This window comes from Vibrio sp. 1159 (genome assembly GCF_033340395.1).
Lineage (GTDB): Bacteria > Pseudomonadota > Gammaproteobacteria > Enterobacterales > Vibrionaceae > Vibrio > Vibrio alginolyticus.
This window is the reverse complement of record NZ_JAWOWL010000001.1, coordinates 187069-244739: the sequence shown is the minus strand read 5'-3', so window position 1 is coordinate 244739 and position 57671 is coordinate 187069. Positions and strand designations below refer to the sequence as shown.

Sequence of the window (57671 nt, the reverse complement as noted above, 5' to 3'; positions counted from 1 at the left end):
CTGACTTCCGCTACCTAACAGATGGTTGGGGAAATGGAGAAATCAAAGGCGAATACCTCAATAGTGATCGCAAATATCAGGACGAGTCTCGTTGGGGCTACCAAGTTAAACACGACGGTATCATCAATAAACAGTGGATAGTCAAAGTCGATTACTCAAAAGTGAGTGATATTGATTACTTCCTCGATCTCGACTCCGACATTGGTAACCGTGAAGATGGTCAACTGGTTCAAGAAGGACAAGTACAATATCGTTCTGACTTCTGGGATGCCTCGTTAACCGTTCGTGACTTCCAAATCTTATTGAAAGAAGAGAACCGCCCTTATCGCCTGCTTCCTCAGTTAGACTTGAACTACTACACGCCGTTGTGGGGAGATTACCTTAACTTTGACGTGAAGAGCCAAGTCAGCCGCTTCGATACGAGCGATGCTGCGCGACCAAATGCGACCCGTGTTCACATTGAACCAGGGCTTACATTACCACTCTCAAACTCATGGGCAACGTGGACAACAGAAGCGCGTGTGCTCTCTACGTATTACTCTCAAGACTTAACGGGTTTGACAGATGTAAACTTGCAAAACCAGTTGGATGATGAAGTTTCTCGTGTTATTCCTGAGTTCCGTACGCATGCGCAACTTTACTTAGAGCGAGATACAAGCTGGATCAAGGGCTACACACAAACACTGGAGCCTCAGCTGCAGTACTTGTACGTACCTGAAGAAGATCAAACCAACATCTACAACTACGATACCACCTTGCTACAAACCGACTACTACGGGCTATTCCGCAGTCGTAAGTACAGTGGCATTGATAAAATCGCCTCGGCGAACCAGTTAAGCTACGGTGCGAGTACTCGCTTCTTTGATGATGACTATAAAGAGCGTCTTAACGTTTCATTTGGTCAGATTTACTACTTCGATAAAAAGACCAAACTGAGCAACAGCCCAAATCTTCCGGATGAGACCACCAATTACTCATCATGGGCGATTGAAGCTGATTTCAACTACAACGATTACTTGTTCTATCACGGTGGAATTCAATACGATATTGATTTGAGCTCCATGCAGTTGGCAAACAGTACCTTGGAATACCAATTCAACGGCGGCTTTATTCAGGGTAACTATCGCTACGTTACGCGTGAATACATCGAAGATACGATCATTCTCGAAAACCTAGACACAATTACTCGTAAAGGTATTTCTCAAGCAGGTATTGTAGCGGCCTACGAGTTCAACCCGAACTGGTCTGCGAGTGGTCAATACTACTACGACCTCAATGAAAATGCGGACCTAGAATGGTTAGCGAGCCTACGTTACCAATCTGACTGTTGGTACATTGGCGTCACTTACTCAAACCAATTGCTTGGTTGGGAAGACCAAGCTATCGGCAGCACCGGGGCATCACCTGAATACGAAAATAACTTCAGCGTTAACTTCGGTATTCAAGGCTTTGCGACCAACCAGCGTGAAGACACTGCTGTCAAAGAACTGGATGGTTCTGACAACGCGATTAAGTACGGCCGCCCATTCTATCTGAACAATTAATCAAAATAGGCGTCTTAAATGAATAAGACGCCTATTCAAAAATACTGACGGAATTTTAAATGAAAATTTGGAAATCAATCTTATTCACGACCCTACTCTCTTGCGGAGCGGTTGCAGCACCAGTAGAGATCGATAAGGTTGCGGTCATCGTGAATGACGGTGTAGTTCTACAAAGCGACATCGAAACAGCGATGAAAACGCTGCAAGCCAACGCTCGTCAAAGTGGAAAGAGCTTACCTTCTACCAGCGTGTTAAAAGAACAAGTCGTTGAAAAACTTATCATTGATACGTTGCAAGGCCAAGAAGCTGACCGTATTGGTGTACGTATTGACGACAACCGTTTAAACCAAGCGATTGCAGAGATCGCACGTAATAATGAGCAATCGGTAGAACAACTCGCTGCTTCTGTAGAAAGTGAAGGTTTAAGTTACCCAGAATTCCGCGAACAAATTCGTAAGGAAATCGCCGCATCAGAAGCTCGCAATGCACTGGTTCGTCGCCGTATTAATATCCTTCCAGCAGAGGTCGATAGCCTTGCTGAGCAACTATCACAAGAAACCAATGCGACTGTTCAATACAAAATTGGACACATTCAACTGCGCTTCTCTGACGATAAAGAAAAATCTGCTGTAGAAGCAGAAGCTAAAGCGCTCGCGAAAAAGCTAAACGAAGGTGCAGACTTTACGGAGATGGCCTACACCTACTCTAAAGGTCCTAAAGCTTTACAAGGTGGTGACTGGGGCTGGATGCGTAAAGAAGAGATGCCGACCATCTTTGCTGATCAGATCAAGATGCAAAACAAAGGCAGCATTATTGGTCCATTCCGTAGTGGCGTTGGTTTCCACATCCTAAAAATAGAGGATGTCAAAGGCCTAGAAACGGTTGCGGTAACGGAAGTAAATGCGCGTCATATTTTGATTAAACCAACCGTGATTCTGAGCGACGAAGGGGCGAAGAAGCAACTGAATGAATTTGTACGCCGCATCAAAGCCGGTGAAGCAACGTTCGCTCAATTGGCAACACAATACAGTCAAGATCCTGGCTCGGCAGCACAAGACGGTGAACTAGGTTATCAAACACCAGATCTTTACGTGCCAGAATTCAAGCACCAAGTAGAAACTCTGCCAGTTGGCTCAATCAGCGAACCGTTCAAAACCGTTCACGGCTGGCATATCGTTGAAGTGTTGGATCGTCGCCAAGTTGACCGTACTGACTCAGCGATGAAGAATAAAGCTTACCGCATTCTATTTAACCGTAAATTTAATGAAGAAGCGGGCGCATGGATGCAAGAGCTACGCGCAAGTGCGTTTGTTGAAATCGTGGATGACAACAATGACAACTAATACAATTCGTAGAATTGTCGTAACCGCAGGGGAACCTGCGGGTATCGGCCCAGACTTAGTGCTTGCCCTATCGAAAGAAGATTGGGCGCACCAAATTGTCGTCTGTGCCGATAAGAATATGCTGATGGAGCGAGCCAAGCAGCTTGGCATCGAAGTCCAACTGTCTGATTACAATCCAGAAGAAGCACCTAAAGCACAAAAAGCGGGCACGCTTATCGTTGACCATATCCAAATATCGGAACCTGCGGTCGCAGGTGAGCTCAATGAAGCGAATGGCCACTATGTACTAAAAACGCTAGAAAGAGCGGCTTTAGGCTGTATGAATGATGAATTTGATGCTATTGTCACCGGCCCTGTTCATAAGGGGGTGATTAATCGCGCAGGTGTTGCATTCAGTGGTCATACTGAATTTTTCGCCGAGAAGTCACAAACGCCGCTAGTTGTAATGATGCTAGCAACGGAAGGACTACGCGTGGCGCTGGTTACAACACATATTCCTTTAGCTTATGTGTCCAAAGCTGTCACCGAAGAGCGATTAGAAAAAATCATCGATATTCTTCATAAAGACCTTGTAGAAAAGTTTGCTATCGCACAACCAAACATCTACGTTTGCGGGCTTAACCCTCATGCTGGCGAAGATGGCTGCTTAGGTCGTGAAGAGATCGAAACCATCACTCCGACACTGGAAAAAATTCGACAAGAAAAAGGTATCAACCTGATCGGCCCTCTGCCGGCTGATACCATTTTCAATGAAAAATATTTAAATGATGCTGATGCTGTTTTAGGCATGTACCATGATCAAGTATTGCCAGTATTAAAATACAAAGGCTTTGGTCGTTCAGTAAACATTACTCTTGGTCTACCTTTTATTAGAACATCGGTGGACCACGGTACTGCATTAGATCTGGCAGGGACAGGTCAAGCGGATACAGGGAGTTTCCGAACAGCGCTCACGCATGCGATAGATTTGGTAGAGAAGAAACAATGAGAAATGATGTCCATTTAGGACACAAAGCGCGTAAACGTTTTGGTCAAAACTTCCTGAACGATCCATACATTATTGATGGGATCGTATCAGCGATTAACCCAAAACCAGGTCAAAACCTGGTTGAAATCGGTCCTGGTCTTGGTGCAATCACTGAGCCGGTAGGTCGTGAAGTAGATAAGTTCACAGTTATCGAATTAGACCGCGATCTGGCGGAACGCCTACGTACTCACCCTGAACTGGCAGATAAGTTGACCATCCATGAGGGTGACGCTATGCGTTTTGACTTCACTCAACTAGTGAAGCCAAACAACAAGCTGCGCATTTTTGGTAACTTGCCATACAACATCTCTACACCATTGATGTTCCACCTTTTTGAGTTCCATAAAGACATTCAAGACATGCACTTTATGCTGCAAAAAGAAGTGGTAAACCGCTTAGCCGCCGGCCCTGGCAGCAAAGCTTACGGCCGTTTAACGGTAATGGCTCAGTACTACTGTAAAGTGGTACCGGTACTGGAAGTACCGCCAACGGCATTCGTTCCACCACCGAAAGTGGATTCTGCCGTTGTTCGTTTAGTGCCTTACGAAGAGCTGCCATGCCCGGCGAAAGATCTGCGTTTGCTCGATCGCGTTTGTCGTGAAGGCTTTAACCAACGTCGTAAAACCGTTCGTAACTGCTACAAATCGTTGTTAAGCACAGAAGTACTAGAAGAGCTAGGTGTTAATCCAAGCATGCGTCCAGAGAACCTGACGCTAGAACAATTCGTCGCAATGGCGAACTGGCTTGCGGATAACCCGCAGCACTAAGAACTCAAACAATGAGCCAAACCCTTGTAGGTTTGGCTTATTATTATTGGGATATTACGTTTCTGAGGAGTGCACATGGACGTCATTCAACCTTGCATCAAAATTCAAGTTCACACCAAATACATCGAAGAACAGTCCAACCCAGAGCTACAACGCTACGTTTTCGCTTATATCATCACCATCAAAAACCTTAGCCAGCAAACCGTACAGTTAGTGAGCCGCCGCTGGCTAATCACAGACTCGAATGGCAAGCAAATGACGGTTGAAGGTGACGGAGTGGTAGGCCAGCAGCCCTTTATTCCAAGCAATGATGAATACACGTACAGTAGCGGAACCGCGTTAGAAACCCCTGTCGGCGTTATGCAAGGACACTACAAAATGCTGGATGAGAAAGGGCAAGAGTTCATCACCGAAATTGAACCATTTCGCTTGGCTGTTCCAAATGTTTTAAATTAGTAAATTGGAGATTCAGTGGCTACCTATATTGTTGGTGACATCCAAGGCTGTTTTGATGAATTGCAGCGACTACTAGAAAAAGTATCTTTCTCTGCGAAAAAAGACCAACTTTGGCTTGCTGGTGATTTGGTCGCCAGAGGGCCTAAATCACTAGAAACGTTACGCTTTGTGAAGTCACTTGGCACAAGCGCAATCGTCGTGCTTGGTAATCACGACCTTCACCTTCTTGCAGTGGCTCACGGGATAAAAAAGGTCAAAGACAAAGATAGAACCGCACCTATTTTCACGGCCCCTGACAAAGAGGAACTACTGACATGGCTAGCTCAGCGACCTCTATTGGCCGAGCATGACGAGTTCGTGATGTGTCACGCTGGCATATCACCGCAGTGGAATCTAAAAACAGCGAGAAAGTGTGCCCGTGAAGTTGAGCGCATCATCCAAAGTGAAGAGCTGCCTTGGCTATTAAAAAACATGTACAGCAATCAACCTGATTCCTGGGATGACTCTCTACAGGGTTTGGACCGATACCGTTATATTATCAATGCTTTTACGCGGATGCGCTTTTGTTTCCCTGATGGTCGTTTGGATATGGATTGTAAATTGCCACCGCAACAAGTTTCCGGTAACGAACTTATTCCATGGTTTGATGTGCCTAAACGTATCCACTTAAACAAAGCGGTGCTCTTTGGGCACTGGGCTGCACTACAAGGCTATATGAACAACGAAGTCATCGGGCTAGATACTGGCTGCGTTTGGGGCGGAAGCCTAACCATGATCCGTTGGGAAGATAAGAAAATTTTTACTCAGGATGCGTTAAGTTAAACACTGAATAACAGTCGATAATCCATAGTAGGAAGAATACTTGTCACTTAACACCCCCTGTAGGGTCATTCCAACGAGCCTTAACGAGACTAGGAATCTAATATCCTCGCGCTGCGAATAGATAGAAATACCTTTGACAACAAGGTACTCGTATAGAGGCTCCTGAATCTCGCTCTTTCGTCGCTTTTCAGGATGACGGTAGGTTGGGATGGCCGCTCGCTGTTACACGAACGGCATTACCGTATTAACTACGCGGTGTTAATCTCGAATTACTTTTCTAACACAGTAAAGCGCATGTTGTAGGCGTTCTTCTCATCGGCTTGATACATTTCTGAGTAAGTTTCCTTAAACTCGTCTCCCCAATCTGGGAACTGAGTATCACCATCAATGGCCGCTTCAATGTGTGTTACATACAGTTTATTGGCCATAGGCAGACAAGTGGTGTAAATCGCACCACCACCAATGATCATCACTTCTTCCACATCACCTGCGACTTCCAGAGCCTGCTCAATCGATGTTACGGTAGTGACGCCTTCGATCTTTAGTGTCTCATCACGGCTAATAACAATATTCAAGCGACCTGGTAAAGGGCGACCAATAGACTCATAGGTTTTGCGTCCCATCACAACCGGTTTTCCCATGGTACAACGCTTAAACCAAGCGAAATCGGCGGGAAGATGCCAAGGCATTTGATTGTCTTTGCCAATGATGCGATTGTCGGCCATAGCGGCAATCATACTAATGATCATGTTAGGTCCTTATACAATTGGTCTGCGGCGATAGAATAACAGCCCTGGAACCGCAAGACCAACAGCTAAACCTGCAATAATAAACATGGCCTTAAGAAAGTTTTCCATACAGGTTGCGACAAGCTCGGGTGAGTAGCCAACATGATTGATTTCTACCATAGCGATCATTGCTTTGTACGCAAACACACCCGGCACCATCGGGATCAAAGCAGCCACAGTAAACACTTTTGGATGCGCGAGAAAACGGTGAGACCAGTACACACCAATCATCCCAACTAACGTCGCAGCAAAAAAGGTTGCCCACTCAATAGGAATGCCAAACTGCATCATCAAGTAGCGGCTACCATGACCAATCGCGCCACCAACAGCGCAATACACTAAAGCTCTTTGTGGTACGTTAAAAACCAATGCAAATCCTACAGCGGGAATCGCCGCAAAAAACATGTCATTCAAAAGGCCAAACATCAAATCAAATAAACTCATTAGATAGCCCACCCCCAAATTCCAGTTACACTCATCGCAGCAACGATCCCCAAACATGTCGCCAACGTTAGTAAACTAGCCATCACAAATCGAGCAATCCCCATATTAATGTGGCCTTTCAACATATCTGCGACAGAGTTAATGAGTGGGAAACCAGGTACAAGCATTAATACTGACGATGCCATTGCTACGGTAGGTAGATTACCGATTTGGTAAATTTCCGCCTGTGCTGAAATTAAGGTGGTCACAAAAGCGGTCGCAGCAAAGTTCAATAGAGGGTTGAAATGACGATGACCAATTTCTTGGCGAACGATCATGCCACCAGCTGAAGCTAAAAAGGTCATAATGAATACTCCCCAATCACCACCAGCTAGATGACTGAATGCCGCACAAGACAAGCCAATCATAAACACCACCAACCAGCGGTTATAACGCTCTGGACTGATAGCGTTCAGCTTTTTCTGCGCCATGGTTGAATCGAGCAAACCACGTTCCATCATGATACAGATTCGTTGAATTTGCGTAATAACGCGCATATTGATGCCACGATCAGCGCAGCTTCGGGTGGTGGTGATGCAATGCCCATCCATTACCGTCGTCACAACCAATGCATTAGCTGATAGTGCTACCGCAACTTCATTCACCCCACAAGCAAGGCCAATACGACGCATAATATCGCTCACAAGAGTACTTTCAGCACCATGAGCAAGTAGCATTTGTCCGGCTTGGGCGACAAGACGAGAAATCGATCGTTGAGTAGATACCGCCAACTCTCTAGGCGGTATGGTTTCTAGAGTCATAAATAAGTCTAATTCCTTTTAGGGTGTTACTCATTCATACGCGCGAGGGCCAAACTAACCCTCAAAAAAACACGACGTATCAGTTATTGTGCCGTAAATCACATCACCTAAATATGATTTAGATACAAAAAAAGCCGCAATAGATAATTGCGGCTTAATGAATTATAGGCAAACAGGCATTGTTTGACCGTTCTGATTAGTCACGAACGTAGACAACGTGACCGTCATCTTCTTCATCGTCCCAGTCATCCCAATCGTCGTCGTCATCTTCAGTGATAACGTCTTTACCCGCCATCGCATCTTTATGGTAATCATCCCACATGAAGTTAACTTTATCTTCTTCAGCCACTTCTTCCTCTTCGCGAGGTAGGTTATCCATAAAGTCAGCCAGTTTGTAACAAAGCTCTTTAGTACCGTTACGATTGATCGCCGAGATCTTAAAGTACTCGTCTTCCCAACCTAGTGCGTCTAAGATTTCTTGGATCTTCTCATTCGCTTCTTCTTCAGGCATTAGATCAACTTTGTTGAACACTAACCAACGCGGCTTACTTGCCAGTTTTTCGCTGTATTGTTCTAGTTCATCAATGATCGTCAATGCATTTTGCACCGGATCGGACTGATCAATTGGCATAATATCGATCATGTGCAGCAACACTCGACAACGCTCTAAGTGCTTCAAGAATCGAATACCAAGGCCAGCGCCATCTGCTGCACCCTCGATCAAACCAGGGATGTCTGCAACAACAAAACTTTTCTCTGGTACGACACTTACGACACCCAAGCTTGGGATCAAAGTCGTGAATGGGTAATCAGCGACTTTCGGTTTTGCTGCTGATACTGCGCGGATAAAGGTTGATTTACCAGCATTAGGTAGACCAAGCATACCCACATCAGCAAGAAGCAATAGCTCAAGGCGAATTTCGCGTACTTCACCCTTTGTACCCAATGTTCTCTGACGAGGCGCGCGGTTTACTGAAGATTTGAAACGCGTGTTACCTAGACCGTGCCAACCGCCTTTCGCGATCATCACTTTCTTACCGTGTTCAGCAACTTCCGCCACGATTTCATTTGTGTGGATATCCACAGCGCGCGTACCCACAGGTACACGAAGAACGATGTCTTTACCACGCTTACCGGTACAGTTACCACCGCGACCGTTTTCACCACGCTCAGCTTCGTAGAAGCGCTGGAAACGGTAATCAATCAGGGTATTTAGGTTTTCATCAGCTTGGATATAAACATCACCACCGTCACCGCCATCACCGCCATCAGGGCCACCTTTAGTGATGAATTTTTCACGCCAGAAACTGACAACGCCACTACCGCCATCACCAGCCTGAACTTTTACTACCGCTTCATCTACGAACTTCATCTTTTACTCCGACTACTTCGTGCGTGGATTAAATCTTACTATGTCATCCGACAATTTTAGCAGATGACAGATCTAAGCTCCCAGATTCAAATCGCTTAGGATCTTAGCGAGAAACTTCGATATGTCGACTACCACAAATAAAAAACCCCGCCGATTCGGCAGGGCTTTTGAATTCAGCTTAAAGCTATTAAGTAATTTGGTTAAAAACCTAATTACTCAGCTTCGATGCTTACAAACTTACGGTTCTTAGGACCTTTCACTTCGAACTTCACTTTACCTTCAGTAAGAGCGAATAGAGTGTGGTCTTTACCGATACCTACGTTGTTACCAGCGTGGAACTTAGTACCACGTTGACGAACGATGATGTTACCTGCAAGTACAGATTCACCACCGAAACGCTTAACACCTAGACGTTTGCTTTCTGAATCGCGGCCGTTACGAGTAGAACCACCAGCTTTTTTGTGTGCCATTGTTAAACTCTCCTAATAGATTAAGCGTTGATACCAGTGATCTTCACTTCAGTGAACCACTGACGGTGACCCTGTTGCTTACGAGAGTGCTTACGACGACGGAACTTAACGATTTTAACTTTATCGCCACGACCGTGTTGTACAACTTCAGCAACAATTTTGCCGCCCTCTACAAGAGGAGCACCAACTTTGATGTCTTCGCCGTTAGCAACAAGAAGAACTTTATCAAATTCTACAGTTGCACCAGTTTCAACGTCTAATTTCTCTAAACGAAGAGTTTGACCTTCGCTTACACGGTGTTGTTTACCACCAGATTGGAAAACAGCGTACATATTTTACTCCGCTTTTTCCGCACAGCCTTTCTTGAGGGTGTGCGCTAAACTAATCATCAATAGGGCGCAGATTCTACAGAATAGATGCTCCTATGACAAGCCATATTTTGAAAAAATTGGCGAAAAGCTAATCGCCAAAGAAAAGTGCGGCAATCATGCCCTTTAGTAATGTATTAATCAACGTTTTTTAGTGTATTATTCGACAATTATATAAATCGAATAAGCCTTGCAGGGTCTAACTTCAGCCGGATATACGATGGATTTTAAAACTATCCAAGCGCTTACTGCCGATGACATGGCAAAAGTGAATGAAACAATTCAAGCCCAACTTAATTCTGATGTCTCTTTAATCAACCAGCTCGGTTTTTATATCGTGAGTGGTGGAGGCAAACGTCTAAGACCGCTTTTAGCGATACTGTCAGCCCGTGCACTTGGTTACCAAGGCAATGGTCATACAATGGCAGCTGCGTTTATTGAGTTTATCCATACAGCGACTTTGCTGCATGATGACGTGGTAGATGAATCAGACATGCGCCGTGGTAAAGCCACTGCGAATGCAGCATTTGGCAATGCGGCTAGCGTATTAGTTGGGGACTTTATCTATACACGCTCATTTCAGATGATGACAGAACTAGGATCCATGAAGATCCTTAAACTAATGAGCAATGCCGTAAACGTGATCGCCGAAGGTGAAGTACAGCAGTTGATGAACTGTAACGACCCTGACACGACAGAAGAAAGCTACATGCAAGTCATCTACTCTAAGACTGCGCGCTTATTTGAATCCGCAACTCAAATCGGTGCAATCTTAAATGATGCTCCTGAGCATGTTGAAATCGCAATGCAAAATTACGGTAAGTATCTAGGCACTGCGTTTCAGCTCATTGATGACGTCATGGATTACACTTCTGATGGCGAAGACATGGGTAAAAATGTGGGTGATGACTTGGCCGAAGGCAAGCCAACTTTACCTCTACTCCATGCTATGCGTAATACCACACCAGAAAACTCAATCATGATTCGTGAAGCGATTGAGAAAGCGAATGGCATGGATCGCTTAGAAGAAATTCTTGCGGTCATGAAAGAAGCAGGCTCTCTGGAATACACAACGCAAAAAGCTCTAGAAGAAGCAGACAAAGCAATCGCAGAACTATCAGTGTTGCCAGAGTCTGAATACAAACAAGCGCTTGTTACTCTGGCTCATGTCGCAGTACAACGCACGAAGTAATCAATAGCTACCCATAACGCAAGACTTATAGCAAAAAGGAAGAGCATGCTCTTCCTTTTTTACGTTTGATACCTAATGACGACGCCGGAGGCGCTAGTAATATCTGTCACTACCGCCATGCAGTTGTGGATCATCTTCTATTTCATCAAAGCTAACGGCGAGCTGCTGTTCAGTCCCTTGTTTGGACAACAATACCGTCTCTGCTTCATGGTCGACCACTAATATCGTACCGACGCCTTGTTGGCACTCAACAACCATGCCTTTACGGATTCGACTCGCTTCCATCATCTTCTCCTTCACCACGTGGTTTTATTCGACCATTTTTACGAAGTTGAGAAATCAAGGATCAAAAAAGCCGATCAAAATGATCGGCTTTTTTCTTATATAGGCTTTCTAGATTACTTTGCGAATTCAACACCAATGTTGATGTCGCCATTTAGTGTTTCTAGCATACCGTCTAATGCAGACTTTTCGTAATCGCTGAGTTTGCCGTAGCTTAGTACTTCTTCAACGCCTTCTTTACCCAGTTTCACAGGTTGCGCGAAGTAAGTCGCGTGTTCGCCGTCGCCTTCAACGTAAGCGCACTCAACTACGCCTTCTTCACCTTGAAGAGCACGAACCAGAGACAGACCAAAGCGACATGCAGCTTGGCCCATTGATAGTGTTGCACTACCACCACCCGCTTTAGCTTCTACAACTTCAGTACCTGCATTTTGAATACGTTTCGTTAATGCTTCTACTTCTTCAGCTGTAAACTCAACACCTTCTACTTGAGACAGTAGAGGTAAGATCGTTACGCCAGAGTGACCACCGATTACTGGCACGCGAACGTCACCTGGATCTTTGTCTTTTAGCTCAGCAACAAACGTTTCTGAACGGATAACATCCAACGTTGTTACACCAAATAGACGACGCTTATCATAAACACCCGCTTTTTTAAGAACTTCAGCAGCAATTGGCACTGTTGTATTTACAGGGTTTGTGATGATACCAACACAAGCTTTCGGACAAACAACCGCAATCTTCTCCGCTAGCGATTTAACGATACCAGCGTTTACATTAAATAGATCCGCACGATCCATACCTGGCTTACGCGCAACACCAGCAGAAATTAGCACAACATCCGCGCCTTCTAGTGCTGGAGTAGGATCTTCACCAGCGTAACCTTTGATAGAAACTGGCGTAGGGATGTGGCTAAGATCAGCGGCCACACCAGGAGTTACTGGAGCAATATCATATAGGGCTAGATCAGAACCAGCAGGAAGACGGTTCTTAAGTAGAAGGGCCAGGGCTTGACCGATGCCACCAGCGGCACCAATAACGGCTACTTTCATGTAGTTCTCCTTGAGAGTATTTCTCTTATAAACGTATTCGTAGGGTAGTTTGTAACCAACTTAAATAAAGCTATCGGAATCACAACTTGATTACAATCAATTAACGCTAGCTTTGCGACCTCGCGCAACTCGCTGTTACCGTGCTACAAATGGGGCCTGGATTATTCTTTTATTCTGTTGAAATGACAAGGAATTCAAGAAAACAGATACAGCCCTACTTCAGCGCGCTAAAGAATTCTATGTGGTATATAGTTTACAGTGACGCATCTAACATAATACTGGGACTCTTTGGCACCGCCTGAATATATATGCGAGAATATGCAAAACTGCTGACCCGTAATAAGAGATTTGTAATGACTATGCGCAATTCAGAAAAACAAGACAACTTAGTTCGCGCCTTTAAAGCCCTGTTAAAAGAAGAAAGCTTTGGCTCACAGGGCGAGATTGTTGACGCACTCAAACAGCAAGGGTTTGAGAGTATCAACCAATCTAAAGTCTCACGTATGCTGACTAAATTTGGCGCCGTCCGTACGCGCAATGCAAAAATGGAAATGGTTTACTGTCTTCCTGCTGAGCTAGGTGTCCCAACAGTCAGCAGCTCTCTGCGTGAACTGGTACTAGACATCGATCGTAACGCAGCGTTAGTAGTAATTCACACCGGCCCAGGTGCAGCACAGTTGATTGCTCGCTTGCTTGATTCACTCGGTAAATCCGAAGGTATTCTTGGTGTTGTCGCAGGTGACGATACCATTTTCATTACGCCAACCATGGCAATTACGACTGAGCAACTCTTCAAATCAGTGTGCGAGCTGTTCGAATATACTGGTTAAGTTCTATAAAGCTTCAATCAGCTAACTCATTGTGGGTTATAAAAGAAGTCTCATTTTGTAGCCCATAATTTATGTAAATTTTTTGCTTACTCCGCTCATTCTTTAACCATCCGTTTTGTGATTAACATCACGCAATTGATCTTTTTCATTTCAGTCACTAAATGTTAATTAAGTAATTGTTATAAAAAGAATTAAATCACAAATTGAATCCTATCCCCTGATACAAAATTCAGACTTATCAACTATAACATTTAACAATTGGATAATTTTCTGCCAATTTTTTGTTATGATTCGCTCGCTTTTTCAAACGATTGGATTGAAAAAGGTGCCGTTTCCAAATAGGAAACTCCAGAAGTGATTTATGGTTATTTCCGGGTAAATAATGAATATAAGGAAGGGAAATTCATGGCATTTAACAAACTTCTCAAAGTAGGCGCTATCGCTGCAGCCGTAATGGGCGCAGGCGCAGTTAACGCTCAAGAGTTTATTACCATCGGTACTGGCTCTGTGACAGGTGTTTACTACCCAACTGGTGGTGCTATCTGTAAGTTGGTAAATAAAGGTCGTAAAGACCACAACATCCGTTGTTCAGTAGAATCGACTGGTGGCTCAATTTACAACGTTAACACTATCCGTGCAGGCGAATTAGATTTTGGTATCGTGCAATCGGATTGGCAGTACCACGGCTACAACGGTACGAGCAAGTTTGAAGAACAAGGCCCGTACAAGAAGCTACGCGCAATGTTCTCTCTTCATACAGAACCTTTCAACATCATTGCGCGTGCAGATTCAGGTATTGAAAACGTTGAAGACCTGAAAGGTAAGCGAGTAAACATCGGTAACCCAGGCTCTGGTGACCGTGCAACGATGGGCGTTGTCATGGAAGCGATGGGCTGGACAAACGACAGCTTCAAATTGGCGTCTGAGCTAAAAGGCTCTGAACGCTCTCAGGCACTTTGTGATAACAAAATTGACGCCTTCATTTACATGGTCGGCCACCCGAACGGTTCAATCAAAGAAGCAACCACATCATGTGATGCGAAGCTAGTTTCAGCAACAGGCCCTAAAATCGATAAAATTGTTGCCGACAACCCATACTACGCCTTTAGCTCAGTACCGGCTGGTATGTACCGCGGTACAGACAAAGACGTAAACAGCTTTGGTGTTGCAGCAACAATGGTAACGACCTCTGACGTTTCAGACGATGTCGCTTACAACGTGGCAAAAGCTGTGTTTGAAAACTTTGATACCTTCAAACGTCTACACCCTGCATTCGCAAACTTGAAGAAAGAAGATATGGTGAAAGCTGGTCTTTCTATTCCTCTTCACCCAGGTGCAGAAAAATACTACAAAGAAATGGGTCTAATTAAGTAATTTCCTCAGACTCTACATACAGGCAGGAAAGAATATTTTCTGCCTGTTTGAGCATACAGGTTGTAGCACGTTCTAACTGTATGCTTCATTCGCCAGTTTTCTTCTGAAAACTGCGAGCTCATACCCAAGAAAACTTAAACGCCGCCTAACAGAGTATCCAACAATCAACACTTTGAGTTCAGGCAGCAAAATACTCGAAAGCAAACTTCGCTCCATTCACTACACTGATAGAGGCGAAGTGTGGTTCTCGATAAAAATCAGACAGGACCATCAATAATAAGGAAAAAGTACATGGCGACGAATCAAGCTCCGTCACAAGATGTGCAAGAAATGGTGGCTCAGGCAGACACAGGTGCACGTAGCCCTTCGGGAATGCAAGGACGAATCCTTTGGTTTGTTCCTCTGTGTTGGTCACTATTTCAATTATGGTACGCATCCCCGTTACCATTTATTTTCAATTTTGGCGTACTGAACGACACGGAAGCGCGATCTATCCACCTTACTTTCGCGATCTTTTTGGCTTTCACTGCTTATCCAGCGATGAAGAATTCTCCTCGCGATCATATCCCTCTTGTTGATTGGATACTCGCGTTGGCTGGCAGCTTTTCAGCAGCCTATATATACCTTTTTTATACCGAGCTAGCAGGACGCTCAGGCGCACCGACAACGGTTGATATCGTTGTTGCTGTTATCGGTATGCTCCTCCTTTTAGAAGCAACACGCCGAGCACTTGGTCCACCATTAATGGTCGTGGCTGCTGTTTTCCTTACTTACACCTTTGCAGGCCCTTACATGCCTGACGTTATCGCGCACAAAGGGGCAAGCTTGAACAAGGCCATGTCTCACTTGTGGCTAACAACAGAAGGCGTATTTGGGGTTGCGCTAGGTGTTTCTACCTCTTTTGTCTTCTTGTTTGTATTGTTTGGAGCAATGCTGGAACGCGCTGGTGCTGGTGCTTACTTCATTAAAGTTGCCTTCTCGTTACTTGGCCATATGAAAGGTGGTCCAGCTAAAGCGGCCGTTGTTGCATCAGGTTTATCTGGTCTGGTTTCTGGTTCTTCAATCGCAAACGTAGTAACAACTGGCACCTTTACCATTCCACTGATGAAGCGTGTTGGCTTTCCCGGCACAAAAGCGGGTGCGGTAGAGGTAGCGGCTTCAACCAATGGTCAGTTAACACCGCCAATCATGGGTGCAGCAGCATTTTTGATGGTGGAATACGTCGGTATCTCCTACGTTGAGGTGATTAAAGCTGCCCTACTTCCAGCGCTAATCTCTTATATTGCTTTAATTTACATTGTTCACCTTGAAGCATGTAAAGCAGGCATGACAGGCCTTCCTCGTCGCCACAACCCAACACTAGTACAAAGTCTGCTGTCCTTTACTGGCACAATCTTAGGATTGTGTGTGATCAGCGCATTGGTTTACTACGGAGTGGGTTGGACAAAGGACGTCTTTGGTGATGCCGCGACACCAATTGTTACCGTCGCACTATTAATCGCGTACGTTGGGTTGGTGAAAGTCTCAGCAAATCACGTGCAAGATGGCGCAATTGAGATTGATGCAGAATTAACAGAAGTACCTGATCCTGGCCCAACCGTTAAGTCAGGCTTGCACTACCTACTCCCTATCGTCGTATTGGTTTGGTGTTTGACTGTCGAACGTTTCTCACCTGGCCTTTCGGCATTCTGGGCAACGGTGTTCATGATTTTCATTTTGCTTACTCAACGTCCGTTGATTGCACTGCTGTCAAAGCAAGGTGACATGCTTCAGCAAACCAAAGATGGCTTTGTCGATCTTGCCGAGAGCTTAGTTTCTGGTGCGCGTAATATGATTGGTATCGGCGTTGCAACCGCGGCAGCGGGCACCGTTGTTGGTGTTGTTACACTAACGGGTATCGGCCTAGTGATGACCGACTTCGTCGAGTTTATCTCTGGTGGCAGTATCATTCTTATGCTGCTGTTTACCGCCATCATTAGCTTGGTTCTGGGGATGGGTCTGCCAACCACGGCGAACTACATCGTGGTCTCTACGCTAATGGCGCCGGTTATTGTTACGCTCGGCGCGGCGCATGGCTTGATTATTCCGTTGATAGCGGTGCACTTATTCGTTTTCTACTTTGGTATTTTGGCCGACGATACCCCACCTGTAGGTCTTGCAGCTTTTGCAGCAGCCGCAATTGCGAAATCAGATCCAATTCGTACCGGTATCCAAGGTTTTACTTACGATATTCGAACCGCTATTTTGCCGTTCATGTTTGTGTTCAATACCCAGCTATTGTTAATGGGGATCGACTCTTGGTGGCATTTGGCGCTCACGGTCATCTCATCGATCATTGCAATGCTGATATTCTCTGCGGCAACTCAAGGGTGGTGGTTCACGCGTAACAAGTGGTGGGAAACAGTCCTATTATTAGTACTGACGTTTTCGTTTTTCCGTCCAGGTTTTTGGTGGGACATGCTGTACCCAGCGAAAGTTCTTTCTCCTGGCGTTGAGGTAGCTCAAATCACGGAAACACTAAATGTAGGAGAATCATTGGAGTTACGTGTTGCCGGTGAAAACCTTGAGGGCGACTACATTGAGAAAACGGTTCGTCTTCCATTCGAAGACAGTGCGACAACAGCAGACGCACGTATTTCATCTATGGGTCTAATGCTGACCGAAAGTGACAACAAAATGATTGTCGATATGGTTGAATTTGGTAGTCCAGCAGAGTCCGCAGGTATCGACTTTGATTGGGAAATCAAGTGGGTTATCCAGGATGCAGACCGTCCGATGAAAGAGTGGGTGTTTGTACCATGCTTAATGATTTTGCTGGTGCTTGCAATGAACCAAAAACGTCGTGCTCGTAAGGAACAATTGAGCGCATAACCGATTTGGCCCCGAGGATAAAGGGGCCTTAATGAGAGACATTGAATGTACAAACAAATTCTTGTTCCGGTTGATCTAAATGACCAAGGCTTTTCAGACCGAGCGGTTGAACTAGCGGTTTGGCAGGCAAAGCAAGCAAATGCTCAAATCCATCTTCTGACGGTACTACCTGGTATTCACATGTCGATGGTTGCCACATACTTTCCGAAAGATGCTGCGGCCAAAATGAAGCAAGACGTGAAGCAGCAACTAAAAACTTTCGCTAATGAGCATATTGCTGAAGATGTGGTTTACCAAGTGCATGTTGCTGAAGGCAAGGCCTACGCGACCATTCTTGATTATGCAGAACGTTTAGGCGCAGATCTCATCATTATGCCAAGTCACAAGCGCTCTAAAATCAATAAAGTAATGCTTGGCTCCGTCGCGAGTAAGGTTGTGGAATATTCTCCAATCAATGTGATGGTCGTAAAACCGCAAGGCTAAGTAAATACAGAAACGAAAAAGGACGCTAACATTAGCGTCCTTTTTATATTAAACAAGTAAGGGTTATGCCATCACTGGGTAATCGGTATAACCTTCTGCTCCACCCAAATAAAAGTGTTCTGGTTTCGCCTCATTAAGAGGTGCATTTTTCTTAAATCGCTCAACTAAATCTGGGTTTGCGATAAAGGGAACGCCAAATGCGACCACATCAACTTTGTTTTCTGCAATTGCTGTTGCCGCTTCTTGTGCACTGTAGCCCACGTTCGCCATTAAGTGGCCTTGATAGTTTTCACGTGCTGGCTTGAGAACATCTGCTTTTTGTACGCCTTTCAGATCCGCACGCATCACGTGCCAATAAGCAAGATCGAAAGAATTAAGTTGCTCTGCTAAGTAACGCACCAAGCCAACTGGATCACTGTCTTTCATGTCATTAAATCCATTTAGCGGAGATGTACGCAGACCGACTCTTCCAGGTCCCCACACCTCAACGACTTCTTTCACTATCTCAAGTAAAAATCGAGCACGATTTTCAACCGAACCACCGTATTCATCGGTACGTAAATTTGAACCGTCACGAAGGAAGTTATCAATAAGATAACCATTTGCGCCATGTATCTCGACCCCATCAAAGCCTGCTTTCTTGGCGTTTTCTGCACCTTGTTTAAACGCCGCAACAATGGAAGCTATCTCATCCACTTCGAGTGCTCGTGGTACCGTATATGCTTGCTTACCCGAAGGGGTATGGACTAATTCATCACGAATGGCCAATGCGCTCGCCGCTACAGGTGTTTTTCCTTCATTCAGATCAGGATGACAAGCTCGTCCCGCATGCCAAATTTGCAGTACAATCTTACCGCCTCTCTCATGAACCGCATCCGTTACCTTTTTCCAAGCTGCGATTTGCTCTTCGCTGTAAATGCCCGGCTCTGCCATGAAAGCAGACGTACCTTCCATCACCATGGTGCATTCAGCAATGATTAGTCCGGCACTCGCACGTTGAGCGTAGTATTCAACCATAAGGTCATTAGGAATATGGTCCGCACCAGCACGAGCTCGCGTTAAAGGCGCCATAATGGCACGGTTATCTAATGCTAATTGACCGAGTTCGATAGGAGAAAATAAGTCTACAGAGTTGGACATGTTGTTTACCTCAAATGACAATAACTTGATGGCTAAGGATGAGGTGCCAGACTATAATCAGATTAATATTGAAACAATATGGATAATTGAAAGTGATTGTTCGCAATTTAGAAACAATTGACTTTAGAACGCTTTCTATCTTTGTCACAAGCTGTCGACTACTGAGCTTAACCAAGTGCGCGCTGGAGTTAAACCTACCAAAATCTACTGTTAGCAAAGCCATAACCAAACTCGAACAACACTTTGAAGCCAAACTGCTAGAGCGCACAACCCGAAAGTTAGTGATCACCGAAGCTGGCCAAATGGTTTTAGAGCGTGCTGCAAGCTTAGTTGAGGAATTCCACTCAATTGGCCATGACGTTCAGGAGATGGAACAACAGATCCAAGGCCGGCTGCGTATTTCCGCGCCACCAGCGTTGGATGCGTATATGGCGGAGCACATCTTTTTGCCATTTTTAAAACAATGGCCAAAAGTACAAATTGCGTTAGAAGCATCGAACGATTTTGTTGATCTCTTTTCACACGGCTTTGATATGGCAATTCGAGTCGGTCAGATAGTTGATGATCGATTGATCGCAAAAAAATTAGGCTATACCACTCGAGTTCTGGCTGCTAGCCCTGAGTATTTAGCTGAGTTCGGCGTACCTGAAACGCCAGAAGATCTGACAAAACACAACTGTTTGAGGTATCAATATGTTTCAGAAATAGGGCCTTGGACGCTGATCTCACACGATAATACCGTCAATGTTTCAATAACCAGTAACTTCTCAAGTACAACTGTAGAAGCAATATTGAAAGGTGCACTTAAAGGACTAGGCATCGCTAACTTACCTGTGCAAAACATGACGCAAGAGCTAGAAAGTGGCACCTTAGTCAGAGTGTTGCCGCAATGGCACACGGTACCAATGCCTATTTATCTAGTCTATCGTCCTGGAGCAAACCGCCCACGGCGCGTACAAGCAATGATTGACCATATCATGAGCTTAAGATCTCAATTTGAATTTGGCCCTCGGCATGGTTTGTGTTGCGGAGAAGCATAACCTAGCAACTATCAGGCACTAGCATGCTGCTCGGATAAATGCCGCAAGCTTCTCACTAGCATGCTGTTCACTCAATGCAGACATATCACCCGCGGCTTCCACTTTACCATCTGCCACAAACACAAAGTGGCTGGCAATCGCTTTGGCATCGCTTAAATGGTGCGTGACCATCAATACGGTTATTCCCCGCTCTGCTGCCAGTTTTTTTACCAAGCCTAGCATCTCTTCACGCAACACCGGATCAAGCGCCGAGAACGGCTCATCCAACAGCCACATGGGATGAGGCTGAACAAAACAACGCGCTAAGGCAACACGTTGACGCTGGCCACCAGAAAGATGCTCTGGCAAACGGTCGAGGTACTCTGCAACACCAACTTGCTGCGCGGCTTGTTCAATCTGACGATTTTGGTCCACCGTAAGCTTTAGCCCTGGGTGTAAGCCCAAACCGATGTTGTCACGCACCGATAAGTGAGCAAACAAATTGTGCTCTTGGAACAACATAGAGAACGGACGCAGATAAGGCTCTTTACGCACAATGGACTCACCATCAACACAAATATCACCACGGTCAGGATGGATGAATCCTGCCACCAACGCCAGCAAGGTTGACTTCCCTGCCCCACTTGGTCCCATCAGCGACACAATCTGTCCTTGCTCAATCGTTAAGTCAAAACGAAACAGTTCACGTTGGTAGGTGTACTGCACATCATCCAACACTAACATTACGCTCTCTCCTTCGTTTTCAATACTTTCTCAATCAAGGCAAAACAGCCCACACTCAACAACAATAAGGTCACCGATACCACCGCAGCCGCGTCCATCTGATAGCTGCCAAGCAGCTGGAATAAATACAGAGGTAAAGTGCGGAACTCTTGCCCGCCAAACAACGCAATAGCACTTAAATCGCCAATCGCAAACATAAAGCTGATCGCAAACGCATGTGCAAACGGCTTGCGTAGCGCCTGCCACTCCACCACTTTAAACCGTTGCCAGCCACGCATGCCTAAGCTGGCACATACATACTGATACTGTTGTTCAATGTGCAGCATTGGCTGCGCTAGCGTTTTGATCACGTAAGGCAAAGCCATCAAACCGTTCACCAAAATCACGACAAAAAATGCCAAGCTAAAAACATCGGTAAATGCGCGCAGTAGTAAGAATAAACCGGTGCTAATCACCAGACCTGGAGTCACCAAAATAACGGTGCCGATTAACTCAATCTGATCGGCTCGCGTGTTTTTGTACTGCAACCGCCAACGGCGACTGGTCAATAGTATGGGCACCCCAGCAGCGACCGCAAGCGCGCTAGCGACACAGGCGACTTTGAGGGAGTTCAATAGCGCAGACCAAAAATGCTCATCGGTTAATACTGTCCAAACTTGTTGGTTGATGCCACTCAGTAACACCATCAATAACGGCGGTATTACCAGTAAAAAGGCACCTATGATCCAAAAGCTATCCCAAGCTTTTGACCACCCATGATCCTTCGTTAAATATTGCTGTACCGATGTGCTTCCAGCACTGATAGAAACAGGCCTTGTTAACTTCTGCACTCCAATAGCAAGCAGTCCACATAACAGCATCTGCCACAGCGCAAATAACGCCCCAGCTTGTAAATCAAAATCAAACTTAATCGCTTGGTAAATGGCCAATTCAATGGTGGTGGATTTTGGCCCGCCCCCCAACGCCATTACAGTGGCAAAACTGGTAAAGCACAACATAAACACCAACCCACAAACGTGGGGAAGCTGCTGCCTTAAACGCGGCCATTCTACCCAGCGAAACTTATCCCAATGGCTCATCCCAAGATGCGCGCAAAGCTTATGCTGCTCGGCAGGAATAGACTCCAAGGCTTGCAGAAGCAATCGTGCCGCGTAAGGTAAATTAAAGAACACATGGGCGAGTAAAATGCCGTTCAAACCGTAAATAGAGAATGGCAGTTTAGTGTCGAAACTTTGCAACCACTGCGCCAACAAACCACTGTTGCCATAAATCGCTAACAGCCCAAAAACACCAACCAAAACCGGCAAAACCAGTGTCGATGCAAACAGCTTAAGCAGTAATGATTTACCAATAAATTGGCGACGCGAAAGTGCGTGCGCTACTGGAATGGCAAAGCCAACACTGAGCAATGTGGAAAGAAACGCTTGGTAGAAACTGAACTTGGTGACATGTTGATAGTACGGGTCGCCCCATACCACAGACACATCAAGTGAAGGGGCTTGAACAATCAAAGCACCTAGGGCAGAAATAACAAAGGTCGCGATGATCATCGCGACCCCTAAACCTATTTTTGGAACAGAATTCAAAGGTAAAACCTATCTCATTCAGATGAGGATGGAAACGTCAGCTAAAACGTCAATGCGCTTTGCCATTCGCGAATCCAAGACTTACGCATTTTTGCCACTTCATCAGCACTAAAGCTCAACGACTTGCTTGGAACACTCAAAGTTTCAAAACCTTTAGGTAACTCAACGTCAGTGACTGGGTACATCCAGTTACCCGTTGGCATCGCCGATTGGAACTCATCACTTAAAATGAAACTCATAAATTGATCAGCAAGTTCTGAATTTTTTGCCCCTTTCACTTTGGCGGCGACTTCAACTTGCATGTAGTGGCCTTCAGCAAAATTCGCCGTAGCAAACTTCGAATCGTTTTCCGCAATTAAGTGGTACGCAGGTGAAGTGGTGTAAGAAAGCACTAAATCGGACTCACCATTGAGGAACATAGAATACGCCTCAGACCAACCTTTCGTGACCGTTACGGTTTTGCTCGCTAGCTTCTGCCACGCTTGCGTCACATCGTCGCCATAAATAGATTTCATCCATAGCATTAAGCCTTGGCCCGGCGTTGAAGTCCGCGGATCTTGGTAAATCACTTTCAGATCGTCGCGCGTTTCCACCAGCTCTTTCATGCTTTTCGGCGGATTAGCCAGTTTCTCTTTGTTGTACACAAACGCGAAGTAGCCGTAATCGTACGGTACAAACGTCGTGTCACTCCAACCGTTTGGTAACACTGTGTTAGCCGTATCCACATTGTGCTCGGCAAGCAGATCGGTTTTCTTCGCTTCTGCCATCAGATTGTTATCCAAACCTAATACGATGTCCGCTTTGCTATTACCGCCTTCAAGACGAAGACGATTCAGAATCGACACACCATCGTCCAACGCTACGAAGTTAACGTCACAGCCACATTTTGCTTCAAAAGCTTGCTCGATTTTAGGACCCGGGCCCCAATCTGCGGCAAAAGAGTCGTAGGTATAGATGGTTAATGTGTTTTCAGCGGCAAACGCTGAAGTAGAGGTGATTGCAGCTAAGGCAATCAGATTTAGAGTGGGTTTCACTGCTCGCTCTCCATGAGTATTTCAGAGAAATAAGTTGAGCGGCACAGGGTTTGAGGCGGCTATTAAGGACTTCCAATATCCAGACTCAATTCCTACGCCAGCATTATCTGGTTCAGGTAATACGGGTCCCTAGTTAAACACTTAGGTCTCAGCGCCCCAATGCATTGATTGACTCAATGCTAAATGGGTTTGCTCCCCGATGAGTTGGATGGATTGTAAAGGTATTTGAGTGGTTACACAATCAGCTCACGAGCGCTGGTCATAACCCCAACGAGGCACCAAACCTTGCTCAATACCTAAGTGGTCAAGAATTCTCGCCACCATAAAATCCACTAAGTCTTCAATACTCTTTGGCTGATGATAGAAGCCTGGAGCTGCTGGCATGATGGTGACGCCCATTTGCGATAGCTTGTGCATGTTCTCCAGATGTAGCGTTGAAAATGGTGTTTCGCGAACCACGAGCAACAACTGCCCGCGCTCTTTCATTACTACATCAGCGGCCCGTTCGATCAAGTTGTCCGACATACCGTGTGCTATGGCTGCAACGCTTCCCGCAGAGCATGGGCAAACCACCATTTGCTTGGGTGCAGCAGAACCAGAGGCAACCGGCGAGAACCAATCGTCTTTACCGCAAACGGTGATGTTATTTCGATTGCAGTTCAGGTGCTCTACCAATGCTTGCTGCGCCGCTTCTGGGCCACTTGGTAGCTTAAGATTATGCTCGGTTGCCATCACAACACGAGCTGCCGAAGAAATCAGAACGTAGACATGATAATCCGCCGCAACCAAGCATTCTAAAAGACGAAGGCCGTAGGGAGCACCAGAAGCACCCGTTAATGCCAACGTGATGGCTTTTTTATGAGAGGGTTGTGTTTTGTTTTGCATATCAATCAGGCTTTTTGTTTTAACTGCTCAAGAAGTTTTCCGTGAATACCACCAAAGCCACCGTTGCTCATGACTAGAATTTGGTCACCTGGTCGCGCACGTTCGACGATCTTGGCTACAAAGTTATCTATATCCGCATCGACAAACGCTGGCTGTGTGCATTGGTCGGCAATGTCTTGCACAGACCACTCGATATTATCTGGCTGGAACAAGAAGACTTCATCTGCACTGTGTAGTGACTCTGCAAGTGTGTTTTTGTGTACGCCACGCTTCATGGTGGCAGAACGCGGCTCTAACACAGCTAGGATGCGTTTTTCACCTACCTTGTTACGCAAACCACCGACAGTAAGTTCAATTGCCGTTGGGTGATGCGCAAAATCATCGTAAACCGTCACACCTTGTTCTTCACCTTTCAGCTCTAAACGGCGCTTGGTATTGATGAAACGCCCTAATGCCTGGCAAGCAAGATCCGGAGTGACTCCAACATGTCGTGCAGCAGCGATTGCCATCAGCGCATTATCCACATTGTGGTCACCCACCAAATTCCATTCGACGGTACCAACCTTCTCGCCTTGCAACGCAACGTCAAATTTTGAGCCATCAAGCACTAATTTGTGCGCTTGCCAGTCACCATTCTCACCAGAGAACTGTTTTTCAGTCCAGCAGCCACGCTCTAATACATCCGCTAACGCCTGATCTTTTCTCGGCGCTAAGATCAATCCATTGCCCGGTACAGTTCGCACTAAATGATGGAATTGGCGCTTGATCGCTTCTAGATCATCGAAGATATCAGCATGATCAAACTCAAGATTGTTCATGATTAAAGTGCGAGGATGGTAATGCACAAACTTAGAACGCTTATCGAAAAAAGCACTGTCATATTCGTCCGCTTCAACGACAAAAAACATACTTTCACCCAAACGAGCAGACACTCCGAAGTTACCGAGTACCCCACCGACTAAGAAACCCGGTTGATAACCACAATCTTCAAGTATCCAAGCAAGCATGCTCGACGTGGTCGTTTTCCCATGTGTACCCGATACCGCCAATACCCAACGATCATGCAGCAAAAACTCGTTGAGCCACTGCGGGCCAGAGGTGTAACGCATGTTAGTGTTGAGCACATGCTCGACACAAGGGTTGCCACGGCTCATCGCATTACCAATCACCACAAGATCTGGTTGAGGGTCGAGTTGAGACGGGTCAAAGCCTTCAATAATTTCAATACCTTGAGACTCAAGCAGTGTGCTCATTGGCGGATAAACGTTGGCATCAGAACCAGTGACTTTATGTCCTAATTGGCGCGCTAGAATCGCTGCGCCGCCCATAAATGTGCCACAGATACCCAAGATATGAATGTGCATAAACTAAACCTTGTAATGCGTTTTTTAATGCTTTCATTATCGCGATTACCGCCTGAAAAGCGAGTGACTTTAGCCTTCTTCTTGCAGTCCCTTTCACAAATATGACAAGGTTGAACACAGACTGTACAACCTCTTGCTTACTGATGAATCCCTCAAACAAGTCTACAAATAAATTGAGATCTCAAACAGTTACTTCATTACCATTAAAAAGATCTGCGACTTAAACTTACATCCAGCGCAATCGTTTAACATCCATAAAGAGATGCTCACTTGCGCACTACCCCCAATGAAATGAAAATGTAAGGATTAACCATGTCAGGACTGCGCACCCTAGGCGAGTTCATTGTCGAAAAACAAGCGGATTTCCCCCACGCTAGCGGTGATCTATCATCCCTTTTAGCCTCCATTCGTTTAGCTGCAAAAATCGTTAACCGCGAAATCAACGCAGCGGGTCTCGGTGATATCACTGGTGCTGTAGGCACGGAAAATGTCCAAGGTGAAGATCAGCAAAAGCTCGATGTTTACGCGAACGATAAGTTCAAAGCCGCGCTTGAAGCTCGTGATCAAGTGTGTGGCGTTGCCAGTGAAGAAGAAGACGAAGCAGTTGCGTTCAATAAAGAACTCAACCAAAACGCCAAATATGTAGTACTGATGGACCCACTTGATGGTTCTTCTAACATCGATGTGAACGTCTCTGTTGGTACTATCTTCTCGATTTACCGTCGTGTTTCTCCAATCGGTACTCCACCAACTGAAGAAGACTTCCTACAACCTGGTCACAAGCAAGTGGCTGCGGGCTACGTGATTTACGGCTCCTCCACCATGTTGGTATACACAACTGGTAACGGCGTAAACGGCTTTACTTACGACCCATCTATCGGCAGCTTCTGTCTTTCTCATGAAAACATGATGATTCCTGATGATGGTAAGATCTACTCCATCAACGAAGGTAATTACATTCGTTTCCCTCAAGGGGTGAAGAAGTACATCAAGTACTGCCAAGAAAACGTGCCAGAAGACGGTCGCCCATACACTTCTCGCTACATTGGCTCGCTGGTTGCTGATTTCCACCGCAACCTACTGAAAGGTGGTATCTACCTTTACCCAAGCACACAAAGCCACCCACAAGGCAAGCTACGCCTGCTTTACGAATGTAACCCTATGGCATTCCTCATTGAGCAAGCTGGGGGCATTGCATCGGACGGCGTGAATCGCATTATGGACATCAAGCCTACTGAGTTGCACCAGCGTGTACCTTTCTTTGTGGGTTCGAAGAACATGGTTCGCAAAGTTGAAGAGTTCCTTGAACTGCACCGCGACGAAGAATAATTTCAGACCTTTGTCCAACGCGGCAGGTGTTTACCTGTCGCGTTTTTGTCGCTAAAGTGAAACGCGAATTTATCATCAGATGAAGCCGCTTTTGTGTGACTCATCGTTAATGAAAAGGAATATTCTAATGAGCTTAAACCATGTACCAGCAGGCAAGTCGCTGCCTGAAGATATCTATGTCGTTATCGAAATTCCTGCAAATGCAGATCCAATCAAGTACGAAGTAGATAAAGACTCTGGTGCTGTATTTGTCGACCGTTTCATGTCTGCACCAATGTTCTACCCATGCAACTATGGCTACGTGAACAATACCCTGTCTCTTGATGGCGACCCAGTCGACGTATTGGTACCAACACCATACCCACTCATGCCAGGTTCAGTCATTCGCTGCCGTCCTGTTGGCGTTTTGAAGATGACAGATGAATCGGGTGAAGATGCAAAAGTGTTTGCGGTTCCCCACTCAAAAATCTCGAAAGAGTACGAGCACATCCAAGATGTGGACGATATCCCAGAACTACTGAAAGCGCAGATCACGCAATTCTTTGAGCGTTACAAAGAGCTTGAAGCAGGCAAATGGGTGAAAGTGGATGGTTGGGCAGATGTTGCTGCCGCCAAAGCTGAAATCCTAGAATCTTACGAACGAGCTCAGAAAAAATAAGCATCACTGCTGATACAAAATTAAAAAGAGCTGCTCTAGGGCAGCTCTTTTGCTTTCATCTTACCTGTGTCAACTAGATAGGTGCGCCTGCTGAAGACATTCGTCCAGCGTCGTAGTCATGTTGAAAGAAGGGGTCAACATCATCACAAATGCCAAAATACGGCCGCCCGATAACACCGAGCATATAAGCACTTTGCTCACAATACTCTTGTTTGCCTTGCTGGTAACCCGCTTGATAAGCCATTATCAGTTCTGGCGTCGCATGGTTAACATCATCCAGCTTCGCAATTCGCTCCTCAGATAACTCCCGTAATCCATCTAAAGCTGACTGCTTACCAAACACTTGCCAATCGGTCACATTATTCGAAGTCGGTAGTGTTGTTTGTGCGCATGCAGCAAGAAGCAACGCCATTACTCCAATTACGAATGCTTTCATCGTGACTCCTTAGTGTTTAGCTCGTTGCTATTGATAATGTCAGTATAGCTCACACCTTTTGACACCAATCTCCGGAAGCGATTTCTTCGGTTAGCTGCTCAGTATCTTGATATAAGTAGATCCAAGCTTGGCCAAAAGGCGTAACGATGCTCTCTCGGCGATATTCCACTGGCACATCTTCTAACCTATCTAGCTCAGATAAGGTTTCACTGTCAATCAGGTACACTTCACCTTGAATCGAGCGTTGCCCATCAGACAACGCTGGATAAGGGCCTAAGTCATACATTGCAAATTGAGCATCCGTTTCATGTAAACCAAGAAACTGCGCCGAGCGCAAATACTGATGGTTGTACTCTCCCTTGCGTAACGTGCCGTAGACAAAAATCAAATGCTGCATAACCACTCCTTAGTCATGACTGTGTATGCTTAGGTTAAAGCACTTTAATCGAACTCAAACTGATAGAGTAGGTCAACGGCGCTATCTACACCAGATACCGCTTCTAAATACAAGTCTTGCATCAATCGGTAACGCACAGTGAACTCACCTAGGGAGTTAAAGATGCCGACACCATATTTCACCTGCAAACCTGGCAGAATATAACCACTCACCGTCACTTGCGAATCATCGCCCGACCCAGCAGTGTCCAACTGTAAATCCTGTACGCCAAAGGCTTCACCGATTTCACCAACCACACGACCACTCTTCGCCAAGCTTAAACCAATTAAGGTAGTCGTCATTGCATTACCACCGGCTTCACCATCAATATCTTGACCACGAAGTAGATAAGAAAGTGCATTGGCTTGGTTCATCGCGGGCTCTGAGAAAATTTCTATACTCGGATCAGATGCTGGGCCTGACACTTGTACCCCCGCAATGACATCATCTTGGGTATTGTCTGGATTACGAATCGCTTTGATAGACAAGTAAGGTTGATCTGGTGGACCATTCATCAGAATCTTACCTTCTTTAATCAATAAGTCCTGACCAAACGAACGATAAGAACCGTCGACAACATTCACTTCACCAACGATGAAAGGACCTTTGTCTTTTTGTGTCACGTTTAGGTTCCCTTTCAACCCACCTTTTAAACCAAAAGCGGCAAGTTGGAAGTCATCACCAATTTTAATGTTGATGTTCGTTTCCACATCAAACGGCATCGCAGCCACATCGTCCACTGGCTGCAAGTTTTTATCGAGAATAACGGTATCACTCGATACGCCTACCGCACTTGGTGGAAGCTCTTCGACGACAATTCTGCCCCATGGCAAATTAATATCACCCTCAATTTTCGCAAGCTGAGGAGTCACATCTATTGTCATGTCAGGCTCAACTTTGATTTTTACCATTGGGGGCAAATCAACATTGAGCTCTTTAGCAAATACACGCGCTTTAGTGCGCCAGTTCTGTAAGTCCTGCCAATCGGCATCACCGATAACGTTCAACTCACCATCCGGGGTTAAAATTCCGGCATCCAAGTCCGCTTGATGGCCTTTAAAGTTGATGACGACCTGCCCTGAGTTTATATCTATCGGTGTGACTTCACCCTGTAGCTTCATTTGGTCAATCAAGAACTGACCATTAACCTTCGGATGCATGACGTCACCTGATATCGCTAGGTCAGTATTCATGTTTGCTTTAAACAAGCTGTACTCACCAATCAACGGTGCCAAGAAATCCAAGTGGAACGTAGAGAGTGAAACCTTACCATCAATAGTGGGCTTTTCAGTCGAGACATTCAGTAAAGAAACCTTACCAGACAAGTCACCGTTATCTTTCACATCAAATAGCCACTCGGCATCAAGCTTGTCTTTCGCTAATGCTGCTTTAAAGTTGAAGCTTTCCCAACCGACTTTAATTGGCTGTTCAAGCGCTTGTTCAACTTGGCCTTTTGGCATATTGACACTTAAGGTTACTTCAGGCTTTTTCTCTGGTGCCCATTTAGCAAAAGCCTGTGCATTAACCGAGCCTTGCAGCTTGGTTTCTGGCGGCAGGAATTGTTTGATTTGGTCAAAATCAAAATCATTGATGGCTAACTTCGCCTGGCCACTCTTACCGACACTAATGTCTTCGGTTAGACATACGCTCGACTCCGCTTGCAACCAACAATGCGCTTGAACGTTCGCGATCTGTTTGTCGATATTGACCTTCACCGCGGTCGATTTTTGCAACGCCCACGGGCCTTGTTGCGAGCTCAGCGTCAAGCGGCGCAGCGCCCCATCCCAAATCATTTCTGGTTTCTGCTGGAATGTCCCTTCAATTTCTAAACTGGTCGACACCAGGTCAGACACTACATCGAGCGTAAGTTGATGCAGTTTTTCATCCCCAGAGACTTCAAGGTCAGCACTATCAACTTTTATGTCGTCATAGGTAATGTTGTTCGCAATTAGGCTTATGTTCGCTTTTGGTGCTGGCAGAGGCTTCACATCACCCTTTAAGGTGATCGTTTCTACGTTCGCCTGTTGCTGCCAGTTTATCTGATTTAAAGCGAGATCAAGATTGATGTCTGGTTCTTTCAAGCTACCACGTAGTGCGACTTTACCTTGCATTTTACCTGCAAGATCCGGAACACTTTTCGCAAAATCAGGGAAGTTAACCTCAACATCCATCAGAATTTGCTTATCGATCTTACCCTTTGCACTCAGTTGGTTCGGGCCATGAGAAAGCGCTAAACCCTGAGTGGTAAGTTGGATGTCTTCGCCTTTGCCGTTCTTATCAGACGCTTCAAGTTGCCCTTCAACATTCAGCGGATAACCTCGCAAAATGCCGTCAATGTCTAACTTAGGCAAACTGACTTGCCAACCGCCTTGTTCTGTTAACGACCCCGAAGTCGAAAGATTACCGCTAATATCCCCTTCGGCTTCTTTCCACTGCAATCCTGGTTGAATGTTCTTCAGGTTTAAGTCAGCTTGCCAGTTGATTGGCGCGGCCCAATTGGCCATGACTTTCCCAGAGAGTTCGCCCCCTAAGGTTTTCACTACAAGGCTTTCGAGGTCAATTTGCTCTAACGTACCTTTGCCGTTTAGTGCGACATCAACGGCGGGAATATCTTTGCCTGACGCTTTGGTTTCTAATGCGACTTCGTAGCCATCAAGTGAGCCTTTTGCCGCCAAGCTTGGTACAGAAACCTGGTAATCGCTTTGTCCAAATAGCGGCCATTGCGCCTGTACATTTTTAATCGCGACATCAAACGGTAACTGCGTTTTAAGCGGTTGAATATCACCTTTGATCTCCGCTTGTACAAGCTCAGAAAGCGTAGCATTTAGTGACAAATCACCAACCGAACCCGAGACCGAAAGCGACAGTTTTTGTCCCTTCGCATCCGCTTGCTTCACTAACGCGTCCAGTTGCGCTTTGATAGGGTAATCAGAAGAAAGCGTCACTTGTGTGCTCAACTTGCCTTCCACTTCTGGCATGTCGAGCTCTAACGTTTTGACATCAACACGTTCACCGCCTGCTCTTGCAACCAAACCAAGATGATTGACGATCACTGGCGTTTCACCTGCCAGTTTAAAGTTGTGAATATCCAGACGGCGCGCTTCCACCGTCAGTGGAATCCATACTTCGGGTAACACAATATCTTGCGGCGTAGCATCGGCTTCTTTCGGCTCTTCAACAACCGCTTCTGGGGTCGCTTCACTTGGTGCGAGCGCAACATTAATGTCTTTCAACGCAGTTGGTGCGATCACCAAACGATCGCCTTGCATCGACAAAGCGGTCGAGAACGTTTGCCAATCAATTTGATTGCCCAGCACATTGACATTGATGTCATTAAAGCTGACTTTATTAACAAAAATTGGCACTGGCGTACTGATAGAACGCAGTGGTTGTGTTTCCTCTTGCTCCTCGCTTGCTGGCGGTAGCTCTGGCATCTTAAAGTCAAGCCCCTGCAGTCTTAACTCATCGACACAGACCTTAGGATCAAAGAAACAGCGGAAGTTCACTGCCAAAGCTAAACGCTCAACTTTGGCGTCGATATTCAAAGACTCATCGACAAAACTGACGTTATGCAGTTCGAAGCGAGGAAACAATGAACCCTGCACTTTTTCAATCTGCAATTGTGGTAATGCTTTTTCAGCTCCCCACAAGGCAAATTTGAGGCCTGGGTGGGTAAACAAAACTGTCGCGACAATAATGATGAGCAACAGCAATAGACCAATCAAACTGAGCGACAGCCATTTGGTCCACTTAAACATCATTTTGATCATAGCTCAGGCCCCAATGAGAAGTGGATACGAAACTCTCGTTCTGGTTTTGCATCCAACCCCCATGCAAAATCAAAACTAACAGGGCCCACCGGAGACGCCCAGCGGATACCAACACCAGCACCTGATTTCCAATCTGGTGTTTCATTAAACGCATCACCAATATCGTAAAACGTTGCAGCCCACCAGTTTCCATAAACACGATATTGGTATTCTAATGTACTGCTAACAATGTATTTACCACCCGTCAAAGCACCACTCTCATCCACAGGTGAAATAGATTCATAGCCGTAACCACGAATATTATTGTCACCACCAGCGAAGAAACGCAGCGACGGTGATAGCTTTTCAAGTTCATCGGTAATATTCGCACCACCTTCTAGGCGGAACAAACCACGATGATTCTCTCCAATACCACGAATCCAAGAAGTCGAGCCAATTAAGCGGAGCACTCTAGTTTCAGAAAGCATAGCGGTATCACCATACTCAATAGTGATGCTTTGCTTGTCTCCCCACATTGGCATATTGCCCCCTCGAACCCTAGTCCGAGAAAATGTCGCACCTGGAAGTACGAAGTTGAATTCATCATCTTGTAAACCTTGCGTAAAGCTCTCGTACAAATGACGAACATAAACGGTATTATGCCAACCACCGTCTGCTAACCAATGACGTTCCACTGCAAGGTTAGACTCGATACTCTGTGTGTCACGGTTGTCTAGGTTTTTAAGCCCATATTGAACTTGATAATAATCGTTAGCGACATCTTCTAAAGGAATTTTGTAAGAAGCAGTCACGGTTTGCTCTGGCTTAGATAGGGATAAAGCAGTGTTGAAACTGTGTCCTCGGGAGCTCACCCAAGGTTTCTTCCACTTCAACGTTCCTCGAACGCCGACATCCGTTGAGTAACCAATACCCGTCTCGATCTGATTCTTCGAAGCAGGAGATAAAGACACTTTAATTGGCAAGTCTCGGCCATCATCAAGCCTATCCAATTCAGGCTCAACAAAAACTGAGGAAAACCACTCCGTATTTGATAGCTTCTGGTTAAACTCGCCCAGCTTCGAAACGTTGTATGGGTCCCCTTCTTTAAAAGGTTGTAATGATGCGACACGATCTTCCCAGATGTGGTTGCCAATAAAAGAAACGTCGCCAAAATTGAAACGTATTCCACTGCTGTAGTGCAAACGGACATTAGCTTCGTTCAGATCAGGGATAACCTCTAATCGACTTAGCGTAAACTCACCATTGAAGTAACCACGCTGAAGCGCCAAGTTACGAATGCCTGACTTAAGGGTGTCGTATTGGCCTTGATTCAAAACTTGGCCAACTTTGAGCGGAGAGCGCTCAATAAGTTTTGCAAACTCTTCATCGTCCTTGGCCTCTCCAGTGATGACCACATCCATGACTTTCACTTTCACTGGCAAGCCCGGCTTGATGAGCACAATTAACTCATCATTCGCTTCAGGAATAGAGTATGAAATTTTTGCATGATAATACCCAAGCGCGTTAAGCGCTTCAGTGATACTTTGATCTAATCTCGCTTGAAAACGCAGAGAAGTGGAGTAATCCTTCTCTGGAATAGATGATAGATACGCACTGACATTCTCTTCTAAAGCGCCATCAATGCCTTTCAAAGTCAAAGAAACATCGGCATAGGCACCATGAGAAAAGGCAAACAGGCCAACAATGGTGGGGAGAGCTTTTTTTATCATGCTTTTATGGCTGAATGAGGTTAAGTAAACGTAAATAATGATAACGCCAATTAGATTCTAAGTCTGTAATATTAATAGGTTTAACGCGGTCTATGTCATCACAGCATCAGATACAGACGAAATGAAAAAGTTCGCAAATTTAAGACACGTATTGAAGGACAAATACCATGCTCAACAAACAAACATTGATCAGTATAGAAGATGCCTTGCCAGGTAGAGATCAACCAATGCAGATTGACGATCATCATTTTGTAAATAAATCTAACCTAAAGGCGCCTCTGGCGTCACACCAACAGCAGATTTTGCTCGGAATGGGCTGTTTTTGGGGCGCTGAGCGCGTATTTTGGCAACTCGACGGCGTTGTATCTACTTCGGTCGGTTACGCTGGGGGGTACACACCCAATCCCACCTATGAAGAGGTCTGTACAGGTAAAACGGGTCATACAGAAGTCGTACGAGTCGTTTTCGATGAACGCGTCATCTCATTAGAAAAGCTACTGGCTGTTTTTTGGGAAAAACACGACCCAACTCAGGGAATGCGTCAAGGTAACGACTTAGGTACTCAATATCGTTCAGCAATTTACACTTATTCGACGGAGCAGCTCGAGAGCGCAGAGAAATCGAAACTCTTGTATCAACAAGCACTGCAAGAAGAGCAACGCGCGAACATCACCACCGAAATACAACCAGCAGGTCCGTATTACTTTGCGGAAACCTACCACCAGCAATATTTGGCGAAAAACCCTGATGGTTACTGTGGCATCGGAGGAACGGGAGTTTGCTTCCCACCAAGCCTCCAAGGATAAACCTAACCAGCAACAAAAAGAGCGACCGATATGGTCGCTCTTTTCTAAATCTAAGTGGGTACCAAGCTAACTAAGCCGATAATGATGCTATCACTTGGTTGACTTCTTTAAAGATGGTGAGCCTTTTATGATCGTTGACGTCAGGTAGTAACACTTTGCCATTGTCGAACTGAAAACAGCCAACCCCAACAATAAAAAATTGACCTTTGAACAACGTTTTAACAAAACGGGCCACTTGTAATGGTCGATATACAGCAAACTCACGTAGCATAACTCACCTCAATTCCTTTGAGAAAACACGGATTGCTTATTTTTCCTCTGCAATCTTAATGCGCAATTTGCGACGGAACTCATTTTAGCAAATTCTAAATATAACGCAAGATTACACCACTCCATACGTTAAATAAATGTTATCAACGGTCCTACAAATTTCTAGGATCTGGATATATACTGGAAGCTTCCAAACCTCGTACGGAATATAACAATATGAAAACTAAGACTCTCCTACCTCTATTACTGGCCTTAACGCCAAGCTTGACCTTTGCACACAACTTGTCAGTGGGAAAAAGCGTTCCTCCTGTCAATGTTGCCGCTTACGGCGAGATTGTTTTACAAGGCGAAGGCGTTGCATACCAACCCTGGGCAACTCAACATATGCAAGGCAAAGTTCGTGTCATTCAAGCCATTGCAGGCCGTAGCAGTTCAAAAGAGATGAATGCCCCTTTAATGTCAGCAATAACAGCGGCAAATTTTCCACAAGAAAGCTACCAGACGACGACTATCATCAACCAAGATGATGCAATTTGGGGGACAGGCTCTTTCGTGAAGTCTTCAGCTCAAGACAGTAAAAAAGAGTTTCCTTGGTCATCCATGGTTCTTGATGAAAATGGCGTAGTTGCTAATACTTGGGACCTGAAAGAAGAAAGTTCGGCCATTATTGTTCAAGACAAAACGGGCAAAATTCTGTTCGTCAAAGAGGGCGCACTTGAGCAAGATGAGATAATAAAAGTCATTGAGCTTATTAAACAGAACATCTAGCTTCATTGAATGGCTCCTTGCTCTTGTTGTAAGGAGCTATATGAATTTGATTAGAAGCATGGGCAGTGATAACTCTGCTCTTTATAAGTGCGACACTTCCATCAGAGAGTATTACCAATATTTTTCGGCACGTATGTGTGGAGTTAAATTTTTCTGCTAGCCAACAAAAGAGTGAACTTTTATTCATTATGGGTGTTATATTATAACAGTCGGTAAGAGGAGCTCAGATGTACCACCACCAGCAAAAAACACTAAGATATTGGTATCGCACTGCTTTATTTTTCAGTGTTGCGTTGCTGATCGCTTGGAACTTTGCGGTTGTACTTCATCAAGTCGATCTGACGCCCGACCATCATACCCATCATCATTGCCAATTATTTTCTGGTGTTCAGCACGGTATAGCAAAGGTACAACCTACCCTCTCTACACCGACTTTTACGCGCGCCCAGCATCATCATGTTTTTTTGCATCTCGTGTACGGCGAAGAAGTTCTTGGCGCTGCTCGTGCCCCTCCTTATTTTGCTTAATTTCCAAACTATTCCACACTCAAAATTATTGAGTTCATTTCCGCACCTAGTGTGTCAGGGAACAATAACTTAGTGAAACTCGAATCTGAGCAATACCGCCTTTGGTTAATGCCAGTAAAATTAGGAAAAATACAATGTCATCAAAACACGTTTTAGCCCTTGCTATTGGCCTCACTTTATCGACAGCAGCGAATGCAAACGAATACCGCCAGCATGGTGCTCATGTGCATGGTCACGTCGAGTTTAATATCGCCCAAGATGGCAAAGATCTGTTAGTAGAGATCACAGCTCCTGGAGCTGATGTTGTGGGTTTCGAACATGCTCCAGAAAACGCACAACAAGAGCAAGCGCTTAAACAAGCCGTCGCTACACTCGAAGACAGCAACGCATTGTTCGCTATTAACTCACAAGCTGATTGTAATATTGAAGAAGCTTACGTGAGCCACAACCTAAGCGAAACTCATGAGGAACATGATCATAGTGAGCACGACCATGATGACCATGCACATCACGATCATGAAGGACACGAACACCATGATCATAATGAACATCATGATAAACATGACCACCATGACGATCATGATGAGGCGCACGATCATGGCGGTCACGGTGAATTTTCGGTGCAATATCGCTTCAATTGCGAACAAGTTAATCAGCTTAGCCAAATCCAAACCGATTGGTTTAACCAATTCCCAACTACAGAGTCCATCAGCGTCAATATATTCACTGATACCATGCAATCAGCAATTAAATTAAGCAAAGATAACACCCAAATCGTAATCAAATAACACGAGTGGCGTGTAAGTACCCACTTACACGCCACAGCTTTGGTGATTTAATATGACTGAAACCACACCAAATGTTGTCGAGCTAGAGGATGCCCAATTTTTCTGGCCCGGTTCAACCAACGCGACCATCCACATCCCCAAATTACACATTACACAAGGCGAACATGTGTTTATCAAAGGTCCAAGTGGCTGCGGTAAATCGACCTTGCTCGCTTTGTTGACGGGGATTAACACATTAACTTCAGGCTCTCTATCTGTACTCGATACTGACCTTGCTAGTTTAAGTGCCAGTCAGAGAGACCGCTTTCGCGCCAATCATATTGGCTACATCTTTCAACAGTTCAATTTATTGCCGTACCTTAACGTACTTGAAAACGTATTATTGCCATGTCAGTTCAGTAAAATACGACGTGACCGTGCCCATTTAGGTGCCTCATCTCAAACGTTAAATGAACAGGCTCAGGCCCTACTAGAACGACTGCACTTGCCAAACGAGCTTCATACACGCCCTGTCTCTGAATTGAGTATTGGTCAACAACAACGTGTGGCTGCGGCTCGAGCTCTGATAGGACATCCAGAGTTAGTGATCGCTGACGAACCAACCTCAGCTTTAGACTATGACAATCGTAAGGCATTTATTGAGCTCCTCATGGAGCAAGCGAATCAAGCCAATGCCACACTGGTATTCGTTAGCCACGACCCAACACTCGAACCCTTATTCGATCGCACGCTCAATCTACCCGACATTAATCAAGTATCTAGCCTAGGAGCCATATCATGAGTGCTGTTGTAAAGCTCGCCTGGAAGAGCTTGATGAACCGCAAAGCGACGGCAATTCTAACCATCATGACCGTTGCGATTTCAGTGGTACTCCTCTTGGGCGTCGAGCGTATCCGAACTCAAGCCAAGGATAGCTTCGCCAATACAATTTCAGGCACAGACCTCATTATTGGTGGACGCTCTGGGCAAGTGAACCTATTGCTCTATTCTGTGTTTCGTATTGGTAATGCGACCAACAACATCGATTGGAAAAGCTACCAAGAGTTTGCCAATCATCGTTCAGTCGATTGGGCTATTCCAATCTCGCTTGGCGACTCGCATAAAGGCTTCCGAGTTATGGGAACCAATCACAGTTACTTTGAGCATTACAAGTTTGGAAGTAAGCAACCACTAACATTCAGCAAGGGTAGAGAATTCAATGGTTTATTTGAAACCGTACTAGGTTCTGATGTCGCTAAACAACTTGGTTATGATATCGGTAGCGAAATCATCATTGCCCACGGCATTAGCGACGTTGGCTTTAGCCGTCATGACAATCTGCCATTTAAAGTTGTCGGTATCCTTGCACCTACAGGAACACCAGTCGACAAAACTGTCCATGTATCATTGGAAGCCATCGAAGCCATTCACGTTGGGTGGGAAAGTGGTGCGCGTTTGGGCCCGACACCCAAGGCACAAGATCTCAAAAACAGAGACTTTCAGCCCAAACAAATTACCGCTATGCTCGTTGGTTTGAAATCTCGTATTCAAACTTTCGCCCTGCAAAGACAAATTAACACCTACCCCAAAGAGCCGCTTAGCGCCATTATGCCCGGCGTTGCGTTGCATGAGTTATGGGGAATGATGTCGGTTGCAGAGCAAGCCCTAATGGCAGTATCTGGTTTTGTCGTGATTGCAGGGTTGTTAGGTATGTTAAGCAGTCTATTAACTAGCCTACAGGAACGCCGCCGTGAAATGGCGATTTTGCGTGCCATGGGAGCAAGGCCTCGTCATGTTTTCTCACTCTTAATTAGTGAAGCTAGCTTGCTTACTGCTGCTGGTATTATTACTGGCGTTACTGGGCTGTATGCCATTCTTGCTATCGCGCAGCCGATCATCCAACAGCACTATGGAATACATCTCACCTTAAGCATCTTATCTACTTATGAGTGGATGCTATTAGGTTTCGTACAATGCGCTGGTATTGTGATTGGTTTCATTCCCGCACTCCGCGCCTACCGACAGTCACTGAGTGACGGAATGACAATAAGGATTTAATAAAATGTGGAAAAAAATACTCGCAAGTTGCTTGCTGGTCGTCGCATTCACAGCGCCTGTTATGGCCAGCGAAGAACCATTAAAGCTTGACTGGATTGACCTTGTTCCAGAAAAAGAGCGTAAATTGTTCGACAGTATAGGCATGCCCGCATCTGATCACAGTGGTGGCGCAGCCCAGCAGTCCAAGATTGGTAACGTTCGACCAGAACTGAACGGAAGCCAAGTTAAAATTCCGGGGTTTGTTATCCCACTTGAAGGTGATGCCGATACCGTCACCGAATTTTTATTGGTGCCATATTTTGGAGCTTGTATTCACGTGCCACCACCGCCTCCAAACCAGATCATTTACGTGAAGTTTCCGAAAGGCGCGCCTGTTCAAGAGTTGTGGGATGTTATATATGTGGTTGGAACGTTGAAAACCGAGACGATAAACCACGAACTGGCAGAAACGGCTTACGTTATTGAGGGATCAGAAATAGAAGCCTACGACGATATGTAATTTAAGTCGTCGATAAGCCTCGCTACACCTAAGGCGTCACACTGGCGCCTTTTTTAGCTTTGTGCTACACGATATAACGAGATAAATACGCTAACACGCCCACATAAATAACCAAAAGAAACGCTATCGACAGGTGCTTTTTGAGTTTACCTGCTTCTGAGAACTTCATAGCCCCTCCAAAATAACGATAACAATTTTAACAACTCATTATCATTTTGAATAGCCCTATTCGTTCAAAAACTGAGAACTCCTGTCTGGTCGCTTGGTCAGATAAGGTGTAAATTTAAACGTGCGAACCGCGCAGTTCTTGGTAGGAAAACGAATGGCAGACCCGACAAAGCAACCTGTTGTCATCGAACATCAGTCAGACACAAAAAAAAATACGCAACAAGAAAAGAAACAAGGCTACATAAAAGACAGTGCTAGTAAGGTAAAAACCATTGCCCAAATACACGGTCTTGACGCCTTACTGCAAACCGAACCGCCAGCCAAATCTGCGTTTGAAAGAGCCCAATTGCGAGAGCAAAGACGCCAAGAACAGCGACAAAAAAACTTAGAACAGATTTTAAAATTAGCGCACAGTTCATGCCGAGATGAGACAGCGGGAGAGCCAGACCAAGATTGGTTGCATCGATTTTTTGAGATGGCTCAAGACATCCATAACAGCGCGATGCAAAAGCTATGGGCTCAAGTGATGAAGCGTGAAGTGACCAATCCGGGTTCAACGTCCATGAAAGCGTTGAAAACCCTCAAAGATATGTCACCAAAGGAAGCACAAACTCTGCAAAGAGCCGCCTCTTTAGCGTGCAGTTTTGGAGGGGATCACAGCAGAAAACTGCTGATTGGTTACAAAGCGCAAGGAGGAATATTTAGCTTCGGCAAGCGAGACGTCGCCAACAGCCTAAATATGGGAAGTTTTCAACTGCCGTATTCAAGCTTGTTGCTCTTATTTGAATTAGGGCTGCTGCACAGTGCCGAACTTGAATCTGGCGAAATTAGTATCGAGACACCGTTGGTCCTCACCTACCAAGGTAAAAACTTGTCACTGAACGTAAACAGTAAAGGTGTCCGCCTTTTATATTACCGCTTCACACCCACAGGCAATGAGCTCTGTACCTTGCTCGGAAACAAACCACATGCCGAATACTACGATCAAATGCTTGCACTGTTAAATCATAGATTTAGTGTCCATAGTGAAGCTAAAAGTACGGTTCATCATACCGTCTAGCCAGCTTGAGAAGCATTTGATCACCTATGATCCAAATACTTCTCCAGCTGCTCAAAGAGCTTTAGGTCACCTATGATCTAAATGCTTTTTTATCGGATCACACCGCGTTGTTTAAGATCGATTAAGCACAAATCCACCAGCTCATCGACACTCTTTTCTCCCGCGGGCAAATCGATTTCAGGGTTCTCTGGCGCTTGATATTCCGAATCAATACCAGTGAAATTAGGAATCTCTCCCGCACGGGCTTTACGGTATAAACCCTTAGGATCTCGACCTTCGCAAACCTCTAGAGATGCATTGACATACACTTCGATAAACTCACCTTCTGGCAATAAATCGCGTACTAACTTCCGCTCTGCACGATGCGGTGAAATAAACGCCGACAGAACAATTAAACCCGCATCTGCCATCAACTTCGCCAGTTCACCAATACGACGAATGTTCTCGCGACGGTCCTGTTCAGAAAAACCTAAATCGCTACACAAACCATGTCGTACATTGTCACCATCCAATAAATAGGTGTGGTAACCCAATGCTGCAAGGCGATTTTCCAACGCCCCTGCTACGGTTGATTTACCCGCTCCAGATAAACCAGTGAACCACAATACGGCAGGTTTTTGCTTCTTTAATTCAGCACGAAACTGTTTATCAACCGAATGCTGGTGCCAAACAATGTTTTCATCTTTTACCGTAGTTTCGGCAGTCATAACGTATCCTTGTAAATATCGGAATTAAAACGGGAAAAAGACCGGGATCAAAGTAAGTACTAATACAGAGTACACAATCGAAATTGGCACTCCAATTCTCACGTAGTCGGTCAATTTGTAATTTCCTACGCTGTACACCAGCAGGTTAGTTTGGTAACCGTAGGGAGAGATAAAGCTCGCACTCGCGCCGAACAAAACCGCCATGATGAATGGCATCGGATCCACGCCATAACCCACCGCCATGCTATAGCCGATAGGAAAAGAAAGCGCAGCCGCGGCATTGTTTGTCACCAATTCAGTGAGTACCAATGTCATGATATAAGTCGCCACCAAGGCACCAAATACTCCCCAGCCATTAAACGCTTCAATAAACATCACTCCCATTCTTTCTGACAATCCAGAAGAGATCATCAGTTGAGCAATAGACAAAGCGGAACCGACAATCACGACGATATCGATCGGAAAACGGCGGCGCAGTTCTGAAACCTGCACAATACCAAACGCAATAAGCGCGATAAGGTACGCAGCTAGACCTTTAATAATCGGTACTAACTCTAATAGAGCGCATCCAATTACGGCTGCAAAGCCCAGTAATACAATAGAAGACTTATTCGTATCAAGCCGAGCGCTAGAGTCCAAGTCATGCACTAAAACAAACTCTTTACGATGAGCTCGGCGTTCAGACTCAAAACGCTTTCCTGGAACCAGAACTAACGTGTCTCCTGGCGCTAAGGTAATACTACCCAAGCCACCTTCTAGGCGTTCGTGGCCTCGGCGAATCGCCACAACAACGGCATCGAATCGGTCGCGGAATCGGCTCTCTTTGAGGGTTTTGTAGCAAAATGTCGCCGACGAGCTCACCACAACTTCGATAAAGTTTTGCCCATTTAAGTGCTGCTGACCAAACAACTTGAGGCCCGGAATTTCTTGCAGGGTCGCGACGCTCTCAACATCGCCACAAAATAACAGGCGGTCTTTTGCATTGAGCACAAAATCCGGTCCCACAGAAGAAACAGTAACACCATCGCGCACCACTTCTGCAAGAAACAGTTTGCGCAGCGCACGTAAATTATTCTCGCTGATCGTACGCCCAACTAGCGGTGAGCCTGGCTCAACGCGAGACTCAAGAAAGTAAGGTAAATCTTCTTGACTTTGATCATCATAATTCGGTAGCAAGTAGCTCAGTGGGATAAGAATCAGCATCCCTCCCACCAGCACAGCCAAACCTATCATCGTAGGTGTAAAAAAGCTCAGGCTCGGTAAGCCTGCGTCTTCGACAAAGCTGTTGATGATTAAGTTAGTCGACGTACCAATCAAAGTTAACGTGCCACCAAAAATGGCGGCATAAGACAAGGGAATAAGTAATTTCGAAGGTGCATGCTGCTGATTACGCTTAATCGCCCCAATCAATGAGACAACCACAGCGGTATTATTCGTAAATGAAGAAAGCAAGGCGGTCGACACACCGAGCTTAGCAATCACGCTGCCTAACTGACCCTCAGAGATACTTCGGCTCACCCAACTGATCAGCAGTGTTTTTTCTAGAGCACAGGATGCAAGAATCAATAGAACCAGGGTTAACAATGAAGAGTTGGTAAAATTGGATGCGATAGTGGCTGAATCCATCATCCCAGCCATGAATGCAATAAAAGCGGCACCCGCAAAGACGTAACTAGGCTTAATTTTCGTGACAAGCAAGCAAGTGATAATGCCAAGCAAAATCGCTAACACAAACCCTTGTTCCCACATAGCCTTTCCTTACCAAATAGCCCCAAAGGGCACAACAACGACTCATTTATCCATGAAACACCGACAAACGAGTAAACAGACAAAAATCAGCGCAAGCGAAAAGAACATCAGAATGCTCGGTTTTCTTGGGCTCCACCGAAGCATTCTGGTATTAGGAGAATACCTAACGACATTTCGCAATTCAGTTAGGTAGCGACGCCCCAAGTACAACAGCAGACAGAGCCTGAAATTATCGTACTTGGGTAAGCCAGTTACTTTTTCAGAAACTGGCTGACGTCTTTTGCTTCCCAGTGTGGGAAGTGTTTACGGACAAGCGCATTAAGCTCAACTTCAAACGCAGAGATGCCCGTCAAATCGCGCTCAACCACGGCGAGGCTCTCTTTAACCATGCCAGCACCAACCGTCACGTTTGTCAGACGATCGATAATGATAAAGCCACCGGTATCTGCACAGTCTTGATAATTGTCCAGCGCGACTGACTCATTAAGAGACCATTCACACAAACCAATACCATTCAATGGCAGCTCTGCCGAGCTATGAGTCGAGAGATTATTAATGTCATATTGATGACGAATCGCTTCAACATGACCTACGGTTTTCTTACCTGCGATTTTGATGTCATAGTCACGACCCGGTTGCAGGGGGTGCTCTGTCATCCATACCACATCGGCAAGCAAATGGTTTGTGGTTTCCACTTGAGCATTATCTAGAACAATCAAATCGCCACGGCTAATATCGATCTCATCGCTTAGCGTCAGAGTGACAGCTAATCCGGCACGAGCTTCTTCGATATCACCATCAAAGGTCACAATACGAGCCACAGTTGACGTTTTACCCGATGGCAATGCTTTAATGGCATCACCGACTTTGATCGAACCAGAAGAAATGGTCCCCGCAAAACCACGGAAATCGAGGTTAGGACGATTAACGTATTGCACAGGGAAGCGGAATTCACCCGCGCCTTTTTCTTGATCCACATCGACCGTTTCAAGAAGCTCAAGCAATGATGGGCCTTTAAACCAAGTCAGGTTTTGGCCTTTATCCACCACATTGTCCCCTTCAAGCGCTGAGATCGGGATGATTTGAATATCAATATCCCCTGTCAGATTCTCAGAGAACTTCAGATACTCATCGCGGATCTCTTCAAAGCGCTCTTGGGAGTAATCCACTAAGTCCATCTTGTTGATCGCGACAACAAAGTGCTTCAAGCCCAACAGGTTGGAAATGAAAGAGTGACGACGAGTTTGATCGAGAATGCCCTTACGTGCATCAACCAGAATCACAGCTAAGTCACATATCGATGCACCTGTAGCCATGTTACGTGTGTACTGCTCGTGTCCAGGAGTATCTGCAATGATGAATTTACGTTTCTGCGTCGAGAAATAGCGGTAAGCTACATCAATCGTGATCCCCTGCTCGCGCTCAGCTTGTAAGCCATCGACCAACAACGCAAGGTCAGGTTTTTCACCCGTGGTGCCCACACGTTGGCTGTCTGAATGCACTGCCGCTAGCTGATCTTCATAAATTTGTTTTGAGTCATGGAGTAAGCGACCGATTAATGTACTTTTACCGTCATCCACCGAGCCACAAGTCAAGAATCTAAGTAACGACTTGTACTGGTGTTGTGTTAAATAGCCTTCGATACCAAGCTCGGCTAATTGAGCTTCAACTGCACTGTTCATTATCTTTCCTTAGATCCTTTAGAAGTAACCTTGACGTTTCTTAAGCTCCATCGATCCTGACTGATCGTGGTCGATCGCTCGGCCTTGGCGCTCACTCGACGTTGCCACTAGCATCTCTTCAATAATGCCAGTTAAAGTGTTTGCTTCAGACTCGATGGCCCCGGTCAATGGATAACAACCAAGGGTACGGAAGCGCACACTCTTCTCTTCAATCACTTCACCCGGTTGAAGCTCCATACGATCATCATCAACCATGATCAGCATGCCATCGCGTTCAACAACTGGGCGTTTGTCCGCGAGGTAAAGCGGCACGATCTCGATGTTTTCTAAATAGATGTATTGCCAGATATCAAGCTCAGTCCAGTTAGACAGCGGGAATACACGAATGCTCTCACCCTTATTGACCTGGCCGTTGTACGTCTTCCATAGCTCAGGACGTTGGTTTTTAGGATCCCATGTATGGTTCTTATCGCGGAATGAATACACGCGCTCTTTCGCCCGTGATTTCTCTTCGTCGCGGCGCGCACCACCAAAGGCCGCATCAAAACCGTACTTGTTCAGCGCTTGTTTTAAGCCTTGAGTCTTCATGATGTCAGTGTGCTTAGAAGAACCATGAACAAACGGACTACAGCCCATGGCTAGACCTTCTGGATTCTTATGTACCAAAAGCTCAAAACCGTATTTGGCCGCGGTGCGATCACGAAATTCAATCATCTCGCGGAACTTCCAATCGGTGTCGACATGCAGCAATGGAAATGGAATCTTACCTGGGTAAAAAGCTTTACGCGCTAGGTGCAGCATCACTGATGAGTCTTTACCAATCGAATACATCATGACTGGGTTATCAAACTCAGCCGCAACTTCGCGGATAATATGGATACTCTCCGCTTCGAGTTGTTTAAGGTGAGTTAAACGTTGTTGGTCCATGTTTTGTATTTCCTTTTTAAGCTTGAAGGCGCATTACGTCTCTAATCTTTGGTCTGAAATTATATGGAGTTGGCAATAGCACTTTTGTTGAATTCAGTACTAGACAAAAACCAGTCTAACTTTTGAGACAGTCGCACTACCTCTCCGACAACAATCAAAGATGGCGATTGTGCTTCCTTCGATAAATCAGAGAGTTGGGAGAGTTCTCCCGTAAATACTTTTTGTTGAATCTGCGTGCCACGCTCAATAATGGCAATCGGAGTCGACGCTGAACGGCCATGCTTAATGAGTTGATTCTGAATATAGTGTGATTTCATCAGCCCCATGTAGATCACTAAAGTCTGATTCCCACGCGCCAACGTGGACCAATCCATCTCATCACTTTCTTCTTTCAAGTGGCCAGTCACAAAGATGGCCGATTGCGCATAATCACGATGAGTCAGTGGAATACCAGCATAAGCGGTTGCGCCAGCTGCTGCGGTAATGCCAGGGACAACTTGAAAACGAACGCCGGCATCAGCAAGCACTTCTAACTCTTCACCACCACGACCAAATACAAACGGATCCCCACCTTTAATGCGCACTACTTTGTAGCCCTGCTTGGCAAAATCCACCAAAAGCTGATTCGTCTTCTCCTGCGGCACACTGTGATGCCCAGCTCGCTTCCCAACGCACACCAAAATCGTATCGCTTGGAATCAATGCCATGATTTCTTCAGACACCAAGTAGTCGTACAAAACCACGTCAGCTTGCTGCAAGCAGTTCAGTGCTTTCACCGTCAGAAGTTCAGGATCGCCTGGTCCTGCACCTACTAAGGCGACTTCACCAGGCTGTAGCGATTGCTTTGCAAAACGAGTAACACCAGCGACTGGGTTGTCAGAAACTAACCGGGGCTTTGGTTTAGGAAAAGAAGTGACTGAATCGTTCGTTGCCATGTGCTTGCTCATCGTCCATTGATATCGTCATGCAAGCATTATGGCGGGGCGTTTATATTACCTGAAATTCTAAAATTTCATTTTTTATTCAAAAATCTGCTAAGAAGTTTTTGTTTGGTCTCATTCAAAAGCGTGAAAAAGTCGGCGGTTAATATGAATAAGGTTCAGTAAACTGATTAATGTTCACAGTTTTCTGTATCTTTATCATCGAGTTGCATCTGTGTTTGATACATTACGCAGTGCGATTTCCCCTTATCATTGAATTGGAGCACCAAATGAAAGTGGCAGTTCATCCTATTTCCCTCGCAGTATTAAGTGGCATGCTAACGCTTGCTGGCCCAACAATGGCCGATACCATCAAGCTTCGTATTATCGAAACCACCGACATTCACACCAACGTGATGGATTACGATTACTACAAAGACCAACCATCACAGCAAATCGGTTTAAGTCGCGCAGCGACAATAGTGAAACAAGCTAAGTCCGAGACAGAAAACACGGTACTAGTAGATAACGGTGATTTAATTCAGGGCAGCCCAATGGGCGATTACATGGCGGCGAAAGGGATTAACGCTGGCGAAATCCACCCGGTATACAAAGCGATGAACCAGTTGGATTACGATGTGGGTAACATTGGTAACCACGAATTCAACTACGGCCTTGAGTTCCTGAAAAACTCTATCGACGGTGCGAACTTCCCTTATGTTAGTGCTAACGTTTTCGACAAGAAGACAGGCGAGCACTACTTCAAACCTTATCTAATTAAAACGCACACGTTCAAAGACACTGATGGTCAAAGCCACGAAATCAAAGTGGGTTACATCGGCTTCGTCCCGCCACAAATCATGGTATGGGATAAGAAGAATCTAGAAGGAAAAGTCTTCGCTGAAGACATCACTGAGACAGCGAAAAAGCTGGTTCCTCAGATGAAGAAAGAAGGCGCAGACGTTATTGTGGCGATTCCACACTCAGGCATTTCTACTGATCCATACAAACTAGGCGCTGAAAACTCTGTTTACTACCTCACAGAAGTTGAAGGTATTGATGCGATTGCTTTTGGCCACTCTCACGCCGTCTTCCCAGGGAAAGACTTCGCAAACCTACCTGGTGTTGATATAGATAAAGGGACCATCAATGGTGTAACGTCCGTGATGCCGGGCCGCTGGGGAAGTCACGTAGGTGTGATGGATTTGATGCTGAAAGAGAAAGACGGCAGATGGCAAGTCGTCGAAGGCCAAGCAGAAGCACGCCCTATCTTCGATAAAGTAAATAAGAAGTCATTAGCTAAAGCCGATGCAGATATTGTGAAAGCGTTAGAAGAAGATCACAAAGGCACTCGTGAATTTGTAAACCAACCAATCGGCAAAGCAAATGATGTCATGTACAGCTTCTTGGCATTAGTGCAGGACGACCCCACCATTCAAATCGTTAACCTTGCTCAGAAAGACTACGTAGAACGCTTTATTCAAGGCGACCCAGACCTTTCTGACATTCCAGTACTGAGTGCGGCAGCACCATTTAAAGTCGGCGGTCGTAAGAACGATCCGAATAACTTTACAGAAGTAGAATCCGGTCAGCTCACCTTCCGTAATGCGGCCGATCTTTACTTATATCCAAACACCTTGGTTGCGATGAAAGTGAAAGGTAAAGAAGTTCGCGAATGGCTAGAGTGCAGTGCGGGTCAATTCAACCACATCGACATCAACAATCCTAAACCGCAATCTTTGATTGATTGGGATAATTTCCGTACGTACAACTTCGATGTTATTGATGGGGTTAACTACCAAATCGACGTTACCCAACCGCCGAAGTACGATGCGGATTGTAAAGTGATTAATCCAGATTCTCAGCGCATTGTGAATCTGACGTTCAATGGTAAGCCTGTCAATCCGAAGCAAGATTTCATCATCGCAACCAATAACTACCGTGCTTATAGCAATACTTTCCCTGGTACAGGCCCAGATTTCATTGCATTTGACGCACCAGATGAAAACCGCTCTGTCGTCGCCACTTATATTTCTCGCGTGAGTGAAGAAAAAGGAGAAGTGACACCAAGCGCTGACAACAACTGGTCTTTCGCACCGATTAAGTCCGATAACAAGCTAGATATTCGTTTCGAAACCTCCCCTAGCGATAAAGCGGCGCAGTTCATCAAAGAGAAAGGACAATACCCAATGAAACGCGTGTCAACAGACGACATTGGTTTCGCAATTTATCAAATCGATCTGAATAAATAAGGTTGATTTGACAGCAACACTAAGCGGCTCTCATGAGCCGCTTTTTTGTTATCAATAAAACCCGTTAAAATAAAGAAAACCGTTTCCGAGTTATCACATGCACATCGATCTTTTTTCAGACTTAGTCAATCATGGCTTTTTAGAGACAGAAGCAAACCAACTTATTGAAAATGGTGAGTTGCTCGAACTGCCTACACGCCACATTCTTAATCACCAAGGGGAGTTGAGCTCACACCTTTACTTCATCATTGAGGGGTTATGCCACGCAAGCTATCTCACGGAGCACGGCAAAGAATTCAGTAAAGAATTTTATTGGGAGAAGGACTGGGTTATCGGGTTTGAGAGCATAATAAAGGACCAACCTTCGCCTTACTTATTGGAAACGCTGAGCGCTTGTCAGCTATTTTGCTTGCCAATTGAAACGTTGCATCACTGGCGAGCAGAAAAGCACGCCATTTACTTAAAGCTACTCGAAAACCAACTGGTTAATAAAGAGAATAAAGAACGCTTTATGTTGCTCTACTCTCCAGAGGAACGATATCAATTATTTTGCGCTCATTACCCAGATTTAAAGCAACGTATTACCGATAGTCAAATTGCGGCCTACCTGGGCATTACGCCAATCAGTTTGAGTCGAATCAAAGCACGCTTAACCAAAGATCACACTCTCAAATAAACTCAAAAAAGAAAAAAGCTCTTCAAACGAAGAGCTTTTTCTCTGCTATTTGAGCTATTTAAGAATTCGCGCCCGGAACTGGCGCCCTTTCATCTTGCCGTTACTAATGGTTTGTAGAGCCTTTTTAGCCACAGACTTTTCGACGGCAACATAAGCGCGCACAGGGAATAGGTGAATCTTTCCGACTTGAGAGCCTGGAATACCATTTTTTCCTGTCAAACAACCTAAAATATCACCCGGTCGTACTTTCTGTTTCTTACCGCCATCAATGTTAATCGTCACCATTTTCGCTTGGTATGGCTGCTGATTTGATTTGGCAGGCAATGTTGCTGGTACCACGTCCATCTCTAGGTATTCTTCAATACGAGCTACACGTAAACCGTCTTTCTCACCAAAAAAGCTAAACGCTAAACCTTTACTACCCGCACGACCTGTACGACCAATACGGTGCACATGAACCTCAGGATCGCGTGATAGCTCAAAGTTAAAGACAGCATCAAGATTATCAACGTCTAAGCCACGCGCCGCAACGTCTGTTGCAACAAGGATAGACACACTCTTGTTAGCAAACTGCACCAATGCTTGGTCGCGTTCACGCTGCTCTAAGTCCCCATGGATATCGATAACGCTGAATCCTTTGTGATGCAACTCATCTGCGACACTTTGCACTTCTTTTTTGGTATTACAAAAAACCACCGCGGACTCTGGCTGGTGAGTCAGCAGCAAATTCGCCAACGCTTCATCACGTGCTTCCGAGCCTTCAACTTTATAGAAGTACTGCGCAATGCTTGAGGTATCATGCGTCGATTCCACCTTAATCACTTCCGGTGTCTGCATTATACGCTGCGCAATTTGCTCAATTTTCTCTGGAAAAGTAGCACTGAAAAGTAGAGTTTGGCGCTGCTTTGGCGCTGCATCGATGATTGCATCTAATGCGTCTTGGAAACCCATGTCCAACATGCGATCAGCTTCATCTAGCACCAAGGTATTCAGTTCGCTAAGATCAATTCGGCCTTTCTCAAGGTGATCCAAAATACGACCAGGAGTACCAACTAGGATATGCGCACCATGCTCTAACGAACCAATTTGTGGCCCCATTGGCATCCCACCGCAGAGAGTAAGCACTTTAATATTATGAATGCCGCGACCTAAAGTACGAATTTCCTTCGCTACTTGATCTGCAAGCTCACGTGTTGGACACAATACTAATGACTGGACACGAAAGCGTTTGACGTTGAGGTTCGATAAAACCCCTAAACCAAATGCAGCGGTTTTACCTGAGCCCGTTTTACCCTGCCCGATGACATCACGATGTTTTAGGATTGCAGGCAAGCTCAAAGCTTGAATTGGCGTCATGTGGGTATAGTTCAGGGAATCAAGTGTGGCGAGTAACGCTGGGTTAAGCCCAACTTGATCGAATGTTTGTTTGCTCACGGGGATATCCTCAGGTGAGATGGAAAGAGGGCACATTATCACCAGATTTGGTGGGAAAACCAGTGCTAATTAACCTTTGTTAATGAGTATGAGCTCAAAACAAAGTAAAGTCAGTCACTCTATTCTCATTACGGATAACAACATGCTCACTTGGATTACTTTGCCCTTTGCTCAGCTAACAACCACGCAGCTGTATGAAATGATGAAATTGCGTGTGGATGTATTCGTTGTTGAACAAACCTGCCCTTACCCTGAACTTGATGGTAAGGACACGCTGGAAGGCGTTTATCATCTAATAGGCTATCACGGTGATGAACTGGTTGCTTGCGCAAGATTACTGCCCGCAGGCACTACGTATGACAATGTGAGTATTGGTCGAGTGGTGACAAAGCAGACCGCGCGAGGCGGTGGCTTAGGTCATAAATTATTGGACAAGGCCTTGGCACAATGCGAAACATTATGGCCAGGACAGACAATAGATATAGGTGCTCAAGAACACCTCATCCAGTTTTATGCTAGTCATGGATTCAAGGTTATCTCAGAGTGCTATCTTGAAGATGGTATCCCTCATGTGGATATGCGGAAAGAATCCGTAGCGCTATAAGCTTCAACTCGATTGGTTACTATGAAAACTAATCGCTATGAAAAACTAACTAAAAAGACGCTATATCTTCGCGTCTTTTCATTTGAAGCGTTTACTTGTTACGTCCAAAGGTCCCATCCGATAAACGGAAAAACATAACGGACCGCCCGCTTTTTTCCAGCTGTAGCATATCTAACTCGCCTTCGTCACTAAGCTTAAAGCGAATCAACTGTCCCTGCTTTATTTGGCTTAGCGGCTTATCACTGCCTTCTATTTTGACTAGAGCGCTAAGATCCGCCATAGAGAGCTGATTACTTCTGAAAACCTGCGCTAATGTATCACCATTTTTAACCGTGTACTCTTTCCAGTCTTCAGATTTCGGTCCAGAGTTCTGAGAGGTTCTCTGCTGGCTTAAACTCTGCGCGTTCAGCTCAATCGCTACGCGTTGATGATCGACCTCAGTCTGCTCAACTGGTTGATCTGTTTTATTTGGCAAAGGAATAACAAGGAGTACCAGAATCAATGGCACTAAGACCATCAAAGCACGCTGATGAAATTTAGGCAGACGCAACCAAAACTGCTTAACAGGCTGTATACGCTCCAACCATTGCTCTTTGTTGAACGGCTGCTTCCAGTCGATAGCAGCGAATTTTTGTTTAACCAATTCGACATAGTCGACTTGCTGCTTTTTCTTTCTGCGACGATTCATTGTAATGAGTCCCTTAATACTTCTACGGTCAGTATAAAAATACCGACGCGGAGAGTATATGTTTTTCACCAAACTAAAATGGAATTGGGATTAAATTAGCAGAAATTTCACTTGGAGTAAGAGATAAGTCACAACCTGGCCGCCTCAATTAAGCATTCAGTCGCAATCATTTAAACCTAAGCTCGAAACTGATATCCTGTTACCTTTATCACTCCTAATAAGAGCGACATTCATGTCTGAAATTAAATTTGAAACTGCAGAACAAAAAGCAAGCTACGGCATTGGTCTGCAAATGGGTCAGCAACTTGCAGGCTCTGGTCTTGAAGGTCTTAGCGTTGATGCTATCGCAGCGGGTATTGCAACAGCACTAACTGGTGACATGCCATCAATCGAAATTGATGAAATCAACAAAGCACTACAAGAACTTCACACTCGTGCAGAAACAGCTCGCCAAGAAGCAGCAAAAATTGCGGCAGCAGAAGGCGAAGCGTTCCTAAAAGACAACGCTCTACGACCTGAAGTTAACGTTCTAGACTCTGGTCTTCAGTACGAAATCATTTCTGAAGGTACTGGTGCAGTTCCTACATCAGAAAGCTCAGTTCGCGTTCACTACCACGGTGAGCTAACTGACGGTACTGTATTCGATAGCTCTGTATCTCGCGGTCAACCTGCTGAATTCCCTGTTACAGGTGTAATCAAAGGTTGGGTAGAGGCACTACAACTAATGCCTGTTGGCTCTAAGTGGAAGCTATACGTACCACAAGATCTTGCGTACGGTGAGCGTGGCGCTGGTGCGGCTATCCCTCCATTTGCAGCTTTAGTTTTCGAAGTAGAACTATTAGATATTATCTAATTGAAACCATTTTCAATTATGATTAAATAAAACGGCGCACTAGCGCCGTTTTTTTGTCTAAACTGAATAGACTTTCTCACCTCTGAACCTTTCACTCTGATAGCCTTTAAAAATAAAATCACTTTTAAAAAACGCTCAACCTTTGGAGGTACTATGCGTAAAACACTCCTAACTCTAGCACTCCTATCAATCAACATTGGTAGTGCGCACGCATTCTTAGATTCAGTCACTCAAAAAAGTAAAGAAAGTGGCCTGATGGACATGGTCGGCAGCAGCTTGAACACCGAGTCATCTCCATTAACAGACATGCTAACTAGCCAATTACCAGTATCCACTGAGCAAGCAGCCGGAGGCAGTGGTGCGCTACTCGCTTTGGCTCAAAGCCAGCTTTCGCAAGAAAATAGTAGTGAATTACAGTCTTTGATTCCTGGACTTTCAAACTTGCAAGGAGCACAAAGCTTACTAGGAAATATTGAGAATATCAGTGCAGTCAAAAGTGCATTCGATACGTTAGGTTTAGACCCATCTATGATCAGTCAGTTTGCTCCAGTCATCTTGGATTACTTGAACAAGCAAGGCGCTAGCGAAGGGCTTCTAAGTTCGTTGGGCGGATTGTGGAATACTAGTAAATAAGCGTAAGTGATAATCACTTTTTAAATTGCCAGTCTGCATGGGTTGAAATAAATGCAGGCTGGATATAAAGGTTTACTGAATTACAGATACAAAAAAGCCGAGCTAATGCTCGGCTTTCTCGTTCTTACGAACTGATTACTCAGCAGCTTCTTCAGCAGCTGGGCGATCTACAAGCTCAATGTAAGCCATTGGAGCTTTATCACCAGCACGGAAGCCAGCTTTTAGGATACGAGTGTAACCGCCCTGACGAGCAGCAAAACGTGGACCTAGTTCGTTAAATAGTTTTGCAACTACTTCGTTGTCACGAGTACGTGCAAATGCTAGACGACGGTTAGCAACACTGTCAGTCTTAGCTAGTGTAATCAAAGGCTCAACTACGCGACGTAGCTCTTTTGCTTTTGGCAAAGTAGTCTTGATAACTTCATGACGTACTAGAGAGCTAGCCATGTTGCTGAACATCGCTTTGCGATGTGAGCTGTTGCGGTTGAGTTGACGACCACTCTTACGATGGCGCATGACCTAATCCTTCTAACTAGTATCGATTAATCTTCAGCGATTGATGCAGGTGGCCAGTTTTCTAGGCGCATGCCCAGAGACAGACCACGTGACGCAAGTACGTCTTTAATCTCAGTAAGAGATTTTTTACCAAGGTTAGGCGTTTTAAGTAGCTCAACCTCAGTACGTTGTACTAGATCACCGATGTAGTGAATCGCTTCTGCTTTCAGACAGTTAGCAGAGCGAACTGTTAGTTCAAGATCGTCTACAGGACGCAGTAGGATCGGATCGAATTCTGGCTTCTCTTCCTTCTCCTCAGGAACTCGTACATCACGAAGATCTACGAATGCATCCAATTGTTCAGCTAGGATAGTAGCTGCACGACGGATTGCTTCCTCAGGTTCTAGAGTACCGTTTGTTTCCATATCGATAACAAGCTTGTCTAGATCAGTACGCTGTTCTACACGAGCTGCTTCTACAGCGTAGGCAATTTTGTCTACTGGGCTGTAAGTAGCATCTACTAGTAGGCGACCGATAGGACGCTCGTCTTCTTCGTTATGGATACGCGCAGAAGCTGGAACATAACCACGACCACGTTCAACTTTGATACGCATTGCGATCTCAGCGTTGTCATCCGTTAGGTGACAAATTACGTGTTCAGGGTTAGCGATCTCTACATCACCATCATGGGTGATGTCACCTGCAACCACAGGGCCCGAGCCTGATTTGTTCAAAGTAATGAACACTTCATCTTTGCCTTCGGCAACGCGCACAGCCAAACCTTTAAGGTTTAGAAGAATTTCAAGAATATCTTCTTGAACGCCTTCTTTCGTGCTGTACTCATGAAGTACGCCTTCGATTTCTACTTCTGTTACAGCACAACCTGGCATAGAAGATAGAAGGATGCGGCGAAGTGCATTACCCAGAGTATGACCAAAGCCACGCTCTAATGGCTCAAGAGTTACTTTTGCGTGAGTCGAGCTGATTTGTTCGATGTCAACTAGACGTGGCTTAAGAAATTCTGTTACAGAACCCTGCATTGTGTCCTCTCTTTAGTTTAAACCTTACTTAGAGTAAAGCTCGACGATCAATTGTTCGTTGATGTCAGCTGATAGATCAGAACGCTCAGGCATACGCTTGAATGTACCTTCCATCTTGCCACCATCTACTTCAATCCAAGTTGGTTTTTCACGTTGTTCAGCAACTTCTAGAGCTGCTTTGATACGAGCTTGCTGTTTAGCTTTCTCGCGAATAGAAACAACGTCATTAGCCGCTACTTTGAAAGAAGGAACGTTTACAACTTTACCGTTTACTAGGATAGCTTTGTGGCTAACTAGCTGACGTGCTTCTGCGCGAGTTGCGCCAAAGCCCATGCGGTAAACTACGTTATCAAGACGACCTTCAAGAAGCTGAAGTAGGTTTTCACCAGTGTTGCCTTTTAGGCGAGCAGCTTCTTTGTAGTAGTTACGGAATTGTTTTTCTAAAACGCCGTACATACGACGTACTTTTTGCTTCTCACGAAGCTGAACGCCATACTCAGATAGACGACCGCGACGAGCGCCGTGTACACCTGGTGCGTTATCAATTTTACACTTGGTATCGATCGCGCGAACACCAGACTTAAGGAATAAGTCAGTGCCTTCACGACGGCTAAGCTTCAGCTTAGGACCCAAATATCTTGCCATGATTCTTCTCCAATTGTCCTAGAAACGTTATACGCGACGTTTCTTAGGTGGACGACAACCGTTATGAGGGATTGGTGTAGCATCAACGATGTTTGTGATGCGGAAACCAGCGGCGTTTAGTGCACGAACAGTAGATTCGCGACCTGGACCAGGACCCTTAACCATAACTTCCAAGTTCTTTAGGCCGTATTCTTTAGCCATTTCAGCACAACGCTCAGCAGCAACCTGTGCAGCGAACGGAGTAGACTTACGAGAACCACGGAAACCAGAACCACCTGCAGTAGCCCATGCAAGAGCGTTACCTTGACGGTCAGTAATGGTTACGATTGTGTTATTGAAAGAAGCATGGATGTGCGCAACGCCATCTGCAACTTGCTTGCGTACGCGCTTACGAGCGCGAGTTGGTTGTTTAGCCATTGTACTCTACCTTCCCGATTATTTCTTGATCGGCTTACGCGGACCCTTACGGGTGCGAGCGTTGGTTTTAGTACGCTGTCCACGTAGTGGTAGACTGCGACGATGACGAAGACCACGGTAACAGCCAAGGTCCATAAGACGCTTGATGTTCATAGATACTTCACGACGTAGATCACCTTCTACAGTGTACTTAGCTACACCATCACGCAGTTGATCGATCTGCTCTTCAGTTAGTTCACTGATCTTAACATTTTCAGCAATACCCACTTCAGCTAGGATAGCTTGAGAGCGAGTTTTACCGATGCCGTAGATCGCTGTTAGAGCGATTACTGCATGTTTCTGATCAGGAATGTTAATGCCTGCTATACGGGCCATTATTCACTCCTAAGTGTTTCTATAAAAGAATTAGCCGCAGCAAAGCCCGTTATGGATACGCTGCGGAATACTACTTCTTTTGCACGCAAAAGGTAGGCCGAGGAATATACTCGACCCAACCTTCATTTTCAAGTAAAAATTTCTGCTAATTAGCCTTGGCGCTGTTTGTGCTTTGGCTCACTGCAAATCACGCGAACGACACCGTTACGCTTGATTACTTTACAGTTACGGCAGATTTTTTTAACGGAAGCACGAA

59 protein-coding genes and 1 riboswitch (2 of these 60 only partly in view) are annotated in these 57671 nt (G+C 45.4%); of the genes, 27 read left to right on the top strand and 32 right to left on the bottom strand.

The features are described from left to right. The 6 genes from lptD to apaH form a co-directional block, all read left to right on the top strand. Nucleotides 1-1544 carry the 3' portion of an LPS assembly protein LptD gene (lptD, locus tag R7127_RS01215; protein ID WP_005379673.1) on the top strand. It extends 802 nt beyond the left edge of the window, so the window shows 1544 of its 2346 coding nt (coding positions 803-2346); its start codon lies off the left edge, out of view; the stop codon is at nucleotides 1542-1544. A gap of 59 nt (nucleotides 1545-1603) precedes the next feature. Beyond that, nucleotides 1604-2887: a peptidylprolyl isomerase SurA gene (gene surA / locus R7127_RS01210; protein ID WP_005379672.1), complete on the top strand. Its 1284-nt coding sequence runs from the start codon at nucleotides 1604-1606 to the stop codon at nucleotides 2885-2887. After that, entirely contained in the window at nucleotides 2877-3875 is a 999-nt protein-coding gene (pdxA, locus tag R7127_RS01205) for a 4-hydroxythreonine-4-phosphate dehydrogenase PdxA (RefSeq protein ID WP_005379670.1), read from the top strand. Before surA ends, pdxA begins: the two co-directional genes overlap by 11 nt. Beyond that, the gene (gene rsmA, locus R7127_RS01200) at nucleotides 3872-4681 is read left to right on the top strand and encodes a 16S rRNA (adenine(1518)-N(6)/adenine(1519)-N(6))-dimethyltransferase RsmA (RefSeq protein WP_005379669.1); all 810 of its coding nucleotides are present in this window, start codon (nucleotides 3872-3874) and stop codon (nucleotides 4679-4681) included. Before pdxA ends, rsmA begins: the two co-directional genes overlap by 4 nt. A gap of 75 nt (nucleotides 4682-4756) precedes the next feature. Next, the gene (apaG, locus tag R7127_RS01195) at nucleotides 4757-5137 is read left to right on the top strand and encodes a Co2+/Mg2+ efflux protein ApaG (RefSeq protein WP_005379668.1); all 381 of its coding nucleotides are present in this window, start codon (nucleotides 4757-4759) and stop codon (nucleotides 5135-5137) included. A gap of 15 nt (nucleotides 5138-5152) precedes the next feature. Then, nucleotides 5153-5959, top strand: coding sequence for a bis(5'-nucleosyl)-tetraphosphatase (symmetrical) ApaH (apaH, locus tag R7127_RS01190; protein WP_005379667.1), 807 nt, complete (start codon nucleotides 5153-5155; stop codon nucleotides 5957-5959). A gap of 269 nt (nucleotides 5960-6228) precedes the next feature. Here apaH and folA read toward each other — a convergent pair whose 3' ends face one another. The 6 genes from folA to rplU all read right to left on the bottom strand — a co-directional run bounded on the left by folA (nucleotide 6229) and on the right by rplU (nucleotide 10165). Further along, nucleotides 6229-6708 carry a type 3 dihydrofolate reductase gene (gene folA, locus R7127_RS01185; protein ID WP_005379666.1) on the bottom strand — a complete coding sequence of 160 codons (480 nt, stop codon included), beginning with the start codon at nucleotides 6706-6708 and terminating at the stop codon, nucleotides 6229-6231. A 9-nt stretch (nucleotides 6709-6717) separates the two neighbouring features. Continuing rightward, on the bottom strand, nucleotides 6718-7191 hold the full coding sequence (locus R7127_RS01180; RefSeq protein ID WP_005379665.1) for a threonine/serine exporter family protein: 474 nt from the start codon (nucleotides 7189-7191) through the stop codon (nucleotides 6718-6720). Continuing rightward, nucleotides 7191-7991 (bottom strand): threonine/serine exporter family protein, encoded by an 801-nt coding sequence (locus tag R7127_RS01175; protein WP_005379664.1) that lies wholly within the window; start codon nucleotides 7989-7991, stop codon nucleotides 7191-7193. The genes R7127_RS01180 and R7127_RS01175 overlap by 1 nt, the downstream gene beginning before the upstream one ends. Nucleotides 7992-8187: 196 nt before the next feature. Next, nucleotides 8188-9363 (bottom strand): Obg family GTPase CgtA, encoded by a 1176-nt coding sequence (gene cgtA / locus R7127_RS01170; protein WP_005383091.1) that lies wholly within the window; start codon nucleotides 9361-9363, stop codon nucleotides 8188-8190. A 212-nt stretch (nucleotides 9364-9575) separates the two neighbouring features. Next, nucleotides 9576-9833 (bottom strand): 50S ribosomal protein L27, encoded by a 258-nt coding sequence (gene rpmA, locus R7127_RS01165; protein ID WP_005383095.1) that lies wholly within the window; start codon nucleotides 9831-9833, stop codon nucleotides 9576-9578. A gap of 20 nt (nucleotides 9834-9853) precedes the next feature. After that, nucleotides 9854-10165 (bottom strand): 50S ribosomal protein L21, encoded by a 312-nt coding sequence (gene rplU, locus R7127_RS01160; RefSeq protein WP_005383096.1) that lies wholly within the window; start codon nucleotides 10163-10165, stop codon nucleotides 9854-9856. A gap of 256 nt (nucleotides 10166-10421) precedes the next feature. Between rplU and ispB the strand changes: the two genes are divergently transcribed. Further along, entirely contained in the window at nucleotides 10422-11393 is a 972-nt protein-coding gene (gene ispB / locus R7127_RS01155) for an octaprenyl diphosphate synthase (RefSeq protein ID WP_025768368.1), read from the top strand. 93 nt (nucleotides 11394-11486) lie between these two features. Here the strand turns inward: ispB and R7127_RS01150 are convergent, their stop codons facing one another. Both R7127_RS01150 and mdh read right to left on the bottom strand, forming a co-directional pair. After that, nucleotides 11487-11678, bottom strand: a complete 192-nt coding sequence (locus R7127_RS01150) for a hypothetical protein (RefSeq protein ID WP_005379661.1) — start codon at nucleotides 11676-11678, stop codon at nucleotides 11487-11489. A gap of 113 nt (nucleotides 11679-11791) precedes the next feature. Continuing rightward, nucleotides 11792-12727, bottom strand: coding sequence for a malate dehydrogenase (mdh, locus tag R7127_RS01145; RefSeq protein ID WP_005379660.1), 936 nt, complete (start codon nucleotides 12725-12727; stop codon nucleotides 11792-11794). Nucleotides 12728-13086: 359 nt separating this feature from the next. Between mdh and argR the strand changes: the two genes are divergently transcribed. From argR to R7127_RS01125, 4 genes are all read left to right on the top strand, one after another. Continuing rightward, a complete protein-coding gene (gene argR / locus R7127_RS01140; RefSeq protein ID WP_005379659.1) occupies nucleotides 13087-13557 on the top strand; it encodes a transcriptional regulator ArgR in 471 nt (156 codons plus the stop codon). 405 nt (nucleotides 13558-13962) lie between these two features. Beyond that, nucleotides 13963-14931: a TAXI family TRAP transporter solute-binding subunit gene (locus R7127_RS01135; RefSeq protein WP_005379657.1), complete on the top strand. Its 969-nt coding sequence runs from the start codon at nucleotides 13963-13965 to the stop codon at nucleotides 14929-14931. A gap of 291 nt (nucleotides 14932-15222) precedes the next feature. Then, nucleotides 15223-17802: a TRAP transporter permease gene (locus R7127_RS01130; RefSeq protein WP_017820274.1), complete on the top strand. Its 2580-nt coding sequence runs from the start codon at nucleotides 15223-15225 to the stop codon at nucleotides 17800-17802. A gap of 45 nt (nucleotides 17803-17847) precedes the next feature. Beyond that, on the top strand, nucleotides 17848-18285 hold the full coding sequence (locus R7127_RS01125; RefSeq protein ID WP_005379654.1) for a universal stress protein: 438 nt from the start codon (nucleotides 17848-17850) through the stop codon (nucleotides 18283-18285). A 63-nt stretch (nucleotides 18286-18348) separates the two neighbouring features. Here the strand turns inward: R7127_RS01125 and R7127_RS01120 are convergent, their stop codons facing one another. Next, nucleotides 18349-19425 carry an alkene reductase gene (locus tag R7127_RS01120; protein ID WP_213907298.1) on the bottom strand — a complete coding sequence of 359 codons (1077 nt, stop codon included), beginning with the start codon at nucleotides 19423-19425 and terminating at the stop codon, nucleotides 18349-18351. 92 nt (nucleotides 19426-19517) lie between these two features. Between R7127_RS01120 and R7127_RS01115 the strand changes: the two genes are divergently transcribed. Next, nucleotides 19518-20465 (top strand): LysR family transcriptional regulator, encoded by a 948-nt coding sequence (locus R7127_RS01115; protein WP_005379650.1) that lies wholly within the window; start codon nucleotides 19518-19520, stop codon nucleotides 20463-20465. An 18-nt stretch (nucleotides 20466-20483) separates the two neighbouring features. Here the strand turns inward: R7127_RS01115 and thiQ are convergent, their stop codons facing one another. From thiQ to mpl, 5 genes are all read right to left on the bottom strand, one after another. After that, on the bottom strand, nucleotides 20484-21188 hold the full coding sequence (gene thiQ / locus R7127_RS01110) for a thiamine ABC transporter ATP-binding protein (protein WP_047101922.1): 705 nt from the start codon (nucleotides 21186-21188) through the stop codon (nucleotides 20484-20486). Beyond that, on the bottom strand, nucleotides 21188-22774 hold the full coding sequence (gene thiP / locus R7127_RS01105) for a thiamine/thiamine pyrophosphate ABC transporter permease ThiP (RefSeq protein WP_318141811.1): 1587 nt from the start codon (nucleotides 22772-22774) through the stop codon (nucleotides 21188-21190). The genes thiQ and thiP overlap by 1 nt, the downstream gene beginning before the upstream one ends. A gap of 41 nt (nucleotides 22775-22815) precedes the next feature. Beyond that, the gene (thiB, locus tag R7127_RS01100; RefSeq protein WP_005379642.1) at nucleotides 22816-23808 is read right to left on the bottom strand and encodes a thiamine ABC transporter substrate binding subunit; all 993 of its coding nucleotides are present in this window, start codon (nucleotides 23806-23808) and stop codon (nucleotides 22816-22818) included. A 72-nt stretch (nucleotides 23809-23880) separates the two neighbouring features. Next, a riboswitch (TPP riboswitch) is annotated at nucleotides 23881-24017 on the bottom strand. Nucleotides 24018-24054: 37 nt separating this feature from the next. After that, nucleotides 24055-24693, bottom strand: coding sequence for a flavin prenyltransferase UbiX (locus R7127_RS01095; protein ID WP_005379640.1), 639 nt, complete (start codon nucleotides 24691-24693; stop codon nucleotides 24055-24057). A 5-nt stretch (nucleotides 24694-24698) separates the two neighbouring features. Continuing rightward, entirely contained in the window at nucleotides 24699-26057 is a 1359-nt protein-coding gene (gene mpl, locus R7127_RS01090; protein ID WP_033906021.1) for a UDP-N-acetylmuramate:L-alanyl-gamma-D-glutamyl-meso-diaminopimelate ligase, read from the bottom strand. 312 nt (nucleotides 26058-26369) lie between these two features. Between mpl and fbp the strand changes: the two genes are divergently transcribed. Together fbp and ppa are read left to right on the top strand one after the other, a co-directional pair. After that, nucleotides 26370-27386, top strand: coding sequence for a class 1 fructose-bisphosphatase (gene fbp, locus R7127_RS01085; RefSeq protein WP_005383114.1), 1017 nt, complete (start codon nucleotides 26370-26372; stop codon nucleotides 27384-27386). A 127-nt stretch (nucleotides 27387-27513) separates the two neighbouring features. Continuing rightward, entirely contained in the window at nucleotides 27514-28044 is a 531-nt protein-coding gene (ppa, locus tag R7127_RS01080) for an inorganic diphosphatase (protein WP_005379635.1), read from the top strand. A gap of 73 nt (nucleotides 28045-28117) precedes the next feature. Here the strand turns inward: ppa and R7127_RS01075 are convergent, their stop codons facing one another. The 4 genes from R7127_RS01075 to R7127_RS01060 are packed head-to-tail and all read right to left on the bottom strand — an operon-like array spanning nucleotide 28118 to nucleotide 34395. Beyond that, nucleotides 28118-28480 carry a DUF2799 domain-containing protein gene (locus R7127_RS01075; RefSeq protein ID WP_017633454.1) on the bottom strand — a complete coding sequence of 121 codons (363 nt, stop codon included), beginning with the start codon at nucleotides 28478-28480 and terminating at the stop codon, nucleotides 28118-28120. A gap of 49 nt (nucleotides 28481-28529) precedes the next feature. Beyond that, nucleotides 28530-28877: a gamma-glutamylcyclotransferase gene (locus tag R7127_RS01070; protein WP_005379626.1), complete on the bottom strand. Its 348-nt coding sequence runs from the start codon at nucleotides 28875-28877 to the stop codon at nucleotides 28530-28532. Nucleotides 28878-28921: 44 nt separating this feature from the next. Beyond that, nucleotides 28922-32686 (bottom strand): translocation/assembly module TamB domain-containing protein, encoded by a 3765-nt coding sequence (locus R7127_RS01065; protein WP_172563393.1) that lies wholly within the window; start codon nucleotides 32684-32686, stop codon nucleotides 28922-28924. Next, nucleotides 32683-34395, bottom strand: a complete 1713-nt coding sequence (locus tag R7127_RS01060) for an autotransporter assembly complex protein TamA (RefSeq protein WP_005379622.1) — start codon at nucleotides 34393-34395, stop codon at nucleotides 32683-32685. Before R7127_RS01060 ends, R7127_RS01065 begins: the two co-directional genes overlap by 4 nt. Nucleotides 34396-34562: 167 nt before the next feature. Between R7127_RS01060 and msrA the strand changes: the two genes are divergently transcribed. Then, nucleotides 34563-35201 carry a peptide-methionine (S)-S-oxide reductase MsrA gene (msrA, locus tag R7127_RS01055; protein WP_005379620.1) on the top strand — a complete coding sequence of 213 codons (639 nt, stop codon included), beginning with the start codon at nucleotides 34563-34565 and terminating at the stop codon, nucleotides 35199-35201. A gap of 70 nt (nucleotides 35202-35271) precedes the next feature. On the opposite strand, the gene R7127_RS01050 is transcribed toward msrA, so the two are convergent. Then, nucleotides 35272-35472, bottom strand: coding sequence for a DUF1107 domain-containing protein (locus tag R7127_RS01050; RefSeq protein WP_005379612.1), 201 nt, complete (start codon nucleotides 35470-35472; stop codon nucleotides 35272-35274). A 215-nt stretch (nucleotides 35473-35687) separates the two neighbouring features. Between R7127_RS01050 and R7127_RS01045 the strand changes: the two genes are divergently transcribed. The 7 genes from R7127_RS01045 (at nucleotide 35688) to R7127_RS01015 (ending at nucleotide 41318) form a co-directional block, all read left to right on the top strand. Next, complete coding sequence (locus R7127_RS01045; protein ID WP_318141812.1) at nucleotides 35688-36239, top strand: YtfJ family protein; 552 nt, start codon at nucleotides 35688-35690, stop codon at nucleotides 36237-36239. 227 nt (nucleotides 36240-36466) lie between these two features. Continuing rightward, nucleotides 36467-36766, top strand: a complete 300-nt coding sequence (locus R7127_RS01040) for a DUF2607 family protein (protein WP_005379608.1) — start codon at nucleotides 36467-36469, stop codon at nucleotides 36764-36766. Nucleotides 36767-36900: 134 nt separating this feature from the next. Next, a complete protein-coding gene (zrgA, locus tag R7127_RS01035) occupies nucleotides 36901-37554 on the top strand; it encodes a zinc uptake protein ZrgA (protein WP_085569684.1) in 654 nt (217 codons plus the stop codon). Between the two features lie 52 nt (nucleotides 37555-37606). Continuing rightward, entirely contained in the window at nucleotides 37607-38335 is a 729-nt protein-coding gene (locus R7127_RS01030) for an ABC transporter ATP-binding protein (RefSeq protein WP_042522447.1), read from the top strand. After that, nucleotides 38332-39591, top strand: coding sequence for an ABC transporter permease (locus R7127_RS01025; protein WP_005379602.1), 1260 nt, complete (start codon nucleotides 38332-38334; stop codon nucleotides 39589-39591). Before R7127_RS01030 ends, R7127_RS01025 begins: the two co-directional genes overlap by 4 nt. 4 nt (nucleotides 39592-39595) lie before the next feature. Then, a complete protein-coding gene (locus R7127_RS01020; protein ID WP_005379600.1) occupies nucleotides 39596-40090 on the top strand; it encodes a DUF3299 domain-containing protein in 495 nt (164 codons plus the stop codon). Between the two features lie 322 nt (nucleotides 40091-40412). Continuing rightward, a complete protein-coding gene (locus tag R7127_RS01015; protein ID WP_258483290.1) occupies nucleotides 40413-41318 on the top strand; it encodes a TIGR03899 family protein in 906 nt (301 codons plus the stop codon). An 89-nt stretch (nucleotides 41319-41407) separates the two neighbouring features. On the opposite strand, the gene cysC is transcribed toward R7127_RS01015, so the two are convergent. The 5 genes from cysC to cobA all read right to left on the bottom strand — a co-directional run bounded on the left by cysC (nucleotide 41408) and on the right by cobA (nucleotide 47318). Beyond that, the gene (gene cysC, locus R7127_RS01010; RefSeq protein WP_005379598.1) at nucleotides 41408-42025 is read right to left on the bottom strand and encodes an adenylyl-sulfate kinase; all 618 of its coding nucleotides are present in this window, start codon (nucleotides 42023-42025) and stop codon (nucleotides 41408-41410) included. A 24-nt stretch (nucleotides 42026-42049) separates the two neighbouring features. Further along, a complete protein-coding gene (locus tag R7127_RS01005) occupies nucleotides 42050-43774 on the bottom strand; it encodes an SLC13 family permease (RefSeq protein ID WP_253644116.1) in 1725 nt (574 codons plus the stop codon). A 251-nt stretch (nucleotides 43775-44025) separates the two neighbouring features. After that, nucleotides 44026-45456, bottom strand: a complete 1431-nt coding sequence (gene cysN / locus R7127_RS01000) for a sulfate adenylyltransferase subunit CysN (RefSeq protein WP_318141813.1) — start codon at nucleotides 45454-45456, stop codon at nucleotides 44026-44028. A gap of 18 nt (nucleotides 45457-45474) precedes the next feature. Further along, complete coding sequence (cysD, locus tag R7127_RS00995; protein WP_005379592.1) at nucleotides 45475-46383, bottom strand: sulfate adenylyltransferase subunit CysD; 909 nt, start codon at nucleotides 46381-46383, stop codon at nucleotides 45475-45477. A gap of 59 nt (nucleotides 46384-46442) precedes the next feature. Next, nucleotides 46443-47318, bottom strand: coding sequence for a uroporphyrinogen-III C-methyltransferase (gene cobA / locus R7127_RS00990; protein ID WP_031780800.1), 876 nt, complete (start codon nucleotides 47316-47318; stop codon nucleotides 46443-46445). A gap of 275 nt (nucleotides 47319-47593) precedes the next feature. Between cobA and cpdB the strand changes: the two genes are divergently transcribed. Together cpdB and R7127_RS00980 are read left to right on the top strand one after the other, a co-directional pair. Next, a complete protein-coding gene (gene cpdB, locus R7127_RS00985) occupies nucleotides 47594-49555 on the top strand; it encodes a 2',3'-cyclic-nucleotide 2'-phosphodiesterase (RefSeq protein ID WP_047101902.1) in 1962 nt (653 codons plus the stop codon). 97 nt (nucleotides 49556-49652) lie between these two features. After that, nucleotides 49653-50231 carry a Crp/Fnr family transcriptional regulator gene (locus R7127_RS00980; protein WP_005379584.1) on the top strand — a complete coding sequence of 193 codons (579 nt, stop codon included), beginning with the start codon at nucleotides 49653-49655 and terminating at the stop codon, nucleotides 50229-50231. 54 nt (nucleotides 50232-50285) lie between these two features. On the opposite strand, the gene dbpA is transcribed toward R7127_RS00980, so the two are convergent. After that, nucleotides 50286-51665 carry an ATP-dependent RNA helicase DbpA gene (gene dbpA / locus R7127_RS00975; protein WP_005379583.1) on the bottom strand — a complete coding sequence of 460 codons (1380 nt, stop codon included), beginning with the start codon at nucleotides 51663-51665 and terminating at the stop codon, nucleotides 50286-50288. A 142-nt stretch (nucleotides 51666-51807) separates the two neighbouring features. On the opposite strand from dbpA, the gene R7127_RS00970 reads away from it, so the two are divergent. Next, nucleotides 51808-52269 (top strand): GNAT family N-acetyltransferase, encoded by a 462-nt coding sequence (locus R7127_RS00970; protein ID WP_017820295.1) that lies wholly within the window; start codon nucleotides 51808-51810, stop codon nucleotides 52267-52269. Between the two features lie 91 nt (nucleotides 52270-52360). Here R7127_RS00970 and R7127_RS00965 read toward each other — a convergent pair whose 3' ends face one another. Beyond that, a complete protein-coding gene (locus R7127_RS00965; protein ID WP_017820296.1) occupies nucleotides 52361-52957 on the bottom strand; it encodes a LysM-like peptidoglycan-binding domain-containing protein in 597 nt (198 codons plus the stop codon). Between the two features lie 232 nt (nucleotides 52958-53189). Between R7127_RS00965 and R7127_RS00960 the strand changes: the two genes are divergently transcribed. Then, nucleotides 53190-53810, top strand: coding sequence for an FKBP-type peptidyl-prolyl cis-trans isomerase (locus R7127_RS00960; RefSeq protein WP_253644117.1), 621 nt, complete (start codon nucleotides 53190-53192; stop codon nucleotides 53808-53810). Nucleotides 53811-53963: 153 nt separating this feature from the next. Further along, complete coding sequence (locus R7127_RS00955; protein WP_017820297.1) at nucleotides 53964-54443, top strand: DUF2780 domain-containing protein; 480 nt, start codon at nucleotides 53964-53966, stop codon at nucleotides 54441-54443. A gap of 135 nt (nucleotides 54444-54578) precedes the next feature. On the opposite strand, the gene rplQ is transcribed toward R7127_RS00955, so the two are convergent. The 6 genes from rplQ to rpmJ form a co-directional block, all read right to left on the bottom strand. Next, nucleotides 54579-54959, bottom strand: coding sequence for a 50S ribosomal protein L17 (gene rplQ, locus R7127_RS00950; protein ID WP_005383141.1), 381 nt, complete (start codon nucleotides 54957-54959; stop codon nucleotides 54579-54581). A 26-nt stretch (nucleotides 54960-54985) separates the two neighbouring features. Continuing rightward, entirely contained in the window at nucleotides 54986-55978 is a 993-nt protein-coding gene (locus R7127_RS00945) for a DNA-directed RNA polymerase subunit alpha (RefSeq protein ID WP_005383143.1), read from the bottom strand. A gap of 24 nt (nucleotides 55979-56002) precedes the next feature. Next, nucleotides 56003-56623: a 30S ribosomal protein S4 gene (rpsD, locus tag R7127_RS00940; RefSeq protein WP_005383146.1), complete on the bottom strand. Its 621-nt coding sequence runs from the start codon at nucleotides 56621-56623 to the stop codon at nucleotides 56003-56005. Nucleotides 56624-56650: 27 nt separating this feature from the next. Continuing rightward, nucleotides 56651-57040, bottom strand: a complete 390-nt coding sequence (rpsK, locus tag R7127_RS00935) for a 30S ribosomal protein S11 (RefSeq protein ID WP_001118870.1) — start codon at nucleotides 57038-57040, stop codon at nucleotides 56651-56653. A gap of 18 nt (nucleotides 57041-57058) precedes the next feature. Next, nucleotides 57059-57415, bottom strand: coding sequence for a 30S ribosomal protein S13 (gene rpsM / locus R7127_RS00930; protein WP_005383154.1), 357 nt, complete (start codon nucleotides 57413-57415; stop codon nucleotides 57059-57061). A 149-nt stretch (nucleotides 57416-57564) separates the two neighbouring features. Then, nucleotides 57565-57671: the 3' portion of a 50S ribosomal protein L36 gene (gene rpmJ, locus R7127_RS00925; RefSeq protein ID WP_000868186.1), read on the bottom strand. The gene runs 7 nt beyond the window's last position; only the last 107 of its 114 coding nucleotides appear in the window; its start codon lies beyond the right edge, outside the window; its stop codon occupies nucleotides 57565-57567.

Bases quoted from the DNA above. Each gene is read 5' to 3' on its own strand.
- surA (WP_005379672.1), top strand. From the start codon at position 1,604: ATGAAAATTTGGAAATCAATCTTATTCACGACCCTACTCTCTTGCGGA.
- pdxA (WP_005379670.1), top strand. From the start codon at position 2,877: ATGACAACTAATACAATTCGTAGAATTGTCGTAACCGCAGGGGAACCT.
- rsmA (WP_005379669.1), top strand. From the start codon at position 3,872: ATGAGAAATGATGTCCATTTAGGACACAAAGCGCGTAAACGTTTTGGT.
- apaG (WP_005379668.1), top strand. From the start codon at position 4,757: ATGGACGTCATTCAACCTTGCATCAAAATTCAAGTTCACACCAAATAC.
- folA (WP_005379666.1), bottom strand. From the start codon at position 6,708: ATGATCATTAGTATGATTGCCGCTATGGCCGACAATCGCATCATTGGC.
- R7127_RS01180 (WP_005379665.1), bottom strand. From the start codon at position 7,191: ATGAGTTTATTTGATTTGATGTTTGGCCTTTTGAATGACATGTTTTTT.
- R7127_RS01175 (WP_005379664.1), bottom strand. From the start codon at position 7,991: ATGACTCTAGAAACCATACCGCCTAGAGAGTTGGCGGTATCTACTCAA.
- cgtA (WP_005383091.1), bottom strand. From the start codon at position 9,363: ATGAAGTTCGTAGATGAAGCGGTAGTAAAAGTTCAGGCTGGTGATGGC.
- rpmA (WP_005383095.1), bottom strand. From the start codon at position 9,833: ATGGCACACAAAAAAGCTGGTGGTTCTACTCGTAACGGCCGCGATTCA.
- rplU (WP_005383096.1), bottom strand. From the start codon at position 10,165: ATGTACGCTGTTTTCCAATCTGGTGGTAAACAACACCGTGTAAGCGAA.
- ispB (WP_025768368.1), top strand. From the start codon at position 10,422: ATGGATTTTAAAACTATCCAAGCGCTTACTGCCGATGACATGGCAAAA.
- R7127_RS01150 (WP_005379661.1), bottom strand. From the start codon at position 11,678: ATGGAAGCGAGTCGAATCCGTAAAGGCATGGTTGTTGAGTGCCAACAA.
- mdh (WP_005379660.1), bottom strand. From the start codon at position 12,727: ATGAAAGTAGCCGTTATTGGTGCCGCTGGTGGCATCGGTCAAGCCCTG.
- argR (WP_005379659.1), top strand. From the start codon at position 13,087: ATGCGCAATTCAGAAAAACAAGACAACTTAGTTCGCGCCTTTAAAGCC.
- R7127_RS01135 (WP_005379657.1), top strand. From the start codon at position 13,963: ATGGCATTTAACAAACTTCTCAAAGTAGGCGCTATCGCTGCAGCCGTA.
- R7127_RS01130 (WP_017820274.1), top strand. From the start codon at position 15,223: ATGGCGACGAATCAAGCTCCGTCACAAGATGTGCAAGAAATGGTGGCT.
- R7127_RS01125 (WP_005379654.1), top strand. From the start codon at position 17,848: ATGTACAAACAAATTCTTGTTCCGGTTGATCTAAATGACCAAGGCTTT.
- R7127_RS01120 (WP_213907298.1), bottom strand. From the start codon at position 19,425: ATGTCCAACTCTGTAGACTTATTTTCTCCTATCGAACTCGGTCAATTA.
- thiQ (WP_047101922.1), bottom strand. From the start codon at position 21,188: ATGTTAGTGTTGGATGATGTGCAGTACACCTACCAACGTGAACTGTTT.
- R7127_RS01095 (WP_005379640.1), bottom strand. From the start codon at position 24,693: ATGCAAAACAAAACACAACCCTCTCATAAAAAAGCCATCACGTTGGCA.
- mpl (WP_033906021.1), bottom strand. From the start codon at position 26,057: ATGCACATTCATATCTTGGGTATCTGTGGCACATTTATGGGCGGCGCA.
- fbp (WP_005383114.1), top strand. From the start codon at position 26,370: ATGTCAGGACTGCGCACCCTAGGCGAGTTCATTGTCGAAAAACAAGCG.
- ppa (WP_005379635.1), top strand. From the start codon at position 27,514: ATGAGCTTAAACCATGTACCAGCAGGCAAGTCGCTGCCTGAAGATATC.
- R7127_RS01075 (WP_017633454.1), bottom strand. From the start codon at position 28,480: ATGAAAGCATTCGTAATTGGAGTAATGGCGTTGCTTCTTGCTGCATGC.
- R7127_RS01070 (WP_005379626.1), bottom strand. From the start codon at position 28,877: ATGCAGCATTTGATTTTTGTCTACGGCACGTTACGCAAGGGAGAGTAC.
- R7127_RS01065 (WP_172563393.1), bottom strand. From the start codon at position 32,686: ATGATCAAAATGATGTTTAAGTGGACCAAATGGCTGTCGCTCAGTTTG.
- R7127_RS01060 (WP_005379622.1), bottom strand. From the start codon at position 34,395: ATGATAAAAAAAGCTCTCCCCACCATTGTTGGCCTGTTTGCCTTTTCT.
- msrA (WP_005379620.1), top strand. From the start codon at position 34,563: ATGCTCAACAAACAAACATTGATCAGTATAGAAGATGCCTTGCCAGGT.
- R7127_RS01050 (WP_005379612.1), bottom strand. From the start codon at position 35,472: ATGCTACGTGAGTTTGCTGTATATCGACCATTACAAGTGGCCCGTTTT.
- R7127_RS01045 (WP_318141812.1), top strand. From the start codon at position 35,688: ATGAAAACTAAGACTCTCCTACCTCTATTACTGGCCTTAACGCCAAGC.
- R7127_RS01040 (WP_005379608.1), top strand. From the start codon at position 36,467: ATGTACCACCACCAGCAAAAAACACTAAGATATTGGTATCGCACTGCT.
- zrgA (WP_085569684.1), top strand. From the start codon at position 36,901: ATGTCATCAAAACACGTTTTAGCCCTTGCTATTGGCCTCACTTTATCG.
- R7127_RS01030 (WP_042522447.1), top strand. From the start codon at position 37,607: ATGACTGAAACCACACCAAATGTTGTCGAGCTAGAGGATGCCCAATTT.
- R7127_RS01025 (WP_005379602.1), top strand. From the start codon at position 38,332: ATGAGTGCTGTTGTAAAGCTCGCCTGGAAGAGCTTGATGAACCGCAAA.
- R7127_RS01020 (WP_005379600.1), top strand. From the start codon at position 39,596: ATGTGGAAAAAAATACTCGCAAGTTGCTTGCTGGTCGTCGCATTCACA.
- R7127_RS01015 (WP_258483290.1), top strand. From the start codon at position 40,413: ATGGCAGACCCGACAAAGCAACCTGTTGTCATCGAACATCAGTCAGAC.
- cysC (WP_005379598.1), bottom strand. From the start codon at position 42,025: ATGACTGCCGAAACTACGGTAAAAGATGAAAACATTGTTTGGCACCAG.
- R7127_RS01005 (WP_253644116.1), bottom strand. From the start codon at position 43,774: ATGTGGGAACAAGGGTTTGTGTTAGCGATTTTGCTTGGCATTATCACT.
- cysN (WP_318141813.1), bottom strand. From the start codon at position 45,456: ATGAACAGTGCAGTTGAAGCTCAATTAGCCGAGCTTGGTATCGAAGGC.
- cysD (WP_005379592.1), bottom strand. From the start codon at position 46,383: ATGGACCAACAACGTTTAACTCACCTTAAACAACTCGAAGCGGAGAGT.
- cobA (WP_031780800.1), bottom strand. From the start codon at position 47,318: ATGGCAACGAACGATTCAGTCACTTCTTTTCCTAAACCAAAGCCCCGG.
- cpdB (WP_047101902.1), top strand. From the start codon at position 47,594: ATGAAAGTGGCAGTTCATCCTATTTCCCTCGCAGTATTAAGTGGCATG.
- R7127_RS00980 (WP_005379584.1), top strand. From the start codon at position 49,653: ATGCACATCGATCTTTTTTCAGACTTAGTCAATCATGGCTTTTTAGAG.
- R7127_RS00970 (WP_017820295.1), top strand. From the start codon at position 51,808: ATGCTCACTTGGATTACTTTGCCCTTTGCTCAGCTAACAACCACGCAG.
- R7127_RS00965 (WP_017820296.1), bottom strand. From the start codon at position 52,957: ATGAATCGTCGCAGAAAGAAAAAGCAGCAAGTCGACTATGTCGAATTG.
- R7127_RS00960 (WP_253644117.1), top strand. From the start codon at position 53,190: ATGTCTGAAATTAAATTTGAAACTGCAGAACAAAAAGCAAGCTACGGC.
- R7127_RS00955 (WP_017820297.1), top strand. From the start codon at position 53,964: ATGCGTAAAACACTCCTAACTCTAGCACTCCTATCAATCAACATTGGT.
- rplQ (WP_005383141.1), bottom strand. From the start codon at position 54,959: ATGCGCCATCGTAAGAGTGGTCGTCAACTCAACCGCAACAGCTCACAT.
- R7127_RS00945 (WP_005383143.1), bottom strand. From the start codon at position 55,978: ATGCAGGGTTCTGTAACAGAATTTCTTAAGCCACGTCTAGTTGACATC.
- rpsD (WP_005383146.1), bottom strand. From the start codon at position 56,623: ATGGCAAGATATTTGGGTCCTAAGCTGAAGCTTAGCCGTCGTGAAGGC.
- rpsK (WP_001118870.1), bottom strand. From the start codon at position 57,040: ATGGCTAAACAACCAACTCGCGCTCGTAAGCGCGTACGCAAGCAAGTT.
- rpsM (WP_005383154.1), bottom strand. From the start codon at position 57,415: ATGGCCCGTATAGCAGGCATTAACATTCCTGATCAGAAACATGCAGTA.